The sequence below is a fragment of the Bacillus nitratireducens genome (assembly GCF_036320425.1).
In the GTDB taxonomy this organism is placed as follows: Bacteria; Bacillota; Bacilli; order Bacillales; family Bacillaceae_G; genus Bacillus_A; species Bacillus_A nitratireducens.
Genome location: NZ_JAUMJO010000002.1, coordinates 788,719 through 846,389, shown reverse-complemented (window position 1 = coordinate 846,389; position 57,671 = coordinate 788,719). Strand labels below are relative to the sequence as shown.

The window sequence follows — 57,671 nt, the reverse complement described above, 5'->3', positions numbered from 1 at the left end:
CTAACGAGTGACGTAATCTTATCATTGGATAAAATCGAAAAGATTGGAATTGATGGTGTACGAAAAGATATATTGGAGCGCGGGATTACTGTAGAAATGGCCGATACAATATGTACTACCGTTTTATCTTGTCTAAAGCTTACAATTGCCGAATTTAAAGAAACCTTCAATAATCCACTTGTCACCGATGGAGTAGAGGAACTGCAACAACTACAGCAATATTTAAGCGCCCTCGGAATAAATGAAAATACGATATTCAATCCGTTTTTAGCAAGAGGACTCACGATGTATACAGGTACCGTGTATGAAAACTTTCTAACAGACGCTAGCATTACATCTAGCATCGGTAGCGGTGGTCGATACGATAATATTATCGGAGCATTCCGTGGTGATAATATGAACTATCCGACTGTAGGGATTTCATTCGGATTAGACGTTATTTATACAGCACTATCACAGAAAGAAACCATATCATCTACAGCGGATGTATTTATCATCCCACTCGGGACAGAATTACAATGCTTACAAATTGCCCAGCAATTACGTTCTACTACTTCCTTAAAAATCGAACTTGAACTAGCCGGGCGTAAATTGAAACGTGCCCTTAATTATGCCAATAAAGAAAATATCCCGTATGTACTAATAATAGGTGAAGAGGAACTATCTACAGAAACAGTTGTATTGCGTAATATGAAGGAAGGTACTGAAGTGAAGATTTCCCTCTCTTCCTTGGAAAATAAAACATTTAATAAATATATATAATAAGCACCACCCTCATTTGGGTGGTTTTTCTAGTGCACAAATAAAGAAATATTTAGTTTACATAATATTATTATAGAATTCTATAAATGTGAATCACAAAAAACATATCCATTCACCACTATATTTGGTAACATATTCATACGTACATATTATTTAGGAGGAATTAACTTTGAGGGCAGTCGTAAAAACATTGAAGTGGACTACAGGTATCTCCCACCTTTTATTAATTCCTTGTTATTTATTTCAAGGACTAGTTGACTTATACGGGATACCACTACTTATAGTAATTACTTTACATATCATTACAATTTTATTAGCTAAAAAGGAAGGCATGAAAACCTATGCTAATTATATAGGAATCCTCACTATTCTAGTTGCTTTCTTTCCCTATATACAAATCGCTATACATATTATAGCGTCGATTTTCCTTCTATTAGATGCTGCTTCCGTGAAAACAAAAGAATTTTATGATTAAAACAGAAATTAGAGAAATATTTTTCAACCATATACAAAAAAAGAGGGCAGATATGCATCTCCCTCTTTTGTCTAACTCTTATTATTCTTGTTCTTGCTCGTCCAAAATCTTCTCAAACGCAGCAGATACTTTTTCAAATATCTCGTCACTCTCAATGTATGAGAATTCACTATCTTCTTCTACTTTTAGAAAGAAGATATCAATGTCTTCCTCAGTTTCTGTTTGAATATCTTCAACAAAGGCAACCGCAATATATTCTGCTCCTTCGACATCCATCGCTCCAAGTACTTCAACTTCTTGTTCTTCATTATTCTCGTCGCTAAGGCTAAAAACTTCGCCTACTTCAATATCTGACATATTCATTCTCCTCCTATTACACTCTAAAAAATAGAACGTTCAAATCGTATACTTACTAACATATCTTTCCATAAAAAGTTAAATTCATACAGAAAGAACAACAAATTCTTGTTGGTTCAGCATATGTATTCCATTAATACTATAAACGATAAATATAAATTTTCATATTAAAGAGACTTATGCAGCAATTCCAGTACATCTTTCATCGCAAAAGGCCCATCTTTTTTCACATGCTCAGCGAATTCCGAAACGAGACGTAACGTTTTCACACTTTCGATTGGATGCTCCCCTGACGCACTTTCAGCAGAAAGCATAACAGCATTCGTTCCGTCCAGTACAGCTTGAAATACATCCGTCACCTCAGCTCTTGTAGGAATAGAATGATCTACCATAGATTGAAGCATTTGTGTCGCTGTAATGACATATGTATTCGTTCGATTACATTCACGAATCATCATTTTTTGCAAAAGCGGAATAAATTGATACGGTAATTCCACACCTAAATCTCCCCTTGCAATCATAATGCCATCCGCTTCTTTGCATATGTCTTGAAAATTCTCGATTGCTTCCATCGTTTCTATTTTTGCAATTAAATTAGGAGATGTTTCTTTATGTTCATGTATAAAACTTCGTATTTCCTTTATATGGCTAGCTTTTCGAACGAAAGAACACGCAATAAAATCAACTTCCTCTTCTAGAAGAAATTGAATATCTTTTTTATCTTTCTCGGTAATAGCCGGTAAACTAACAATTGTACCTGGTAAGTTCACCCCTTTATGAGAGGAAATATTGCCACCTGTTTTTACTCTTGTTTCTATTTTTTCCGTACTTACCTTTTCAACAATTAATTCAACTTCTCCATCATTAATAAGAATTCTACTTCCAACTTTTACGTCATTCGCAATCCCCACATAATCAACACTTGCTTCTTCTTTATTCCCTTGAACCGGATTGGTATGTAAAGTAAATAACGCCCCTGCTTCAAGTGTAATTTGTTCCTCTTTCATTTCACCCAATCTTATTTTAGGACCCTGTACATCCCCTAGAATTTTAATAGAATCGTCTAACGATTTTACTAAACGCACAATTGTTTTATGACTTTCATGCGTGCCATGTGATAAATTCAAACGAACAATTTTCATACCATTGTTTATTAACTGCGCTAATGTTTCTTCATTATTACTCGCTGGCCCAATTGTACAAACTCGATCAATTGTCATGTTCCCACCATCCTTTCCCTAATGTTTCCCATAAAATAAAGAGAAGATTCTTTTTATAGGAAAGACTGTGTAACTTAAAGGTGCACAAAGGTTTTATATGAGAAGAAGCGATTGCTGAATAAATAGCTTAAATTTAACTTTTTGACTTAATAGTTATTGTTAGTTTCGTTGCAATAGGGTACTACTAATAATAAATCTTGTTTACATACGAACGGTAGATTGGGATATCGAAAACAACCTATGGAGGAACCACAATGACTAATCTTCGTAAAAAAATAATGGGATTAACATTAGCGGGAATGGTAGCACTAGGTTCATTAGCAGCAGGAAGCATAATGAACGTTAACGAGGTAAAAGCTGATGTAAAGAAATCAGGAAAGCAACCCAAAAATGTAATTTTCATGGTTATAGATGGGACAAGTTCTTCTGCTACAACATTGGCACGTTGGTATAAAGGCTCCCCTCTTGCACTAGATCAAATTGTATCTGGAGGTGTTCGTACGTATTCCGCAGAATCTGCTATTACGGACTCTGCACCGGCAGCCACAGCTTTAGCGACAGGAAACAAATCAAATTCAGGTTACGTGGGTGTATTACCTTCTGTTGTGAATTCACCTGGCTTAGAACCAATGAAAGAAGAATGCAAGTTTCGTCCAGTTGCCAACGTCTTAGAAGGCGCAAAACGTTCCGGCCGCGCGACAGGAATCATTGCTACGTCAGAAATTCAGCATGCTACTCCGGCTAGTTTCTCTGCTCACCATGCTAACCGTAAAAATTTCGAAGTACTTGGTGAACAGCAAGTTTATCAAAATATAGAAGTTGTATTAGGTGGTGGAAAAGCAGCACTTCTTCCTATGACAAGCAATGGAATTCGTAAAGACAACGAAGATTTAGTAAAGGTAATTCAAGATAAAGGCTACGACTTTGTCGAAACAAAAGATGCGTTATTAAACTCCAAATCAAATAAAATCTGGGGTTCTTTCTCTAATACTGCCCTTGCGTTCGATATGGATCGTAAAATAACCAATCCTAAGCAGCCTACTCTTTCCCAGATGACAAGCAAAGCAATTCAAACATTATCAAAAGATAAAGATGGTTTCTTCTTATTCGTAGAAGGCAGTAAGGCAGATTGGGCAGCACATGCAAATGACCCAATCGGGATGATTAGCGATGTATTGGCATTTGATAATGCGGTTACAGAAGCATTAAAATTTGCGAAGAAAGATGGTAACACTATGGTCATTGCATTAGCGGATCATGGTAATAGCGGTATTTCCATTGGTAACAGTAATACAACAAAAGGATATGATACCACACCAGTATCAGCTTACATTGACCCACTAAAAAAGGCGAAAATGACACTTGAAGGTGCTACAAATAAACTAAAAGATGATTTATCTAATATAAAAGAGGTCGCTGCACTTTACGGTTTAGACAACCTAACTAATGATGAAAGAGAAAAGTTAAAAACTGCAAATAAGAAAACTAATGTAGGTCCAATCCTTACTAAATTATTGGCCAACCGTGCGAACATCGGTTTTACAACTGGTGGTCATACGGGTGAAGATGTATTCTTATACTCTTACGGCCCTCAAAAGCCATACGGTTTAGTCCAAAATACAGACATTGCGAAAATAATGGCCAAAGCAATGGGCTTTCAATTAGAAGAAATAACTAAAAAATTATTCTTAGATGCTGAAACATCCTTTAAACAAATTGGTGCAAATGTAACGATTGACAAGCAAGATGCACTTAATCCGGTGCTTGTAGTAAAGCGCAATAATACGGAGGCCAAATTGTTTGTGAATAAAAACATTATCTATATTGGTGGGAAAGATTATGAATTAGGAGGCATCGTTGTAGAAAGCAACGGGAAATTCTATGTACCTGAAAAAGCAATTCAACTATTCACAAAGCATTCTCGCTAAATTTAAATACAGACATAAAAAAACGCTATCCTTTCTATAGAAAGGATAGCGTTTTTTTCGTTATATGAATACAAATTTATCTTATTAAATCCATTCAACAATAGTATCCAAAGTTTGTCTTGTTTTATTAAATTTTGGTTCTCCTTTACGGTATCCGAATGCAACCATAACTGACACCTCAAGATTATCATCTTTTAAAATTCCTTCATGACGAAGTAAAGAATCTACTTTTTCTTTATCGAATCCTTCCATTGGACAAGAATCAATACCGATTTGAGCTGCGCTAGTCATCATATTAGCTAAAGCAATATAAGATTGCTTTGATGACCAATCAAATACAGCACGTTCGGAGTCTAACAATTTAAAATCCGATTCTTGGAATTTTTTGAAGAATTCATATCTCATCTGTTGAGCTTCTTCAGGCAATCCAATAATATCTTTCATCATGTGCTGAATATACTCTGCATCATAGTGCATATCTTTGATGTTTCTTGAAAGAACAATGACAAAATGACTTGCTGTTGAAAGTTGCCCACCTGCTCCCCATGAATATGGTAATAGTTTTTCTCTTAATTCTTTATTTTGTACCACAATAAATTTCCAAGGCTCATATCCAAAAGAAGAAGGAGATAATCTTCCTGTTTCTAAAATAAACTTAAAATCATCTTCTGAAATCTTCTTCATAGGGTCAAACTCTTTACATGCATGTCTAAAGTGAAAAGCTTCCATAATTTTTTGTTTTGTGTTAGTCATAAAAAGTCCTCTTTTCATTAATTTATTATTCAACTAAATTATATTTTTTAAGTATCAACGTTACAAGTACGCACATTTATGTGCTATAGTATCAAAAAAGATACTATTGTTAAGGGAGAGTCTTTTTATGATTAGTTCAAAAGAAGATGATATAAATTATCCATTTTTAAATAAATATTCTTGTCCCGTAGAAGCTATCGTCGAGGTTATTGGTGGGAAATGGAAAGGAGTTATTCTTTATCATTTGTTAGATGGTAAAAAACGATTTAATGAATTAAAAAGATTAAAACCTAATATCACCCAGAGAATGTTAACACTTCAACTTCGAGAACTTGAAGCAGATGGCATCGTACATCGAGAGGTATATCGTGAAGTGCCTCCTAAAGTAGAATATTCGCTAACCGAACTCGGCGAGTCACTACGTCCAATTATCCTTTTAATGATGGAATGGGCGACTAATAATATGGAGCAGGTTTTGGAAAGTAGAAATAACACTAAATAGTATTTAAAACCTGTAATGAGCCATTACAAACAACTCAAAAAAGATTGCCTCTTAGGATACAGGTAATCTTTTTTGAGTTGTTTAGGTATGAAATTTTTGTCTTTGTAGCCTATATCCATCAAGTTAAAAGTTTTTTGTTCTCCATCAAAGAGCTATTTCTGTTTTGGCATTGTTCGCTATAAAACATATACAGTTCCATACGGTAACGATTGAAAATAAATTCCATCCTTGTGTAATCTACATCGGGTAATATGATTGTGATGGGTAATACACCTGTGGTGGATAATAAGACTGTAATGAATGATACGATTGTGGTGGATAATAACTGTGTTGCATGTGTTGCGCTTGTAATGCTTGTTGCTGTGCTTGTATAGCATGATGAACAGCTTGAATAGTGCTTTGCGCAGGACCGTGCCCTCCTAAAGGGCGCATTTGCGTTTCATTGTAAAAATAATTGAAAAACATTCTTTATTCACCTCACCTCTGTATATATTTTTGTCTTCATGTTTCATACTATGTATATTGAATTAAAGTGGATAATTCCTGAAACTTATCATCTTGCAATCCATAAATTTCTTTCTATTCAATAAGATGAATCAAATGTAAAATAAAAGTTAATTTCAAGACAAATCATTGAGAGTTTTAAAATTTTCATATATTGTTTTAATTAGGTTTAAACTCTCGAATGTAAGAGGTGTTATTTATGAAAAAGATATATATTATTATCGGTATTTTACTAGTTTCGATACTTATAATTTATATTTTGTTCAATACTTCATTTATACAGAGCCCGAATCTATCTCATGCACCTTCTAAAGAAAAGATGAAAACAGAAAAACAGAGAGAGCCACAAACTAACACCGTTTCTTATGGCTTAAAGGATGACCAAGGTCAACATATCGACAATGGAAGTGAAATTACTAGTGAGAATAATAAGATCAACGTATCGTTATCATTTGTACATAATATTAATGAAGACCGAAAATATGGATTAATTGTTTTAGAAGATTACGAACAAAAGCCTTTTAAAATAGATGACACTCCAAATGCGGTATCCCACTATTCTTTTGATATAAAGCCAAACAGTTCGATCACTACTAAAATCCATTTACAAATTTCTCCTACCGCTAGTGAATTAACCTTTTTAATAATTAAAAAACCTGAATATAAATTACAAGATAATGACCTAAATAAAGCCGCTATATTAGAAGAGGTTCTAAGTATGCGATATTCGATTAATACTCATCATAAAGATAATGAGAAAATAAAACCTACTCCTGTACAGCCGAAAACTGTTTTAAAAGATGATCTTTATGAACCATTATTTGTTACTAGAAATGAGGAAAAACTACAAGTGGTGCTTTCTGAGAATGAAGGTAAAGAGCTAACTATATCTAGCGGAAATGAAACGACAGAAGAAATGAGTTATGCAATCGTGGCCTTTAAAGATTGGGAGCAAGTTGAACTATTAAATAACAAAAAAGTTGCTTATACTACGGTCGCTCCTGAAACGAGACAAATTTTTAATTTCACATTACCTATAGTGGAACAAGAAAGTAATTTCCAATTAGTTGCTTTTCCATTTCCTTATAAAGTCAGTAAAAACAATTATATGAGTCAACAAGCCTTCGGTTCATTTCGCATCGTAATTAAAAATGAACAATAAATTAAGTCAGACTGGATGTAGTGAGCCACATATTCTACCCGAGCAAACTAAAAAGGCCTACTCACACGAGTAGGCTTTTGAAGCTATGAAAGCTTCGTTAATAATTGATTTAAATCCTTTTTCGTTTTTGTCGTTAATGACTTCATTTTATTAACATCTATCTTTTCTTTCTCCGCTCCTACAATTAACGGATACATACTTTGGCCAATTGTTTTATATTCAGTCGGATGTGATGCTTCTAACTCTTTTTCAATGACATCCCACTTCTCATTAATTTGTTTTCCAAGCTTATTCACTGTTTCTAATTTAGGATTTGCAGCTAATTGCTTGTCTAAGCTTTCAATTAATGTAACTACTTCTTTTACATTTGTTTTTACAGCTACACTTTTCTTCGGATCTTTCGTTGTCTTTCCGTTATTATTTGTGCTTGTGCTTTGATCTGTTGTTTTTCCGCTAGTCGTTTGATCATTTGTTTTTCCTGTCGTCTCTTTTTCTTTTGTTTTCACATTCTCGTTTTGAGTTGATGTTTTGCCGTTACTTTCTGTTCCTGATGATTCCTTTGTATTTTTTGTATCTTTATCTGTTTTTTCATTCGAAGAAGTATTTGTGTCTTTTTCACTATCTTTCGTTGTTTTTGACGCTTCATCTGCACTTGTCGTTTTTGATTGCTCTTCATTTTGTGTAGTAGCTTGATCCTTCTTCGCTTCCTCTTTATCTGTGAAGCTACTACAAGCTGCCATTGTAAGCATTGTACCAATTGCTACTGATGCGATAGCGACCTTTTTCATTTTCATATAAATCCCCCTATGTTTACTTAATTATTTATCCTCCCCTTTACGATTCTATTTCCCCTTAAAAAATCCCTTTTCACACGAATCACCATCTTTCCGACAGTAATCTTCATAATAATACGTACAAAAAACGATAAATTCATTTTAATATTCGAGTTTCTTCTACTTCATTTTTCTCCTCTGCAGCAAAAGAAAAAGAGTATATTGTCACATGAAGATTTGCAATCTACAAATGACAACATACTCTCCTATCAATTTTTTATCTTTCTTGACATTTTATTTATACAAAAAAATTAAATATTTTATAATATTTTTGTTTCTCAACACATGTTTACATAATATTATTATGAATAACCTCCGTTCGAATGAATGACTTGCCCAGTAATCCACTTCGCTTCTTCACTTACTAAAAAGGAAATTAAACGGGCAGCATCCACCGGTTCTCCAACTCTACCTTGCGGGAATTTCCATACTAAATGATGCTGTAATTCCTCTGTAATCCAACCTGTATTCGTTGGTCCTGGATCAACAGCATTGACTGTAATCCCCTTCTCCATAGCAACTGGTGCAACAGACTTTGTAAATGCTTCTATCGCTCCCTTTGTTGCTGCGTATGCCAATTCATCTGGCATTGGTTCCAATGATTGCCCAGAAGTAAGATTTATAATACTACCACTCGTTTTAAGTGAAAAATGTTTAATAAATAATAAACTTAATAACATAGTAGCCCGAACATTAACTGTATAATGTTTATCCAACTGCTCTACATCTAATTCCCCAATTTTCGTATGAGTAGAATACACTGCATTATTAATTAGAATAGATGGATCACCTAACCGTTCTGATACCATATAAAACAAACGATTTGGCGAATAAGACTGCGATAAATTGATTTCTGCCATTTCACATCGAACACCGTAACTTTCAATCTCCTTTTTCAGCAAAAAGGGTTCTTGATCACTCATTCCCCATGGCATCGCTTTATCATACTTTGGCCAGTACGTGAAAAAAATGTCTATCCCCTTTTGAGCAAGCACCTTGCATACAGCTGCACCAATTCCATTCAGACGAGTTGCCCCTGTTACAATTGCTATTTTCTTCACCTTTTTCTCCTCCATCTATACGTAGATCCCCTGCATGAATACAGAGGATCTATCTTCTTATTGAATATTTGACAGTATACGTTCAGCACCTAATTTTAACATTCTAATAAAGATATAGTTTACAATCGTAAACATTACAAATAAAACGATAAACATAATCCACAGTCCTACTTCAAGGAAGAAGTATAATACACCTACACCCGCTACAATAACTAAAGCTATTAAAATATTAGCTAAAAAATTCCACAAAGTTGTATATCGACTTTTAAATAATTTCTGTTCTGTATCCCAATGAATATCTGCAGTTTGTGCATCCCAGCGTGTTCCAATTAAATTAATTAATAACAATCCGTTCGCACTTAGTAAAAACCACAGTATCATGAAGACTGGAGAAATCCCAGCTACGATTGCCATCGTAATACCGAATACTGCTAAAATAATCACATTAATTAGCCAAGCAGTGATTGCTTTCGCAAAAAAGATATCCGAAGCCTTTACTGGTAAATAACGATTCACAAACCAAGAGCTTCCATCTCGTGAAAATGATGTTGTTGCAATAACGTTACTCCCCATTAAAAATAACGATGCACAAAGCCCTACACCAATCGCCAAACCTGCTGATTCTGGATTATTAATGTATCCTGTAATCCACTTTAAATTTCCATCTTGTACGAATAAAACAAAGAACAGCATAATCGGCATAACGAAAGTTTGTACAATGCAATTTAAGAAAAATTGCGGTGTACGGAATAACGTTTTAAATTCTTTTTTCACATATGCTTTTAAATGTGAACTTTGTACCGTTGATTTCTGTAAACCTTCCGACGTAATAATTTGTTTCTTTGCTGTACTCGTGGAAAGTCCAATTACCCCTTTTAAATATGTACGCTCTGCAATGTAATAAAACAACACAAAGAATACAAATGAAATAAGTGCAAAGATTATTATGTATAAAGGTGCCTTCCAATTTGCATTTTCTACTAATGCCACTGCGCCAAAATATGTAGTTGGAAAATAATTTGTCATTTGTACTAAAAGAGAAGATTGGTTGTTCGCAAGATAATTCGTAAGTGCATCTTCAGAAAACGAACTTTTATTTTTCCACTGTAAAAATACATTAATTCCTACAATAAATAGTATACTTACGATTCCAATAAATATATTGCCTCGATCTTTATTTTTCGCTATATTTGTATACCTCATAATAACTGTCATCAGTAATGAAGCTAATACTAACGGCACAATCGGGAAGAGTAAGTAAATAAAAATCATGTATATGTAATATGTAATAAATGCGCCACTTTTTAACCCGTACGTAATAAAGATTGGTAATAAAATGAATGAACTCATTACGTATTGTGTTATTAATACTGTTAAAAATTTTGCCGAAATAATTTGAGCTGGTTTTAATGGTAACGGCAATAACATTTCAATATCATTACTGTAGTAAAATACAGTTAAAATGTTCGTAATACTCATTAAAAATACCCATATACTAGCAATCGCAAGCCCCATTGCGATAATCATTCCTGGGTCTTGCCCTAATTGTTTCATACCTTCATACATTCCGTGCGTCATCGAACCAAATATTAAAAAGCCAACAAATAAAATGGCTGCAAATGAAAATACATACGCCCATCGCTTCTTCTTATCTGTTATAAAATCTGCATAATTTAATTTTAATAATACTTTCGTTAACGTCCAAATTTTACTCATTGCCCGTCATCTCCAAGAACATTTTTTCAAGTGATTCATTGGATTTAAAATGATCTCTCATTTCATCTAAATTCCCTTTAAACTGCAAATTCCCCTTATTAATAATCGCAACACGGTCACATATTTTTTCCGCCACTTCTAATACGTGTGTAGAGAAAAATACAATCTTTCCTTTATCCGCATGTTCTCTCATCATTTCTTTTAAAATATATGCGGATTTCGGATCAAGCCCCGTTAACGGTTCATCTAAAATCCATACATCTGGCTCATGCACGAGCACACCAATAATAACGATTTTTTGTCTCATACCGTGTGAATAACTTTGAATTTGATCCGATAAAGCATTATAAAGATCAAATTTCTTCGCTAAAGACTCGATTCGTTCTTGTCGTACTTCTTTCGGCACCTCATACATATCTGCCATAAAGTTTAAATATTCAATTCCCTTTAATCGTAAAAACATATCTGGACTATCTGGAACATAGCCAAACGTTTTTTTCGCTTCCATCGGCTCTTTCATAATATTTTTACCGTTAATCGTAATGGTCCCTTTATCTACCCCATGGATACCAGTAATCATCTTAATTGTCGTTGATTTACCAGCACCATTCGGTCCTAAAAATCCAAATATTTCTCCGCTAGGCACAGATAAACTTAAATCTTTTACTGCATAGGTAGACCCATTATAACTTTTTGACACATTCGTAATTTCAATCATTCCATCCAATCCTTTCCTTAATTACCAAATAACTATATTGATATTATAGCATACCTCTATTTTTAGATTTTTGTATTTTTCAGTTTTTTTAACCTTTAAAATAAATATACACGCCTAATCCAACGATTAAAACGACAGCTAGTATAATATAAATCATCGTAAGCCGTTTAATATTCCCTTTTGTCGCTTTACTATAATTCGCATCACCATTTCGCCCAATTAGAACCGTTGCAATTACAGTAATCACTACAAGTAATATAACGATCATGATCCCAGTTAACATTCCTTCCTCCCCCTCCTTACAACCATTTTACAATATTATCCTCTTTATTTCGCAGTATATTTAGTCTTTTTACTATTATTATGAAAAGAACTGGAAAACTATTATTACCATTCATATCCATATGTGATATATTTATAACATAACGTGATTTATCCCGCATTAACTGGCAGTAAGACTCCCACCTCAAAATTCGTCTGGAGCAAAGAAGTTAGGTGGGAGATCAACTGCCCGTAAACGCCCGATTGGTGAAGGCTAATAATCAGTGGGGGATGAACACCCCCACTGATTAAAGTTTCACTTTATTTCTAACATTGAAAGGAGAATCTATCGTGAAAACAACTTGGATAAAATATTTAGGATTTCTCGGTTTCTTTGGGTTTCTCGGATTTTTTTATGAAAAAGGATTGTTTACTATGTTCTGTTTCTTCTCCTTTTTCACAACATATAGAACTGTTCAACACGATGAACTGTTTGAACAAATCGTCAATAAATCGTGCCGCAATGCATTTATCGTTACATTACTAACTACCGCTATCATTATGTTTATTGAAATGTTATTTCCAAACCCGGCGCTACAAGAGATTGATATCGCTCTTATTTTTGGCACACTTATTCTTACGTTCGGCTTCTCTATGTTCTTTTACGATAAACCTGTTGATGAAATGGAAGATGCGCCATGGCGTTCGTAACGAAGATAAAAGAATACCGTGCCAAATTGAATATGACACAAGAAGATTTAGCGAAAAGTGTTGGTGTACGCCGTGAAACGATTAGCCATCTCGAAAAAGGAAAATACAACCCTTCCTTGCAGCTTGCTCACGATATTGCGAAGGCACTACATAGTACAATTGATGAGATTTTTATTTTTGAGGATTAATGTAAAAAAGCCCTTATAATAAAGGGCTTTTTTGTCATAACATGTCGTTAAATCGATATCTCTTGTCTAAACGTCGATATAATTTCATTCAGATTAGGAACAGACTACACTTTTTTCCGCAATATCTACAATTCCTAAAATTTGCAGCAAACTCTCCACTTCATAGGTCGGTTTAACACTTGTCTTGTTTTCTTTCAGACTCGGATTATACCAACAAGTATCAATACCGTAATCTTCTCCGCCTTTCATATCAGAAGTTAGCGAATCTCCAACCATTAGTACACTGGATTTATCAGTAATTCCAAGCTTTTCAAATGCATAATCAAAAATCTCACGTGCTGGTTTTTGATGGCCAACCTCTTCTGAAATAATAATATGATCAAAGAAGTTACATAAAGGCGAATTTCCAATTCTTGATTGTTGCACCTTAGTATATCCATTCGTAATAATACCTAGCTTGTAATCTTGAAGGTTCTCACATAATTGTACTGCACCTTCTATAAGGTGTACTTCTTTCCCTAAGTTTTCAAGGTAAACGTCACTAAATTGCTGCGCATCTACTTCTATATTATGAAGTGCAAATAATTGTCTAAATCGGTCTACCGCTAATTCACTTAGCGTAATCATTTTATTTTCTAAATCTCTCCATAATCCATTACTAATCTCTTTATAACTTGCAAGATAATCATCATATCCTGTAGGCATACCGAACTGTACAAACGCGTTATGTAATGCGTTTCTTTCCGTTTCAGGGAAATCTAATAATGTATCGTCTACGTCGAATAATATAACTTTATATTTCATTATGCTCTCCTCAATTCCTATATTAAACACTTCTTATAGCTTAATTATAAGCTTTTATATATTTCATTATAAAGCGCTTTGACTCGCTCTTTATAGAATACACCTTTATCTTCTATTTTCAAATGTGCTATAAATAAGTTTGCAAGCATGACCGCAGTATCTAATCTATAAAACAAACTAACAATATGAGAAGTAGCGCTAAAGATATTATCATTCTTATATCCAGCTTTAAATTCATCCCAACTAACCTCATTCGTTTCAGCTATTCTCATAAGCTCCAATAATGGATGACCAATTAGAGCGTTATCCCAATCAACTATCGCTTTAACTTCTCCGTTATATCCAATTAAATTGGCTGGTCGAATGTCCATATGCAATAAACTCTTTACATGGTCAGCTGTACTAAGAATATGTTCAATTGTTTTTGTCTCTGGAAGTTTAACTCCACAGTTCGTGATTGCATTAAAACCTTCTATCCGTTTCACAATGCGTTCCGATATATACTTACTAATCGGCTCTCTAATGTTCTGCTCATATTGTAAACCATCGATTGGTATACTATGAAGCTCACTAACTAACTTCCCTATTTTACATGCAGAAATTGGCATGTGATCAGTAGATATATGATCCGATATTAAAAAATCAAGTTCGGCAGAAAGATGCAATCCATGTATCTTTGGCACTGGAATACCTTTTGAATAACAAAACTTAGAAAGCTCTGTTTCCTTTTGCAATGAAATCCGACTATTAAATAAATCTTCATTTATATTTTCTACTTCTCTTTCCCACGGCACTCGAAAAGCTAAAGCTCCCTTTTCTGAATCTCCGCGAAAAACAATATTTTGCACTCCCGTTCCAATCACCTTTAAATCCTGAACAGCTAGTTCCTTATAATCTTGACTTAGTATTGTTGCTAACTTTCCTCTTAACCCCTCTGCTTTTAAACGTGTATGAATCATTTTATCCCCCGATTCGTAAGTTCTTCTCATCCATTTTCTCCCCGGTGCACAACACTCCTCATAAACAAAATTATAGCAACAATAAGAAAAGGAGGCTAATCCAATCAGCCTCCCTTCTCATTATTTATCCCGCATTAACGGGCAGTAAAACTCCCACCTCAAATTCGGCGAATGCGAAGAAGTTAGGTGGGAGTCGGACTGCCCGTAAACGCCCGATTGGTGAAGGCTAATAATCAGTGGGGATGAACCCCCCACTGATTAAAGTTTCACTTTATCTTCTAGCAATAACACTTTCATTTCCTCTAACGATTCTTTCGTAAAGCCAAGAGCTTTTTCAGCATACGCTTCAACTGATCCATATTGCTTTTTAACTTCATCAATCGCAGCTTGTAAATATTCAGCACGTGCCTCAAACATCGCACCTAATATTGCTCTACTTTCATCGTTTTGTAGTTTTGCACCTAAAAAGGCCATCATTTTTTCATTTAACTTTTCACGGAAACCGTTACTTAGTAAGTAGTCTTCCATTACTGTTTTTTCTGGTACACCTAGTAACAGTAATAGTAATGCTGATCCAAATCCAGTACGGTCTTTTCCAGCTGTACAGTGGTTTACTAACGGTAAGTTTTCTGGGTTTTGCGCTAAGTTTAAGAAGCTCACGAATGCTTCATTACCACTTACGAAATCTTGATTCATTTTCACAAGATACTCGCCTGGTTTCCCTAACATAGAAAGGTCACCAACCTGGAAAAATTCATTTATGTTCAAGTCTTTCGCCAAGTCTTGCATAACTGGTAAGCATACTTGACGAGCACCTGTAATATCTGGATTTGGCTTATGCTTCACTTCAAAATCTGTACGGTAGTCACAAATTAATTTTAAGCTAGACTTCTGTAAATACTCGATATCCCATTCTGTTAGTCCTGCTAATTCTTCAGAACGATACAATTTACCCCATCTTACTTTACGGCCTTCAGTCGTTTCATATCCTCCCATATCACGGAAGTTAAACGCGCCTTGTAATGGTAATCTACGCTCAGCTACTGTCACTGCTTGTCCATTACTTCCTACTAACCTAAAATATGGACGCTCATTTTCACTCGGGTTTTCAATTGTACATGCTGAATCCCCACTTACTGTTACAAGTAATTCTCCATTTTCTTCAATATGATCTGGTGAAGTACTCCAATAAATACGAACTTCTTCTATATTATTTTCCCACTTTATATGTAACGTATTATCTTCATTTCGTTCTACAGTTGCTTGTAGCCAATTTCTTTGCTGCTCCATTCTCTCACCAACACTTTCTTTGTATAGTCTAATCCTTCTTTATTGTATTATAGGAACGCTTACTTTGTCGTTTCGATTTTTCTTTTTATCTTACAAACATGCAAAAAGTTCTTTTATTTGTTCATAAGTTGTACACGGATTCCCTCGAAATACATATGCGATTTGCTCATCATCTAAATCTTCATATACAACTGTTCCACGATCTGGGTGCGAATAAAACTCTAACCCATTTATCATCTTTTTAACACTATAATTCGTTGTCCATGAAGAAACAGGATAGTACGCTTTGTTTTTATGCCTACAAACCCAAAGTGCATATAGTTTACTATTTTCATCCCAGTATACATACTGCGTTTCGTCATTTCCTAATCCGACCGATTCGAGCTTCCAACTTAACCTTTCATGAATTGGCAATTTCGAATAAATTACGTCATCTGGGGCATTCCAATCACGACATTTTCCTATCTCACCCATTTCACCTCTCTTCGCTTGAAAGCTTAATAAATGAAATGGTGTATGTAATATCGTTTTCGCGAACTCCATATTTATAGGTTGTAACCCGAATAGAAATTTTTCCATTTCATCTTGGTTTACATATCCATGATCAATAGAAATTTCAATTTGCGTTTTCCATTTTGATGTAACGTAACTTTCTTTTCCCTTATAATTTACACCTTTCCAATACACAAGCCCTTTATATTGAAAACAAGCTCCTTTTGCTTGAGAAATACAACTATCTGGAAATACCGGCTCCATTATATCGAGGAAAAACTCTTTTACGCGAAACATACTAGTTGGCGTAACAACTTGAAACCAAACTGTTTCCCACTTTTCACCCTCATAACGCTCTGAAACTTTTTCGATGTTCCAACCTTCTAACAAGATCTCTGGATACAGTAAAACAAAAGAATGAAATTGTTTTCCCAACATATATAACCCTCCCGCTAAATGAGTTCGAGAGAGTAAGCCATCCATCCTTCTAAAACCTTCTCACATATCGCTCAGTAGAGCTCAGCTGCTGACATCCGTTCTTTTCAAAAACATCCTTCATCCACTCATTTTGTACATTTGTCTCGCCAATATAATAAGATGCACCTATTTCTTTTAAAACAAACATTGCTCCTGTAAAGAATGCCATTTCATACCCTTTATTTCGCATATTTGGAGCGACTGCGAAATACATAAGTTTTCCCTCTTCTAACGTACCTCTTTCAATATGCGGGATTACAATTCCTATTGGCTCTTCATCAATACTCGCTGTTAAACAATGTTCTTTCCATCGCCCACCAATTTCTTGTAGCATCGTATTTACAAATTGATCATAATCGATTTGTTCTCCGGTCACTTCATTCCACAGTGAATAAAAAGCGTCTTCGCCTATCTCTTCAATAAGCTTAAAATCAATTTCACTTTCTATATCTTCAACTTCATATATATCCTTACATACAATCATGTTTTCAGTAATATATTCAAATGAATACGTTTCGAAACATTTCTTATACACATCATAATTTGGGCTTTTTGAAGAAATCTCAAATTGCAATTCTTCTATTCCATCTTTTTCAGCTTCAACAACGCAATATTGTATTATCTCTTCTAATTGCTCTTCTGTAAAAACCTCTGCATTATTTTCTTTTATCATTATAGAAGAAGCATTTCTTCTTATTTTAAAATGTTTCTCTAACTGTTCTATAGTCATCATATACTTCCCTCATCTATGTCATTCTCGAATTTCTACTCGTTCTCCTTGCATGAGCAGGATTGTCCTTGAATATATAGAATACTAGAAAACATCGCATCTTTAAAGTGCGGAGGAGGTTCTCCATTGGATATTACAGCATTGCAACAACAGTTAGAGCTTATACAACAAAATGACTATACGCAACTGCATCATATAGATGTAAATGAGTTAACTTTGAACATGCTTCAGTATATTGGAACGACTGATAGTTATGTCCGTTATCAACTTATATATAAATGTTTTATGCATTTTATTCATCATGAATTCCTTATGGACGATCAGCTGAAATTACTTTTACAAACTTGTTTAAGTGATGAGTATTTATATTGTGACATTCACTCCCCACATACAGATGGGGTTTTCACACGTTCTTATACTGTTTCGTTAATTGCGTTAATACTCCAATTCGCTAACTCGCACTATTTTTTTACAGAGGAGGATATCGAGGAAATAAAAACCAAACTCATTACATATATAAACTTGGAAATGGATTTTCGAGGCTATATTGAAAATAAAGGATGGGCTCATTGTCTTGCACACGTATCTGATGCCTTCACTGAAATTGTTCACAATTCCTATACGACCTTTGAGTGGTACGAAGAATTAATTCATTGTTTATTAAATAAAATGTTCATTCCATCGGATCTATTTCATAATAACGAAGATGAACGCATTGTTACACCGTTACTATCTATGCTATATCATGATTTCCCGCAAGATGAGTTAATTTCAATTATTTATAAAAAAATAAAAAGGCTTCCTCAAATTAGAAAACGCCTTTCCCTTAATGAGTATTGTATTTTATGCGCAAACATTAAAATCTTTTTACGCACATTATTTTTTAGAACAAAAGATGATCATAACTTAGCATTTACAGCACGTAAAACAGAAAAAATGTTAAAAGAACTGCCTAATTATTATTAAATATAAGGAGAAGAAATATGGGCTATATTGAAGACATGAGAAATCTAGTAGGAAATCATCCACTCATTTTAATCGGATCACACGCCATTATATTAAATGAGAAAAATGAAATATTATTGCAGCTCCGTACAGATTTTAATCGCTGGGGCATTATTGGGGGCGCCTTAGAATATAACGAAACGTTAGAAGACGCTTTAAAGCGAGAAGTATATGAAGAAACTGGACTTATCATCAAAAAACCAGAACTATTCCGTACATACTCAGGACCTGATTACTTTCAAATCTATCCAAACGGCGATCAAGTACATGGTGTACTCGTTGTTTATATTTGCCGAGAATTCCACGGTGAGCTTATATGTGATCAAACTGAGTCAAAAGAATTACGCTTCTTCCCCCATGATGAGTTACCTATTACTCTTCATCCAGTAATTGAGCGTATTATTAAGGAGTTTCAGCACTCCAATTAAAAAACATCACATATTGTATATAGAAATAAAACACCCTCATTTCCCGTCATTATAACGTGAAATGAGGGTGTTATCGTTCACCGTAAATCCGAATTGTCCCCTTAGTAGCTAGATTGTTATCTCAATCTGATTTCCTTCAGGATCATTTACTACACTTTCATAGTAACCATCCCCTGTAGTACGTGGGCCGTTTAACACAGGATATCCAGCTTCTCTTAATGTATTAGTTAATTCATTCACTTTTTCTTTACTACCTACAGAAAAAGCAATATGCGCATATCCTACTGTTTGTGTTTGTATTTTATCGTCTATCCCTACTTGCCTCATAAGTTCTAGACGCGCTCCACCTTCAAAAGTTATAAAATAAGATTCAAACTGTTTTTTCGGATTGTGATATAATGTATTTTCTTCACCACCGAAGTACTGTTTATAAAAGTCACGCATACCTTCTAAATCATTCACCCAAATTGCTACATGTTCAATTTTCATAATCGACACCTTTTCTTTTACAATATTCAACCAACAATTTGATATTTAATTTTCTTTGCTTGTTCTTGTAATCATAAGATCAAGTCCCAGGCTTTTTAATCCATATAAATAATCTTCTTTCCAATCGCTCACTGTTATTTGAGGAATATGTTCTGCTGGAATGTACTGCGGACAACTTTTTACAATTTGATCTATTACAAATTGATTCACTTCATCATCACAGAAAATAAACGCATGTGGATTAATAATAGCTATAAATGTAGAAATTAATCGGGTAATAGCATCTATATTATATTCCTCTGGATTATTTGCATCGTTAACTTCGTCTCCACTTCTAAAAGCTTGTAGGAAATTTTTATTATCATACTGCGGAACGAAAGATATCTCTCCTGAGAAAAAGGTGCTTCCTCGTACTACATCTCCATTTATCATAATCCCTGCCCCTGGACCATTTTGACCTGAATACAAATATACAAGAGAGGAATTGTCATGATTTCCAGTGTTTTTATAATAACCAAGCACTGCGGCATTCATATCATTTTCTATTACTACAGGTATAGAAAACAGATCCTCCAAATGACTTTTCAAATTAAAATTTTGGAACTTTTCATATCCAGGAATGTAAAAAATACGCCCATTATCGACCGCGCCAGGCACACCAATTGATATAGAACTTATTTTCGGAAATGTAGCTATAAGACTTTCTATATGTTCTGTCAATAAATGTAAACCCGTATCCATCAATACACTTGAAGTACTTCCTTGTTCTTTTACTTCCCCTAAACAGTTAAAAATTGTATAGTTCGTCTCATTTTTTTCTAAAAATATCGCTAATCCTAACATATATTCCGGATTATATACATATCGTTTCGCTCTTCTTCCGCCACTTGAATCATCTAAACCAACTAAAGTGACTTCACCATCTTGTTTCATATTTTCTATAAATTTACTTATCGTTGGAAAACTAATTTCTAATGTATTACTAAGTTCAACTTTCGTCGCACTTCCTTGCTCTAGAAGAGCTGTACGAATGCCGCGAAGGATCGTCTCTTTAATCGATTTTTGAGTAACAAATTGTTCACCCAAATAGCTCACCACCTTAATCAACATACTTATTAAACACTTTTAATAAGTTGCGTTGACAATATATCATACATCATTTTCTAAAGCAATAGAGATGATATATTTCCGCTGCATGCCATTCTTATTTAACTCGATGTATTCTCTCTCGTAATAGATGATACAATTCCAGACAAAAGAACAAATAATAAAACCGCTAGCAAGGCATTACGTATTCCGAATGCTTCTCCAAGTATCCCTAAAAATGGTGGTCCGACTAAAAAGGCTGTATAACCAATGATAGAAACTGCAGCAACATTAGAAGTCGCATTTTCACGATCATCTCCAGCAGCTGACAGACCAATCGGGAAACCTAATGCTGCACCAATCCCCCACAGTACTACACCTAATGCTAGAAAATACGAATTACTCCCAAATATTACGATTGAAATTCCTATGATCGCCATCATAATAGTAGCACGTACAACAACGACACGACCGAATCGATCAAGGAAATAACTACTACACATACGAGCTAACGTCATTGCCATTACAAAAACTGTGTACATAATAGAACCTGTCACTACACTTTGTTCATGTCCGTCTACCATCACGATAGGTAACCAATCATTTGCACTTCCTTCTGCAAAAGCCATTCCAAGCACAAAAAGACCAATTAAAAGCACCTTTTTTTCCATACGTAAGGAAGTACGCTTCGCTCTCTTTTTGTTCTGCGATTTCTCCTTCTTTCCTGTTCCATACGGAAGAAAACGATACACCATACATACAAGTAATACAAACACGACCGAAATCGCAAGAAACTGATACAGAATTGGGATGTGAAGCGACGCTGCGATAGAACCACTGAGCGCGCCTACTAAAGTTCCTACGCTAAAAAAGCCATGGAATTTCGGAAGAAGTGTTGTTCCTAATTTCCGCTCAATGGAAGAACCTTCTACATTCAATGCGACTTCTGCTAACCCATATCCTACTCCAAATACTAGTAAGCTACTAAAAGCCCCAATGCTAGAAACAAAATAAATATTTATACCTAAACAAATCAATCCAACAATCATAAAAAACATACTACCTATAATAACGTCTCTAGCTCCCTTACAGTCAATGAAGTGACTTGCACTCAGTAGACCCATTATTGAACCGACAGATAATCCGAACAAAATCCAGCCCATTTCTTCATTTGACACTGCTAAAATATCTCGAGTAGCTGCTGTTCTTGAAATCCATGTAGCAAACGCGACACCTGGCAAAGCGAATAAGAGAAAAAGAGCGTTTCGAGAGGCAAGTAATGTCTTTGTATGATTGTCCGCACTATATTTCTCCATATGAAACACCTTTCAAATTGTCTATACGATAATGTACGAACTGGCGAAAACGCCCTTTATTCGTCTATCGTTTTAATAAGTTTAGCTGGATTACCACCAACTACTACATTATTAGGTACATCTTTTGTCACAACTGCCCCTGAGGCAATTACAGCATTATCACCAATTGAAACGCCAGGGTTAATAATAGCTCCCCCACCAACCCAAACATTGTTACCTATCTTTACCGGTTTTCCATATTCTTTTCCAGAATTCCGCTCCACCGGATGCAACGGATGCGTAGCAGTATAAATGTGAACACCAGGTGCAAACATACAATTATCACCGATTCGCACTTCACAAACGTCTAAAATAACACAATTAAAATTTGCGAAAAAGCTCTTTCCAACGTGGATATTGTAGCCGTAATCACAACGAAAATCAGGATTAATTTGGGCTTTCCCGTCAGCTGAAGAACCTAAAAGCTGATTTAATAAAGTAAAACGCTCCTCATTTCCTGTCTCCATCGCCTCGTTATAAAGGCGTGTTAAACGTTTTGTCTCCACCCTATCAGCCACTAATTCTTCGTCATCCGCAATATACATTTCTCCCGCCAACATCTTCTCTTTTTCCGTTTTCATACAATCATCTCCTTCGTTATAGAATGAATTTAACTTATTAAACAACTTTAATAAGTGACTTTAATTTTACTTATTAAACATGTTTAATAAGTATCCCTATATTAGCATATTTTTTAATATATGCAACTAATAAGTTTCGAAAGAAAATGTGAATTCCTTACTTCACTTAATGATATTACGCAAAAATTATTAAAATTCATATCGCAAAAAAAGGGAACGCTTAACGTCCCCTCTCAAATCCAATTCGTTTTTTAATTTCCGCTAAATTTACCTTCGCAATATCTCGTGCCCTCTCAGCACCTCTCTCTAACGCTTCATATAATAAATGCGGCTCATTCATATACATCTCATAATTCTCACGAGGTCCAGCTAATTCACGGTCTACAACGCGAAACAACTCTTTTTTCACATCGCCCCATCCAATGCCGGTCTCATACTTTTCACGCATCGACTGCATTTCATCTTCTGTCGCAAATTCTTTATAAATTGTAAATAACGTCTCTAGCTCTTTCGGTTCATTCGGAAGTGAAGAATCTGTTTTGATTTTAAAAATTAATTTTCGTAGTTTTTCTTGCTCTGCAAATAACGGGATAACATTCCCATAACTCTTACTCATCTTTCTTCCATCAAGCCCCGGTAAAATTGCACCATCTTCTTGTATCACAAACTCTGGAAACGTAAATGTCATGCCAAATGTATGATTAAAATACATCGCAATGTCACGAGCGATTTCAATATGCTGAATTTGGTCTTTCCCTACTGGCACATGAGTAGCTTGAAATAATAATATGTCAGCTGCCATTAAAATGGGATACGTGTATAACCCCATATTCACACCTGCATCGTTCTCTAATCCTGCTTCTTTATTATGCTCTACCTTCGCTTTGTACGCATGGGCACGGTTCATAAGACCTTTCGGAGTTAGGCAAGATAGTATCCACGTTAATTCTAAAATCTCCGGTATTTCTGTTTGGCGATAAAAAATAACGTCTTCACTAAGTCCAAGCGATAACCAAGTTGCTGCTACCTCTTTCGTATAATTATTGAACTTCGCCGGATCATGCACAGCATTTAACGCATGATAGTCAGCTATAAAATATAATGCTTTTCCTTCATTATTTTTTGACATTTGTAATGCTGGTTTAATTGCACCAATATAATTTCCTAAATGCGGATAACCTGTCGGCTTAATTCCTGTTAACATTATTTTTTCACTCACACTAACTCCTCCTTCCTCAAAATAAAAATAAAAAGAGCCCCTCATCCTATAAAAAGGACGAGAAACTCCCGCGGTACCACCTTAATTAGCTATCATTAGCTCACTTCATACTTCGATAACGTGAAGTAACCGTCTTTACCTACTCATTTCAGCGAGAAGCTCCAGAGCCCATTCCATATTCATCCCTTACTGATTTCCACCACACATCAGCTCTCTAAAAAGTTTCGAATATGTACTCTTCTCTTTCATTGCTTTTAGTTATTTTTTACAGTTTATCACATTTGTCGTTCATCTAAAACTGAATTTTCTTTTTTTGTTAGGTTTTAGCAATAGTGATTACCAATTTATTCCGAACAATATATAATCAATATATATAGAATCGATTTACAATAAAAAAACGAGGTGATGTCATGGGTTGGTTTACTAAAAAGAATGATACGTTTAAGATTGATGTATTTAAGAACGATGATAAAAGTCAAGATGATACTTTAGGGGTAATTATACATTTCACACCTATCGCTATATATTTATACACTTGCGATGAGTACATAGAAACATTTGACGGTGCGCTCACTTTTGAAAATGAGAACGGAAATCAAGTAGAAATCGGGGGTACCTTCATTTCTCTTGAAGTAGATGCTAATTTTCGCATGGACGATTTAATATTTGATTACAAACTAAAGGAGAGCAATCTACCTATTATTGAGTTAAAAGCCTACGCATAAGGTGAATTTGTTTACTATAACAAGACTATAAATGAAAAAGAGCTAAAACAGTTTTATCTGTTTTAGCTCTTTTTTCACGTATTCAACTTAACAAATCTATACCCATGCGTTACTAACACTTTTAATATCGCATATCCTGGAATTGCTAAAATAATCCCCATAATTCCAAATAAATTTCCGGCAGTTAAAATAATAAAAATGATAGTAATCGGGTGAATGTCTAGCTTTTTCCCCATGACTTGCGGAGAAATAAATTTACCTTCTGCTAATTGTACAACCATCATAACGATAATTACTTTTAACACCATTGATGGCGAGTCAATAAACGCGATAATTAATGCTGGTGTAATTGCAATGATTGGTCCTACGTACGGAACAATATTTACAATCATTGCCAAAATAGCGAGTAGTACTGCATATTTAATACCAATAATAAGGTAACCGATTAATAGCATAATACCGATAAACAAGCTAACAATAATTTGCCCTCTAATATACGAGCTAATCGCATAATGCATATCATCTAGTATTCTCATCGCTGCTGGTTGTCTTTGCTCTGAAATAAACTTTAAAAAGTGATTCGGTAATTGCTCACCATCTTTTAAAAGATAGAACAATATAAACGGAACCATTACAAACGTTAAAACGACCTCTGTAACAGTACTTAAAAATCCAGTTACATTTCCAGTTACTGATGATAATGATTTCGTAAAATCAACTGTGTAGTCTTTTACCATACTCGCTACATCAATATTTAAATTCTCCTGAATTTTTCCTAGTAAATTACTTTCCCCGAATCTACGTGCTGCTCGTTCAATTTCATGACCGAAATACGGTAAGTTATCTATTAATGCATCGATTTGATCTTTTATAATCGGTATTACTGTTACAACTAAAAATACAAATAATCCTAGTACTATTATATATATAGAAGCTATTGATACGATTCGTGAAACACCTTTCTTTTCTAAAAGCGAAACGAATGGATGTAAAATATAAAATAGCACACCCGCTAATAATACCGGGAAGAAAATTGTTTTTAAAAAGACGATAAACGGAGTAAAAACAAAAGAAATTTTCGTTAGCAATAATATGTTGATAAACAATAATGCAAACCCAAGTAGCACCGCTAAATAATTTTGTTCTCTAAAAAACTTTTTCAACTTATCTCTTTTTCTTATATTTACTTTTTCCAACTAAACCACCTCTTCGAATGATGAAAAGCCCTTATTCAGGGCTTTTCGTCATGATCTATATCTTTATTTCCTTGCAGCTTTCACTACAAATGATACAATAAGAATTAATACAATTGCACCTAATAATGCTGGCACGACATGAATCCCACCAAATGATGGTCCAAAAGATCCAAATAATCTACCACCTAACGAAGCACCTAATAAACCTGCGATAATATTTCCGAACATACCACCTGGAAAATTTTTACCCGTTATAGAACTAGCAATTGCACCTATAATAGCACCAACTATTAATGTGATAATCCATCCCATTTTTAGTCCTCCATTTCTATTATAGTTTGTATGATCAAACATAAGGGTAACCAAACTCTTATATAAGATTATAAACTCATTTACACTAAATATATTCTACTATAGAAATATAGCTTAGAATAATATATGTATGGAGATACATATATTATATGCAAAAAAGAAAAATATTGTCAAACTTAGCCAAAAAGGAATTATATTAATATATCATATATAAAGGAGGTTTCTTGATCTATGATTCACAAATTACATTCCAGTTCTTTTGAGGTAGCATCATCCATATTACAAGTTCAAATCCCAGCCTATAAAGTTGAAGCATTCTATTTAAACAGTACTGCAATACCCCGTTTATATGATACTGTAAACGATATTCAAAGTTGCGATGAAACATTCTATGGATATTTTTCTGAAAATAAACTTGTCGGTTTTATTTCCTTTATGCAAGAAGAACAACGAATTGATATCCACCGACTCGTTGTATCGCCTGATTTTTTTCAAAAAGGAATCGCAACGAAACTGCTACTTTTTATTTTTAACATGTTCCCTTCTTCAATGACATACATTGTACAAACAGGTAAAGCGAATACCCCTGCTATTACATTATATAAAAAACACGGATTCATTACAGTATCAGATACAATACTTCCTAATGGTATGATTCTTACACAATTTAAAAAAACAGAAAACATAAAATAATTTGACTTAACTGTTTGTTCATGTTATTTTTTACCTTATAAAACCTTTTGCTGAGTCCAAATTTTGGAGCGGGGGAACCACTTATGTAGCTTTTTGCTACTTGGGGCGAATCTTTTTTAAGTAGGGAAACTCTCACTTCCCGAGTCCGACAGCTAACCTCGTAAGCGTAATGGGAGAGGAAGGTGCTTTTTGCCTATGTTACACAGTATGCCTCCTTAGTTATAAATATGGGAACGATACCAATAGACACCTATATTTATAGAAAAGGAGAAATGTATAATGTTACGTTTATCAGATCACGAAATAAAAATGATGGAACAAAGACTTCGACTAGAACAACACCGCACATATCAAGCAAATAAAGTTATAGATAACTTACATCACAAATACTTCTTTCAGCATATTTTTCAACCGAAAAGATAAAGAAAATGTTTATTTAATATTAAAAAACACAAGGTGTGTCTTACAAAGACATTCCTTGTGTTTTTTATATTCTTTATAAAATTCTCACTACATTTAAACTTGCCGTAATCGCGCCTGCTATAGTGGTCACATGCCCTACACCTAATGGGCCATTTTGTAATATTAACGTTGAATTGGCACTCGCTACATTTACAAGAAGTGTATTTGAAATGGCTGGTTCGATTACTACAGTTGATGTCGTTACGTTTTGTATAAAACTCCCTGTCAATTGGCTTCCATTTAATAGTAATCTGACAGATACTGTCTCATTCCCAGCACTTGCATCCCCTTGAAAATAATAACTTACTAAATATATTCCTGGTGTAGATACGGTAACGGTTGTCGCACTAGTTAAAGATACACCTGCTCCATATACGGTAGATCCACTATTAATTGGAATATTGGCATTTGCCGCAATTGCACTCGTTGATGTAGAAAAGAAATAACCGCCACCTGTTGATATTGCAGATGATCCAGTTGCACCTGTCAAGCCGGTTGGACCCGTGGCACCAGTTGGGCCTGTTACTCCCGCCTGACCAGTCGCACCAGTCGCTCCTCTTATCCCTTGTAACCCTGTCGGGCCTGTCGCACCAGTCACTCCCGTCGCTCCAGTTGCTCCGGTTGATCCCGTCACACCTTGTGGACCTTGAATTCCTTGTATTCCTTGTGGACCCGTTACTCCCGTCGCTCCGGTCGCTCCCGCCTGACCCGTTATCCCTTGTGGACCTTGTATTCCTTGCACCCCTTGTGGACCAGTTGCTCCCGTTGGGCCTGTTGCTCCCGCCTGCCCCGTTACCCCTTGTGGACCTTGAATTCCTTGTATTCCTTGTGGACCAGTTGCTCCCGTCGGTCCTGTTGCCCCGGTTAGACCAGTTGGACCTGTTGATCCGGTTATTCCTTGTATTCCTTGAGGTCCAGTTGGGCCTGTTGGACCAATCGGACCTTGTATTCCTTGCAGACCTTGAATGCCCTGTGGACCGGTTGGGCCTTGTATCCCTTGTATTCCCTGAATTCCTTGCGGGCCGGTTGCACCGGTTGGACCAATGACACCTTGTATCCCTTGATCACCTTGTGGTCCTTGCCCTCCAGTAATTCCTTGTATTCCTTGCGGGCCTTCTTCTCCCTGTATACCCGTAGCGCCTTCCTCTCCCTGTATTCCTTTCGCTCCTTGGGAACCTTGTGGACCCGTTACACCCGAGATGCCAGTTTCACCCATCTCACCTTGCATTCCTTGTGCTCCCGTTTGTCCCCGCTCCCCTATTTCTCCTTGTATTCCTTGCGGGCCTTGTAAGCCTTGACTACCAGTAGGGCCTTGCACTCCTTGTATCCCTTCTAGTCCTTGTACTCCAATATCACCAATTGGACCTTGGTTTCCAATCAACCCTTGAGAACCTTGTAAACCAATTGGACCAGTAACCCCTTGCGCTCCAGTATCCCCAACGGCACCTTGTATTCCTTGTGCTCCTGTTGTCCCTCGCGGACCTTGTATTCCTTGTATCCCTTGAGGACCTTGTGGACCCGTTGCCCCTCTAGGACCGGTGATGCCTGGAGGACCGACTGGACCTTCATGGCCTCCAGTTGGACCAGTCGGACCACTGTTACCAGCTGGTCCAATTGCTCCCACAAGCGGAAGAGGCAGTGCCACTCCGAATTTTTTGCAATTTCTATGATGACGCACAACAATCCCCCTTCCCAAAAATAATTACACTTTTTATATGAAATGCATTTTTATATGAAAAGTACACATTCAACCTCATTTTTTTTACATAAAGAAGCCTATCATTTCAAATATAAAATGATAGGCTTCTTTATTTTCAGCAAGTTATTTCCTCGCCTTAATAATAAAAGTAGTTGGCACCATTCTAGCTTTATATAAAGAATAATATTTCGTAGAAGGTGTAGCTACTTCTTCATCAAATACACGAGACGGTTCAGGCTCTTCTATTCTCTCAATTGTAAATCCCACTCTATTTAACATATTTATGTATGTACTTATTTTTCTCTTATATAATGTCGCTTGTACATTTTCTCCTTTAAATGTTTCAAACGTAATAGGTGTTTCCTCATGATAAGAAGACTTTAAAGCAATCTCTTCTGTACCATACTGTAAGTTTGAATATACTGGATGCTCCCAGCTAAAAATAAAACTTCCTCCTGGCTTTACATATGAATAAATCAGTTCCAACGTTTTTCCTAAATCTGAAGTCCATCCTAATGCATAGATGGAATATACAATATCAAAATACCCTTTCGGAATATCTCCTTCTTCTTCCATTGCTCCGCATATTAACTTTGGATTCCAACACTTTAACGTTTCTTTCGCTGTATTAATTTGTGTACTTGAAAGATCTAGACCCCATAATTCTGCCGCCCCATGTTCAGCCATATATTGCAACGAATGCCCACTTCCACATCCAATATCAAGAACTTTTTTATTTTTGATTGAATCGAACAAATGAATCTCATCTTCAGACGCTGTATACGGGCCATATTTCGGTAAACAATCCACTTGAAAGAAATAAGGTGCAACTGTGTCCCAACACTTTTTATTTAAAGCTAACATTTGTGTACCTTTCATACCCTACATTCCCCCATCCCATTTTCTTTCCCTACTATAAATTACACATTATACCCCGATCTCCCTTTTCTCTTCGCCCGGTAATTTTTCACTTTCGCGATCGTTCCGCACGCTCTTCCTCCTTCTTCTCCAGCATACATACCGCACCATCTTTTACTTCCATTTCGCGAATGATCATAAAATACCCAGCGACAATCTGGGCATGCTTTTAACCTCCCCCACAAATTTTCTTGAATTGACATTAACACAATGCTTAATACTTTTGTATATACATTCTCTTCGTGCACAGGCTCATATGTAATACCTTTCATATCTTCCTTTACATGTACATGAAATGGGTATTTCTCTAACCACTTTTGCAATGATCCTTCGCCTTCAACCGTTAACCGAATATCTTCTCGAAAACTTTTTAATTCCTCTATCGTATGAAATGGAACCTCTTTATGAAAATATTTTTTCATAAAGAGGTTTATATCCTCTTCTGTTTGCAGCATGTCAATTGGCTCTCTCGTATCGTTTGGTATTTTCCATGTATTTAAAAATTCCCGAATATATTCTAATTCATTTGGTGCATTTTGATTCAATTCCATCCACCTTCTTCTTAAAATTTACTTTTTTCTGACTTTATGTATAATTATAATATAAATTAGTTAACCATTAAATGATTTTACTGGTTACGATATTAGGAGGAGTTCTATGAAAAGTTTCTCAATACCGATACGTTTCATGCTTATTTCTTCATTCTTTATGTCTTTTGGGTATTTTGCAGTATACGCATTTTTAGCTATTTATCTATTAAGCTTTCTTCATTTTTCTGCTGTTCAAGTAGGAACAGTGTTGACGGTTATGACAATCACATCACGAGTTATCCCATTATTCTCAGGATTAATTGCTGACAAAATAGGCTATATCATTATGATGCTAGCCGGATTATTTTTAAGAGGAATCGGGTTTATCGCTTTAGGAATATGCTCTGATTTCTATACAATTTCTATTTCTTCTGCACTTATTGGCTTCGGAACTGCATTTTACGAACCTGCTGCGCGCGCCATATTCGGCTCACAACCAGCTCATATGAGAAAAAATCTATTTACATATTTAAACCTTAGTTTTAATTGCGGTGCAATAATCGGACCAATTGCAGGAGGGTTCTTACTCTTACTCGATCCAATCTATGCTTTTTCTCTAACAGGATCTCTTATGCTGTTATTCGCTTTTATCTTTTACTTACTTAAAAATCACTTCCAAGTCACTACTGAAAACACGTCTATTACATTAGGGCTACAGGCTATCTTACAAAACAAATCTTTCCTTTTGTTTTCATTTATTATGATTTTCTTCTATATTATGTTTACTCAGCTTACTGTCGCACTTCCACTTCATATGAAAAACATTAGTAATAGCAACCAGCTTGCTACACTAGTTATTACGATAAATGCAATAACAGGCGTCATATTTATGGTGTTATTCCGAAAACTATTTCATAAATACAACACACTTTTGATTATTAAGTACGGTGTTTTATTAATGAGTATTTCCTTTTTACTCATTCCTTTATTTCAACACCCATATTGGCTATTTATTTGTGTAATTTTATTTACAATCGGTGAAACACTCGTATTACCTAACGCTGATATCGCTATTGCAAATTACAGTAACGAATCATATACAGCTACTTACTTCGGATTTTATCAACTATCACTCGCATTTGGTTTTATCATCGGCAATTATACCGGTACATCTTTTACATCCAACTTAAACGGAATGTATACACCATGGCTTATTTTCGGGGGAATAGGACTTATTGGTTTTATTTCACTACATATTTTAAATATTAAAAAAGGGAGCTCTAAAGAGGATATATACCTATGTAATGAGACGAAACATCTGTAACACATTACAATTGAGATGGTACCTTTAGACAAGCAGCCTATAATAAAAAGATGATTATGTCTTTTACAACCAAACAAATAGCAAGCCCCTATATGATCAGTTTCAAATTCTAAACCTGGAACATATCCAGATTTGATACGTTCTATCATTTTTTTATAACAATTATTCTCTTCTGTATATTCCTCAATTAACTCTTTCTTATCTTTTTCTGTCCAGTTTTCTTCTACTTCTTCATTCTGAACATCTTCTATATCTGCTGTTTTCGCTTCGATAGATTCCCGTATAACTTCATTTATACGGGAGAAATTATTAGCTTTATATAGAGCATAAACAAATCTACCAATCCAATTGGGGCTTTTCCAAACTTCTTTGTATCCCTTTTCGAACCATTCAATTGCTTCTTTATAGCAATTCAACTCAACATATAAATCTGCTACATTAATTTCTCCTACAAAATTATCAGATTTCCTGTTAAAAGCATCTAACTTCTCTTTCGCTTCTGTCGTTCGCCCTAAATCAATTAAACATTTTACATAGTTATACATTATATAGTCCGAATCCCCTGCAACACGCAAGAAAAATTCCAAAGCTTTTTCCAGCTCTCCAAGATTATAATGAGCTACAGCTACATTGTGATATGCTTCATTGGATGGTTGAATAGAAATAGATTTTTGTAATGCTTCTTTCGCTTCTTCCCACTTTTTTTGTTTCATGTAAATTTCTCCTAAGATGTTATAAGGAAAGTATGAGGAAGGATTCAACTTAACAACTTCTCTTATTAATTCAAGAGCTTTATCATCATTCTCTTCCTCATATAAGTACATCCAAGCAAGATTATTGAGAGATTGTACATCTCTAGATTCACGTACTGCTTGTTGAAACAGTTCCATTGCTTCCTCATATTCATTTTGTTCAAACATTTCAATTGCCTTCTCATTAATGTTCAAGTAACTACCTCCGAAGTGAATGAATTCATCTATTCTATATTATTTTAAAATGTAAAAATTGTAATTCCCATAAAAATAAGAGCGCTTCATATTAAGTTCTTTCTCCTTTCTACATTTCATCATATATTTGGATATCCAATTCGTAATGATTTTAGTAACACCGCTTTCTAAAGAAAATAAATACCTACTGTAAAAATACTGATTTACAACAATAAATAAACTTTTCAATCCCACTTAAAGTAGATATACAGCCTATTAAATTTACATATTATGGTACAATTAAAAAAGAGCGCTAGTTAAACATTTACGTTCCACACTAGCAGTCTAGCAATACCAAAATCAAAAATCACTTGAAATTGGGGGATGTTATGAAAAAGAAATTAAGTGTTCTTCTATTCACCGGAATCATATTATCCGGATGTTCAACTATAGTAGAAAATTCTTTAGAAACTGGAAACGGCAGTATTGAATTATTAACACCAATGATTACACCAACAGATAATGAATTAGAAATTAAGACCGAGGGCATTGATGAAAATAAAGTAACTTTTATTTACGTTGCCAATAAAAAAGTCTTTGAACAAAAAATAAAAAATGATGAATCCTACAAACTTGATATTACGAGTATCAAGGATGCTCATAGAACAGATTACAAACCAAGGGTCCAACTTTTACAAACGAAAGATGATACTCAAGATGGAGACATGGTAACCTTTAAACAAATTAGATATACAGTTGAAAAAGAGTAGTTTTATAGTTATCGCATTTTAATATAACGAATAAAATATATTTTAAAAGAGAATACATCTGAGAGGTGCTAATATGAACAGACGATGGATTTATTGGTGGATTGGTAACATATTTTGGATTATCACTTTCGGGATATTGGCAGCTATCATTTGGCTAAGAGAGGTTGATGGTGCTGGTGTTACTCAAACACCTGAGCTTAAATCAGTGGCATTTATCGTTTTATTAATTGCATTTATATTACCAATAATTATTCAAGTTGTATGGTTAATTGTTAATCTGAGAAAGAGCAGAAAAAAATAACATATAAAAAAGAGAGGAATCTTTTTTAAAATAGATTCCTCTCTTTTTTATATGGGGATTATGCCGTGCTTTTAAAGCTGCACTACTCCCTTTTCTTTACGATGCATGTTCATCTTTCTTCTTCATTAACGCTCTCTTCTTCATCGCTTTCGTTAAGTATCCGCCTTTAAACGAACGGATTTCATAAGAAGACATAAATGCTTTTGGTGCAATTTCATTAATGATTTCTAAAAGCTCTTTTTCTCTAGAACGCTTTGCAACGATATCTAAACGATAACGGATTGAATTAATACCTTCACCTTCAAATACTGTAACACCAAATCCAGAGTGACGTAATTCATCCACTAATTCATTACAACGGTCTAGTAAACTAACTTGATACGTAATATAACCAATTGCCAATTTATTCTCTATATAACCGCCTAATAATAGTCCCGCACTAAAGCCAATGACATAGGCAACAATGTTCATCCAATTTGATAAATCTTGAAACACAATACCTAAACTGACAATATAAATTGCACCTTCTAACAATCCTACACCTGCAGCGGATCTTGTTTGATTCTTTACAAGCAAAATCGTACGGATTGTTAAAGTTGGAACGTAAATAATTTGAAGCACAAAAATAAGTAAAGCTTGTAACATTGGTATCCACCTCTTTCGCAAATTCTTTTGTCATGATAACATACATAAGCTTTCGAAATCGATGGGTTTTTAAATTTTTTCAAAATTTTTTCCACACTATTGAAAAACCTAAAAAAGAGGCGTATTATATTGGGTCGTAAATTCAATTGTCATTATTAAATCGCTCATAGTACATTAACTATTGCGCAATTTATTCTCAAACACAAAAAAGGAACCCCATTAGGTCCCTTTCATCATAGCTCTATGTTTTTCGAAGCTTGTTCTCTTTGCTTCTCTTCTTCTTTTACTAGCTGCATGTTTGCATAGGCTAAATTCGCAATCATTAAAAAGTGTCCACCTAAAATACCCGTACCAAATGCCCACATTTCCATTTCATGCTCAATTTCATACATAATGATAGCCCCTAATATTGCGGCTGCAAATCGGTTTAAAACTCCTAATCCAGGAGCCTTTTCTTTCATTACAATACTTCTTCCTAGCTTCTCCACTCTACGAGCTAATAACCAAAGACAATATGCGCTAACTGCTAAACCAATACCGAACCCTGTCACTTGTTTTCCAAATGGAGTAATCGCCCACATTAGTAGTAAACCACTAAAGATTGTATACAATTGTAATCGATATACACGTAAGGCTACTTGAATCAAAATATCCGCTCCTAATTTCACATTTTATTATGTGTCAGAAGAAAAGCAGCAACTTACACAGTTGCTGCTTTCTCTTGTTCTTGTTCATGATCCATTTTTTGAATTTCAACACGTTTAATTTGATAAGCATCTTTTTCTAACACTTTAAATTCATAACCTTCTGCTTCAACGTATTGTCCTTCTTCGATTTCATGATTTTGCATCATAATCCATCCACCGATTGTATCCACATCGTCTTCTTCAATGTGTAATCCAAACAAATCTTTTACTTCTGATATAAGCACTTTTCCATCAACAATTTTATGGTATTCGTTCACATGTTGAATTGGTGGTGCTTCATCTTCATCATATTCATCACGAATTTCGCCGACGATTTCCTCCAATATATCTTCAAGCGTTACAATTCCAGCTGTTCCTCCGTACTCATCATATAAAACAGCCATTGGAATTCGCTTCTTCTGCATTTGCAGTAATAAATCATGAATTGGAGTAGTTTCCATAACTTCAATAATCGGACGCATATACGTGCGAATCGATGATAAATCTTCTTTATCGTTGTTCATATATCGAATAAAGAAATCTTTCACATTGACCATACCGATAATATCATCTTTATCTTCTCCAAAAATCGGATAACGTGTGTATCGTTCATTTTGGATTACTTTCATGTGTTCTTCTACTGAATCTTCAAGATAGAAACCAACGATTTCCGTACGCGGTACCATGATTTCTTTCGCAATGCGATTATCAAATTCAAAGATATTATTTACATACTTGTATTCAGCTTGATTAATTTCTCCACTTTCGTAGCTCTCTGAAAGAATAAGACGTAACTCTTCTTCTGTATGAGCTACTTCATGTTCAGAAGCTGGCTTCAAACCGAATAAACCAGTTACAACACGAGCAGAACCATTCAATACCCAAATAAATGGATACATAGCTTTATAGAATATCATTAACGGACCTGCTAATAACAATGTCACTTTTTCAGCTTTTTGAATTGCCATCGTTTTCGGAGCTAATTCTCCGACTACAACGTGCAAGTACGTCATCGTCATAAATGCAAGACCAAATGTTAACACTGATGAGATAGACGGATTTAAATTCCATTTCTCAAATAACGGGTGTAATAATTTTTCTATCGTCGGTTCACCTAACCAACCAAGTCCCATCGCTGTAACTGTAATACCTAATTGACAAGCAGATAAATATTCGTCTAAATTTGTTGTTACTTTTTTCGCTGCTAATGCGCCGCGTTTCCCTTCCGCAACAAGCTGATCAATGCGACTTGAACGTATTTTTACAATCGCAAACTCTGCTGCTACGAAAAATCCAGTAAATGCGATTAAAATCGCAACCATGACTAAATTAAATATTTCCAATGAATCCCCTTAGTTAAAAAAACTAAGGTGTCCACCTCCTGTATACTATAATGTTTTCTTATTTGTTCGTTAGAAAACATAGCCCGATACAAAAATTAAAGAGGTCGGATTTCACTTATTCTATAATAATAGAGCAAGTGTCTGTAATAAAGCTGTCGTTTGACCTGATAAAGATTTCGATATTTTTTCACGTTGTGAATCAGTCAATTCATCTAAAAGAGGCTTTAACTCCGTTAGTTCTGCTTCTAATCTATGAATATGGTCTGTCACTTCATTCACATGTTTCGAAACGTGTTCATTGATACCGAGCAGCTTTTTCTTCTCCTCGATTTTCTCTTTAATCTCACAAAGCGGCATATGCATTTCTTTGCACTTCTCAATAAATTGTAATGTCTCAAATGCTGTTTCGTCGTAATAGCGATAATTAGATTGAGATCGCTCCGCTTTTAAGATACCTAGATTCGTATAATAATCAATCGTTCGTTTCGACACGTGAGCCATGAGAGCCAACTGTCCGATTCGATACACCTTCCCAACGATCTTCCCCCCTTGTTTATATTACTACAATCATACAATACATAAACTGTACAGTCAAACGTGACGGTTTGTTATTCACAATTTATACACAATTTCACGTCTCATCTTATACTATTCAAAAATATGTGTCCTATTATTGCTGCAAATTTTCTTTCGGTACCCATCCAGCTTCACCATTTACCGTTTCAAACCAATCCATCCATTCAGTTCTGCTAACCCAATTAGTATTTCTCCACTACTCAATTGTAATTCTTTTGCAGTATGTCGCTTTATAATAACTCCACTTTCATCTGTACACTTACTTATTATTTGCTCTGGTACCCAGCCTTTCCTATTATAATTCTCCTCCGAACAACGCACCCAGTTATCCAACTTTTTTGGTCCCTTATGCTTTTCACTAACAGAAACAAGATCTCCCTTCTCTAAACGAATTGGATCCGGATAATCACTGGCATGCAACTTAATAGCAATATTTTTCATAACACTCTACAATAATCAGAAAATTAAGTTATAATGTCATTATAAAAAAAGAAAGGAGACTACGCTCATGTACTACAACACTTCATTCGAAAACGATCAACCTGTAGTCCGTCTATAATCTAAGACGGGCATTCATATAACAAGTGCACTATGCCTCGTCTTAGGGAATAAATCATAACCCTAAAAATAGACGGAGGTAATTCAAATGAAACAAACAATTTTAGGTGCTATATGTTTATCTCTAGCAGCAAGTATATGGGGCGGTATGTACGTTGTTAGTAAATACGTACTCGACTTTATCTCGCCACTTACACTCGTTTGGCTACGCTTTATTATCGCTTTTGTTGTTTTATATGTAATTTTGAAAATAACTGAAAAAAAGCAAAAGAAAAAAGTAACCATCCACAAAAAAGATTGGCTATTATTTGCTTGGATTGGATTCATCGGGTATTTCATTTCAATCACATGTCAATTTATCGGAACGAAATTATCCGATGCTCATACAGGCTCCTTAGTGACATCAGCTACACCTGCATTTATGGTTATATTTGCAGCGCTCATTTTAAAAGAGAAACTAACTACTCGTAGACTTTTATCAACTATAATAGCGACACTCGGTGTCATTATCGTTATCGGATGGGATATTGAAATCGGCTCCTATTTTATCGGTTCAATCATTTTAGTTGGAGCTGCTATTACGTGGGCTTTACTGTCCATTTATGTAAAAATCGCTTCAGCTCGATTTTCATCTTTAATTATTACAACGTACGCAATATTTTTTTCACTCTTTTTCATTACACCTTTTATGGTATGGGAAGTTCAAACAAATCCTATTGAACATATGAACATGTATGTAGTATTGGGCGTACTCTATTTAGGAATCGTCTCAACTGCAGGTGCATTTTTCCTTTGGAATAAAGGATTAGAATTAATGGATGCTAGCATCGGCTCATTATTTTTCTTCTTTCAACCTATCGTCGGTTCAATACTTGGCTGGCTCCTATTAAATGAGACGTTAAGCAGTAACTTTTTCATTGGTGGTATCCTTATTATATGTAGTGTTATAATTACTACTTTTGAAAAGCAAAAATAGTATAAAAAACAGGCAGAGACTTAGTCTCTGCCTGTTCGCATAATTGGCTCTTGGTCGTGAAAACCGATGCAAATTGGTATATTACTTTGTAATCCACTACATGCACTTATAAAACTACACACTGTTCTTGCAATTAAATATAAAGTAATACCAATTGCCTTTTCATTTGTATCAAAGCCATTTTCAGCATACAAATCTGCTAATTCTACTGACCTCGGTCCCTCAATATCATACGTCCATTCACAAGCCCAATCATCATCCTCTTCCTCAAGTGGAATGTAATCGTCACAAACATAGAACTGACTATTCCATTCATTATCCAAATCATACTCAAAATAAATTGCTTTTACCTCTTCACTTGCAGTAATTTCTAAAGCTTCTTTCAAACCTATCCTCATACTTTCCCTGTATGAATCTAATGAAATCAATTTAATGCGCTCCGCATCCTCACTTGACGCTAGTGTGCGACAAATATCATAATACTTCGATTCTATTTGAGATACTGATAACGAAAATACATCTTCCTGCATTTCCTCTAAATACTGAAACATATCCAAACTATTTCACTCCATACTCTTTACGCACTCCAATGCGATGGACGGGACAATAATTTCGGCAATTTCGTATGTTTGTCCCCTTTCGCCGCGTTAATTTGAACTTGCGTAAGAAAAATACTATTTGTAAAATCCGTCCCGCGAATATCTGCATCTCGCAAATCTGCTCCGATGAGATCCGCTCCCCTTAAATTTGCATCTCGTAAATTAGCCGCAATAAGATAAGCTCCTCTTAAATTTGCTCCTTGTAAATCCCTCTTTTTAAGGTTAGCTCCCATAAGATCTGCCCCTCGGTGACTGATTCGTTTTTTACGTGCAGCATTCATTTCCTTCCATACTAATTCACTCGTCTCTAAAAGGAGAACATTCACTTCCGCTCGGTGTAATGGCACATTTACTTCCATTAACTCATCTGGACTTAAATTAGAAAGACGCTCAGTCTCTTCAATTGCTTCCTTCAGCTCTTTATGAATTGTCTGTGTCGCCTTTAATAGAATAGCCTCATTCAAATACCACAGCATTTCATGAAGCTGATGCATAACCGGAAAAGCATCATACATTTCTCTCGCATGCTCGGCATCTGTCCTCCAATCAATTCCTTTAAACATAACTTGAGAAATCTTTTGCCCAGCACCGAAACATTCAAATACTGTACAACCTTTATAGCCTTTTCCTCTAAGATCTCTATGTATACTACATTTATAATCTGATTGTAAATTTGTGCAAGGTTTACCACCATCTTTATTCACCGCGAAATCTACTGATGCTGCAAACGGTAATGCCACACAACATAATCCAAAACATTTTTCACAATCCGCTTTTAAACTATTGTAATTTACATCCTCTTCTACACGAAAATAGTCGTTATGATTAGTCAAAATATATACCCCCTGTTGTCTTTTGACTATTTCATAATATTCCAACTGCACTAAATAATCAATTTTAAAACAAATGGACCTATTTCATTTCAAACAACAACATAATCCATCTATTTCTTTTCATTTAAAAAGGACACCCACTACAATATTAATTATAATTAAATTAAGAACTTTCAAATAACGAGGAGGATTACAATGGCATTAGAAATGAAAACAAACTGTCAAATTTGCGACTATTCCCTTCAGCCTGATTCTGAAGCATACATATGCGTGTATGAATGTACATTTTGTGCACCATGTACAGAGGAAAGACAAAACGTTTGTCCGAATTGTGGCGGCGAACTAGTGCGTAGGCCGAAGAAGAAATAGAAAAAAGCAAAGCGATATCGCTTTGCTTTTTTCTGTTTTTGGGGTATATAGAAATTCTACTAATCACAAATTAAACGTTTAAAAACTTCACACAAACAGGCTCTGGTACAACAACATCAGATTGTAACAGTGTTAACTTCCCTGTCGTTTCATTTCTTGAAAATAGTACAAGATTATGTGACTTTTCATTTGTAGCAATAAGAAATTTCCCAGTAGGATCTAACACAAAGTCCCTCGGCCAATTTCCTTCTGTAGATGTATGTTCCACAAATGCAAGCTGACCTGAATTTTGATCCACACTGAAAACAGCAATACTATTATGACCACGATTCGCTACATATACAAAACGGCCATCAGAAGAAATATGAATAGCACTTCCTTGACTATTTCCAGCAAATTCTTTTGGAACAGTAGAACTATACTGCAACTCTGTAAAGGACCCTTCTTCCGGATGATATGTTAACACAATGACTTCCGAACTAAGTTCAGTCATCACATAAGCGTACTTTCCGTCCGGGTGAAAAGTAATATGCCTTGGACCGCTTCCTGGGTTCACAGACAAGCTATTCACTTCTTTTAATGTACTATCTTTTATTCCATACGTAATTATTTTATCAATTCCTAAATCAACACCTATCACATATTTTTCATCAGGAGTATATCCCGCGTAATGTGCATGTGGTTTTTCTTGTCTTTCTTTATTTGGACCTGAACCTTCATGTGTAACAATAGATTTGGCAGCATTTACAGTTCCAGTTTCTTCATTTACTACAAAAGACTCAATCGTTCCTTTATGGTAATTTGCTGTAACTACCGTATGGTTTCCACTATCCACACTAATATGACAAGGCGAAGCCCCTTCTACTACTTGTCTGTTTTTCGCCTGTAACTCTCCAGTATGACTATTAATCGAATAAGCAGCTACACCACCAGATTCGCCTTCCTTAACAACAGAATAGAGATATTGATTATTTTTGCTAATCGTTACATATGTAGGGTTATCCAGCTTAGCCGCAAGTGTTACATTACTAACTTTTTGTGCTTCCGTATGTAAAGTAAAAGTATATATCCCCTTACTATTTTCTTTCGTGTAAGTTCCAACATATCCAATAAGCTCTTTGTTTTCCGTCATTTTCATAACCCTCTCCCTATAGTTTTTGTTCATCATACTTCTTTTTAAGCAACCTAAAACTATTTTTCATTGAAAGAATATCCTAAAAAATCGGAGTACCTCTTTATACGTTACCATATTTTTCTGCCAAATATCCTCTAAACCCACTTTTTCTGAAAAGCTGCTATACTTTCATATTCTTCTTCCAAGTGACGGGCCAAACGAATATAGATCGGTGTTAAATCTTTATATTTCTCCACACTTCCCATGTTTGGCTCATGATAAAAATTGGCACCTACCATATTAGAAACTACATGTAATGTATCTACTTCACCTAAGCTATATAAACCGAGGATTGCCGCTCCTAGGCAAGAACTTTCGAAACTTTCAGGAACGTATACGTCTTGATGAAAAATATCCGCCATCATCTGTCTCCAAATTTCTGACCTTGCAAAACCACCTGTCGCTTGAATTTTTTTCGGTTCGCCAATTAGTTCTTTTAACGCAAGAAGAACTGTATACAAGTTATAAATGATTCCCTCTAAAACAGCACGTATAAGATGCTCTTTCTTATGATGTAGTCCAAGCCCAAAGAAAGATCCCCGCGCATTCGCATTCCATAAAGGAGCTCTTTCGCCTGCTAAATATGGATGAAATAATAAACCGTCAGATCCAGGATTCACTTTTGCCGCTATTTCCGTAAGCACTTCATATGGATCTTTTCCTAAACGCTTCCCATGCTCAACTTCTAACGTACATAATTGGTCGCGAACCCACCTAAAAATCATACCACCATTATTAACCGGTCCACCAATTACCCAAAGGTCCTCAGTTAACGCATAACAAAAAGTCCTACCTTTCGGATCCGTTACAGGATGATTTGTGACAACTCGCACTGCACCGCTCGTACCAATTGTAATAGCAACTACTCCAGGTTCTATTGCATTTACACCTAAATTCGATAGTACCCCATCACTCGCACCGATTATAAAAGGAGTAGTAACGAGTACATTCATCTCTCTTGCAAGTTCTTCATTTATCCCTATTAAACTGTGCGTCGTTGGAACAACTGTAGATAGCTTTTCATCGGTAATTCCTGCAACACGAAGAGCTGCCTCATCCCATTTTAAAGATTTCAAATTGAACATTCCTGTTGCTGATGCAATAGAATAATCAATTACATATTCCTTAAATAACTTATAGAAAACATACTCTTTAATAGAGATGAATTTATAGCTTTTTGCAAATAACTCAGCATGTTCATTTTTAAGCCAAACTAATTTTGAAAGTGGTGACATAGGATGGATTGGTGTTCCAGTACGAAGGTAAATTTCATGACCATTCATATCATTTTTTATTTTTTCTGCCCAGCTTGCACTTCTATTATCTGCCCAAGTGATACATCTCGTTAACGGCTTCCCTGCTTCGTCTACAGCAATGACACTATGCATTGCCGAACTAAAAGAAACACAAAGAATATCAACTGGCTGCACATTACTTGATTGTATAGTTTCTTTAATCGTATGTATGACCGCTTGAAAAATCTCTTCTGGATCTTGTTCTGCTGTTTCTGGTGCGGGAGAATATAAAGGGTATTCAATCCCATGACTTGTAATAACTGATCCATCCACCGAAAACAAAACTGATTTTGTACTAGTTGTCCCAATATCTACACCAATCATATATTTCGAGCTCACTATGTAACCCCTTTCATATTATTCCTATAACAAAAGAGCACCATGATGTATACAAAAAAGACGCTCCCTTATGAGAGCTACGTTTTAATAAACTTCTCTCTCATAAGGAGGTCCTTTTCATAACTATAGTGCTATTTTGAAAAGTGAAATCTTCATTTCATTATAACTTAGGCGCTTTCGCCCAATCCGCAGCAAACTTTTCAATACCTTGATCGGTTAGTGGATGCATAGCAAGTTGTTCAATGACTTTATAAGGAATTGTAGCAATATGTGCACCCGCCATCGCTACACGAGTTACATGGTCTGGGTGTCTAACAGAAGCCGCAATAATTTGTGTATCTAATAGATGAATATCGAATAATTCAGCAATTTTAGCAACTAATAGTACGCCATCTTCAGAAATATCATCCAAACGGCCTAAAAATGGAGAAACGTACGTTGCACCTGCTCGAGCAGCTAAAAGAGCTTGGTTCACAGTGAAAATAAGTGTAACGTTCGTTTTCACACCTTTTTCAGTAAGGTAACGACAAGCTTCTAATCCTGCTAGTGTCATCGGCAGTTTTATTGTAACTTTTTCATCGCCACCGTTAATTTTAATCAGTTCTTCTGCTTGAGCGATCATCTCTTCGGCTGTAACAGCATCTGGCGTTACTTCTGCCGAAACAGATTCAACGTTAGGCACTGCCTGACAAATTTCTGCAATACGGTCTTCAAACTTAATGCCCTCTTTCGCTACTAAAGAAGGATTCGTTGTAACGCCAGCTAAAACCCCTAGTTTATATGCCTTTTTTATGTCCTCAAGATTTGCAGTATCAATAAAAAACTTCATGATTCATTCCCTCCATTTTTTAAACGCTAACGAGTTATAATTTTAAAATGTTTATTTCTTTTCTACTGCATGTCCGCCAAATTCATTGCGCAGTGCTGCTACAACTTTTCCTGTAAATGTATCATTGTCTAATGAGCGGTAGCGCATTAATAGAGACATTGCGATAACAGGAGTTGCTGTTTGAAGGTCTAATGCTGTTTCTACTGTCCATTTTCCTTCACCAGAAGAATGCATAACGCCCTTAATTTCATCCAGTTTTGCATCTTTAGAAAATGCATTTTCAGTTAATTCCATTAACCATGAACGAATGACTGAACCGTTGTTCCATACTCTTGATACTTTTTCATAATCGTAGTCAAATTCACTCTTCTCTAAAACCTCAAATCCTTCACCAATAGCAGCCATCATTCCGTATTCAATTCCGTTGTGAATCATTTTTAAAAAGTGACCACTACCAGCTTTTCCAGCATATAAGTATCCATTTTCTACAGCTGTATCTCGGAAAATAGGTTCAACGATGTCCCAAGCTTCTTGGTCTCCTCCGATCATGTAACAAGCACCATTACGAGCACCTTCCATTCCGCCAGAAGTTCCTGCATCCATAAAGTGAATGCCATCTTTCTTTAATTGCTCATATCGGCGAATAGACTCTTTATAATGTGAATTACCGGCTTCAATTAAAATATCTCCTTTTGATAATAGAGGTGTAATCTCATTAATAACAGAATCAACAACAGCGTGCGGAACCATAACCCATAGAATTCTTGGTGATTCTAATGATTGAACAAGTTCGTTTAAACTAGACGTACCTGTAGCCCCATACGCTTTCATTTCTTCCACTGCACTCGTATTTAAATCGAATGCAGCTACTTCATGTTTATGATCAATTAAATTCTTCCCTAAATTTAATCCCATTTTACCTAAACCAATTAATCCTACTCTCATAATATAATTCCTCCTTGAATTACCTTTCATCATAAATACATGTTAATAAAATGATGAATATCTTTTGTCATATTGCTTTACTTATAAGAATGTACTTATTTTTTCAATCCCTCATCTAACCACCATTTAAATTCACTTTCTTGTAATAGAGCATGAGCAGCATCCGGACCATACGAGCCAGACTCATAATCATGAAGAGGTAACAAGTTTTCTTCGAACGCTTCAAGGATTGGCTGCACCCATTCCCATGACAATTCAACCTCTCTCCAGTGTGCAAAGAATGTAGAATCTCCACATACAGCATCATAGATAAGCCTTTCGTAAGCTTCCGGTATTCCCACTCCTGTTTGTTCACAAGTAAAATGAATACGAATCGGTTCAAGCTCTCCATTGTTCAATGGATTTTTACTATTTAATTGGAGTGAAACATTTTCATTTGGGCTAATTTCAATGATTAACAAATTAGGTTCTGCATTTGGGTTACTATCTTGATATTGCTGTTTTAATGTATTTTTAAACTCAATTACAATACGAGTAGACTTTTCTTTCATTCTTTTTCCTGTTCGTATATAAAAAGGAACATCAGTCCAAAATGGGTTATCAATCCATAGGCGAGCCGCAACAAATGTGTCTGTTTGAGAAGAAGGATTTACTCCCGGCTCCTCTTTATACGCTACAACTTGTTGTCCTTTTATCTCCCCTGAAGCATATTGCCCGCGAATGATATGGTTCTGAACATCTTCTTTTGTCACTTTACGAAGAGTCTCCATTACTTTTCGCTTTTCCTCACGAATTTCACATGCATTTATCTTTTCCGGCAAATTCATAGCAGTCATCATTAATATTTGCAACATATGATTTTGAACCATATCGCGAATGGCTCCTGCATGATCATAATATGCTGCCCTTTCTTCTACCCCAACCGTTTCACTAGCTGTTATTTGTACATTCGCAATATGTTCTTTATTCCAAATCGATTGAAGAACAGGATTTGCAAATTCAAGTGCTTCAATGTTTTGAATCATCGGTTTACCTAAATAATGATCAATACGGTATATTTCGTCTTCTTCAAACGTTCGACTAAGCCTATCATTCAGCTCTCGAGCAGATGTGAGATCATGACCAAACGGTTTCTCAATCATTAGGCGCTTCCATCCATCCGTTTTATCCAGTCCACTTTCTTTAATATTTAAAGCAATGGTCTCAAAGAAGTCAGGAGTAACTGAAAGGTAGAACATTCTATTCCCTTGTATATTTTGTTCTTCTTCCCTTTCACGAACTACTTGTAATAACCTTTTATAGTCTTCTGGCTTATTCACATCTAACGGACAATAACGAAAATACTCTAAAAAATCTTCTATTTTCGGAGTGCCTTCTTCTCTGCGACGAGAAAAAGTTTCTATGGATTCTTTTACTCTTTTTTGAAAATCTAAATGAGATACTTCACGTCTTCCAAGCCCGATAACGGATATTGGCTTTGGAAGCTTTTGATCTCTATATAAGTTATATAGCGCGGGGTAAATTTTTCTTTTCGCTAAATCCCCTGTCGCTCCAAATAAAACAAAGGTCATCGATTCCAATTTCAGTCCTCCTCGTGATGTATAGTCATTGCCACCTTAGTAAAAATGCATTGTACAGAAGCTACTATTATTGTTGATCCAATCTTACTTCTTAACTTCTAATGTTTTATAGTTGTCGCTTTCTAATTGTCCCCAATATTAATAGTGGCAATTCAAAGCATTTTCCCCACATCCTACTTACTTAGTTAAACTTACATAAAATAACTTAATTATTAAAAGTAATTAAGTTATTTTATGTCTATCATATTAACTACATAGATTATTATCGTCAAGAAAAGTGTCTTGAATTGAAGATTTTTTATTCCGTAATATTTTTAAATGGTTGTTTACTAGGAAAACGTTGCCCCTTAGAATCCACGCTACATTCTCTTTGTACTTTTAGGGATATCATCTCCATGTCCATTTCCTTAAATAAATAATAAAAAGGCAAAAACGAACAGGAATATGTTCGTTTTTGCCTTTTTATTTAACCTTTTAAATTACTTCTATTATTGATTTAAATGATTTTTAACTGCTCTTATAACCAATTCATGATCTACTTCTGGTGGTAATCCTGAGACTGTTATCATCCCAATAACCCCTACGTTTTTTATTTGAATAGGAAAGCATCCACCAAACGCAGCATATTCCGAGCCATCTAAACGGTATTTTTCATGATATGGAACTCCGCTTATTTCACTTTCTATCTGCATATAATACGAGCTATGATTATGCAGGGAAACGACCCGTTTTTTACGCTCAATCCATTTCGTATTTTCCTCAGTTGTCCCTGTCATCTTGAAATGAAATAATTGCACACCATTTTTTGCTATATCAACAGCAATCAATTTCCCCTCTCGCTTTGCTGTTTCAACGATAAATAAACCTAATTGCAAGGCATCTTCATTTGTAAAAGAGGAAAATTGAAGTGTTTCCTCCTCTATTAATATTTGTTTACTTATTTCACTCAAATTTGAATTACTCATATCTTTAACCTCCCTAATTGTCTTATACCACATTGGCACTTTTTAGAATTACCAGACTCTATAGTACCGTAACGCTTGTTTGCTTCTTAATGGTGCTATTATGAATTATATTTAACACGTTAAAAATGTATGTACTTTAAAGTGCTATAGGTATTAAACATTTAGTACAGGAATTGTCTACTTCCTTGATTAATTAAAATATATTAAGGTGTTTGCATTTTTGCAGTGCTACAATGCCCTTGCGAAAAGATACTATATTTTACTTATGTGAATACAAAAAAAGCAAAGCGCCCACGCTTTGCTTCCTACAAAATCCCTTTTAACTTTTCACAAATTAACTTCGCTAAATATTCATAACCTTGTGGTCCGAAGTGTAAACCGTCTTTTTCATCATCTTCTACAAATCTCTTATAATCCTTTTCTTGAATCATTTCAGCGTACAAATTTAGAAAATGACTTCCTGTTTCTTTCGCCACTTCCTCAACCATATTTGCATATTGACCGAGTACTTCATTCGTTCTATTATGTTGCCTTGCTTCATCAACTGGTGCAGGACTAATAAGTAATACTTTTTCTGATGAAATCGCACTTACAATTTTCTCTAAATTTTCTTTGTAAGATTGTAATGGCACTGGATCAAATAACACCGAATCATTCGTACCAAAAAAAACTGTTACAAATTCTGGTTTATGTGTTAATACATCACCTTCAATCCTATGTAACGCATCGAACGTATTATCACCTGGAACACCCGCATTAACCACTTTCCAATTTGGAAACAGCTCTTGCAAACGTGGCGTTAACCTCGGCGTTCCACAAAAAAACGTTTCTTCAGCTGTAATACTATCACCAAAGCATACTAACGTTTTCATTAATTTAGCACTCCTTTTACGTATGAAACAACTTTCCTTCTACCGCTTTCACATATCTTTCCGCAGAACGTTCAACTGCCTCATTTGCATTTTCTTTTACTACTCGGTGAAAGGCGTTATATAGACGATTAAATTGTAACGGTTTCACTCGATTCGCCATTTCTTCCACTTTCCTTGCTGGTAGTGGAATTAAGTTCGGATAGCTGTACATGAAACTCACCCACCGCTCATCCGCTACAACTTGAATAATATCACCTGTTAATAAAATACCTTTCCCATCATTACCTTCTTCCCAATGTAATACAGAACCGCCACTAAAATGCCCTCCGAGACGATGTATAGTAATCCCATCCGCTAATTGTAAAGACTCACCAGACCAATAAATAATACGACTACTTGGACGCATCACCCACTCTTTATCGTCTTCATGTATATAAATTGGTACATCGAATGTTTCTGCCCATTCTACTTGGGTTGAATAATAATGCGGATGCGACAGTGCAATCGCATCTAATCCGCCCCACTCTTTTATCTTCTCAATTGTCGTGTCATCTAAATAAGTAATACAATCCCATAACAAACGATATGACTCTGTTTTTACTACAAATGCCGTTTGACCGATCGCAAATCCTGGTTTTGTCGTAATACTATACAGTCCATTTTCTTCTTCTATAATTTCATTTTTATACGTATCACTCGTTCTCAAGTTTTCTAAAGTTGTCCATGACTGCCCTTTCGGATTAACATATTGTCTCTCCTCATCACAAATAACACAACTTACCGGTTCTTCCACACCCGCTGCATACTGCACGCCACACGTTGTACAAACGAAATTATTCATAGTTATTCCCCTATCCCTTTAATTTTTTATTAAGCTGATATTTGTTGATCATTTTCTGCTTTTTTATTTTCAAGTGATACGCTTATAAGAGTAATAAAGTAGACAACTGTAACCGCCATCGGAATTACAATAAATCCTTTTTCCGCAAAAAGAATCCCACATACTGACGTTACTAATACAGTTCCTACTGCTAAAAAACCATAACTTTTACTTTCATAAATCCATACATATGGTAAAAAATGAACACCTATTAACATCGCTACTACAAAAGGTAACCACTCCGGAAATTGAAAATATGCAAGTAATACAAACGGAATATTCAATACATTTATCCCACCAATTACTCCAGCTAAAGTCCCTAGCGGATTTCCTTTCGCAAACATATCAATTTTTAATAAAGCAGCTATCATTAAGCCGAGAGGAAACACACAGCCCATACCAATTAAATATACCCACACAACTTGCTTTTCTGAAAGAAGAACACCAGTTACGCTCGCTACAATCCAAAATAAAAGACCAGCTATTATAACAGGAAATCCCTTCTTCGTTTTTTGTGCTAAATCTCTTTTTGCTTCTGAAATGTTCATTTCACTATCTCCCCAAAATTATTTGTGCTAAAAAGCTAGCTCAATTTCACCTATCCAATAACGCCAAGCTACTAAGTAATCTTCTAAATCTTTTGGGTGGTGTCTTATACACGTATCTATACGTAAATATAAACCTATGACTATTTCCTCATATAAATCTCGTTCGTTTTTATGAAATACACATTGTTTCATCACATAATCAATCGTTTCTTTTGTTACATCTTCTGGAGTTGAACAGAACGCGTAAATTAAATCATATATAGGATCTCCTAGCACTGGTAATGGATCAATTACTCCATACAGCTCATTCTCTTGGAATATAAAATTATGAAACCCGAAATCACCATGTAATAAAAATGGCTGATTTATTCCAGTCCCTCTATTTGGACTATTCGCTAGTTTAAGAACAATTCTATGCTCTTCCTCACTTATGTAACGTCTTACATTTTCATAAGCTTCCATCACATTTGCCGTTAAAAATTCATTCCAAGATTGAACCAGACTTTCTTTCCACCCCCAGCCATCTGCACCTGGAACAAATTTATACTTATTGATAACTTCTTTTACAAGTGTAATAAGCGTACTTCGTTTATATCCTTGTTCGCACGAAGTACTACCTTCAAGGAAAGAATACACGAAATATGTATGTAAAGGTTCTTTATACAAAAGCTTTGAAAATAACGCATTCCCCTCATAAAAAGAAAGAAAATTAGCTTCTTCACGTATTACTTCCGATCCATTTGACTTCACAACATATTTTCCATCCAACAAATATACAGTACTTGTCGTTCCTCCGCTCAAAACTTTCATGCTATTTGGATAATGTGAAATAACCTTCTCATTAACTAGTTGTTCAGCGATTACTGAAATGTTCATTCACTCACCCTCGTATCTGAAGATTCCCTCAATTCAAAAGACAGCTTCACTATTATTTGACAATCGCAAGAGAATCCCTTCTAACATCTTAATATTGCAGAAATTAATTTTTATTTTATTAAAACGGCTTCCTTCAAGATTTCATCATATAATTCATTCCATTTATAATGATGTGCTGCACTCTCTTCTACTCTAACAAACATCCTTTTATCGGATTCATACTCACCGTCAAACTTATGCACTTCATTAATCTCCATCCGGTAGAACGGCTGATACCCTACTTTTGGATACGGACTATTTTTATTCCAATTTGGATTATCACTATGGTCAACGATAATATATCCAAATAAAGTACATTTTCCTTTTACATAACCTTCTTCCCACGCTTCTCTTTTAAAACATTCTTCTGGTAGTTCCCCTTCTTCTATATGCCCACCAGGAAAGTCCCAACCACGCTGCTCATGGTCTATTAGTAAAATCTTATTATTATTATGAAAACAAAAACCGTGAACACTCGTAATTCTTTCGTATTCTGGCAATATACAATCTTTTTTCCACGTTAACTTCACTTTTGATTCCCCATAATTTGCATATATAGTTACCATTTCCCTCACTCCAAATGATCTTCATTTAATCTAGTAATTTCTATTGAATTATCTCTTTCTTTTATCTTACGAGCCAAACTTTCTACACCAAACACTTCTGTAAATGTGTGACTACCTACAATTAAGTTAATGCCTTTAAATTTCGCATGTTGCACCGTATATAATGTTTTTTCTCCTGTTATGTACGTATCACAACCTTTTTCTAGTGCACGCTCAATAAGATTTGTATTGTTCCCTGCACCTGTTAAAATCGCAATCCGCTTTACTGGTTTATCATGATTTTTCCAACTCTTCACTTTCTCTTCCATTCTCTCTTCAAGTTTTCCAACTAAGTTTGAAAAGGGAATCGCTTCTTTATATTCTCCTATTCCCGGTAGCTCTTCTTCCTCATACGTGGAGTACTCCAGTATTGTATGTATCTCAATTTCATTAAACAACGACGTACACGTGCCAAACTTTACGAAATCTAATGGCAAATGAATCCAAAAATGATTCATTTCATATTCTTTTAATTTCTCAATACAAGCCTCTTCCATACCGAATAAAAAACTCCACGGCGCATGATGTGTAACTATCATATCGACACCATTTCTATATGCTTCTTCAATTGTCTCTAGCGTCAAATTTGTCGTGTAACCTATTTTGTGAAATTCCTCTTTACTAATGTGAGTGAAGCCATACTCATCATCACCGTATTTATTAAGGTGCTCTTCAAAAAGTGATGTAATATGTTCTTTAAACTGCGTTATATTCATTTTCATTTCTCCTTTCATTTACTTTTATATTTCAAAAATAAGGAAATACTATTTAACGACGTTACATACATATAGGAGGACAATATGAAACCTGAATTTTTAAAAGCTATACATGAAGCGATTGGAAATGTTGAGCATATTCATATAGAAGAAAGTGGTGCAGATAGTTTACTCATTCATCATGATGATGCACAGCAATTAAAACAAGTTGCTGAAACGTTAGAACACAACAATTTCCGCTCTACAATTCGAACAACTGGGGATGCTTCGTATATTGAAGTGTTGAACAGATAAAGAGAAGTCCCAGCTATGTGCTGGGCTTTATTCTTTTATATTGAAATTTCCAACTCTTTCACATATACCGCTGTTCCCGCAATATCTATTTGCAACTTCTCATTTTCTACATCTTTCGTTACATAAACCGTTACACGACCATCTTTATTTATTTCCTGTCCTTGCTCAACGATTAACTCCAGTTCATGGTCAAAATCTTTCTCCAAATACGTCGCATAATACGCTCCCATTACACCTGATGCTGTTCCTGTCACAGAATCTTCAATCGTTCCAGCATAAGCTGATGAGAAATGACTCCCATGCATTTGCACCTGTTCATCATAAGTTTCTAAACAAACTGGATGGATAGAAGCGTTAGGTATTTCTTTTAATACCGATGGAAACGCCTCATTTTTAGGTTTCATTCTTTCACATGCATCTAGATTTTTAATCGGTACAATTACAGTCCAGTTCCCGGTACTTCCATATACAATCGGTACACTTGCATCTAAATCCGTTACTTCTAAACCGATACTATGAGCTAATTCTTCTTTTGAACCTGTAAAACCTTTAAACTGAGGTACTGCCTGCCTCATTTTAATAAAGGTTTCTCCATTTTCATGTGCACCTATTTGTATTGGTAAAATACCTGCCTTCGTTTCAATCGTAAGGTTTGTTTTTTCTTCTAATAAACCTCTTTCACGCAAGGCATATATAGTGCCAACTGTCCCATGACCACATAAATCCATTTCAAACCCTGGTGTAAAATAGCGCATTCTTATATCTGCTACTTCTGAAGAAAGAACAAAAGATGTTTCGTTAAATCCAACTTTTTCAGCAACACGCTGCATGTCCTCTTCCGTTAATCCATCCGCCTCTAATACAATACCTGCTGGATTGCCCATATTTGGTTTATTCGTAAATGCGTCGTAATGAAATACGTTTATAGTCTTCATTTCTTTATCCCCTAATCTTCTTCTAATTTTCCAATTGTTAATACATACAGCAAACCATTTCATACTCTTCACTAAAATCCAGTAAGATCGTACCGTACTTTACCACTTCAATTCCCCTACACCCGGCTCAATAAACTTCCCTGACACATCCTCATTTGAATCTATTACCCAATCATATATATTTTGTGCTCCTTCAGCAGGAGTCATATTCGCATCAAAAGCACCAATGTCAGTCTTTAACTTCCCAGGGTGAATTGCGGTTACACCAATTCCTTCATTCTCAAACTCCTGTTGTAAGCAGAGCGTTAACATATTCTGTGCAGCTTTTGCGATCCGATATGAATATGAGAACTGCCCTTGTGGAAATTCTTTTCCGGCCATTTTATGTAATGAACCTAAACGAGAGGATACATTTATTATTCTTGGTTGATTCGACTTAGTTAAAGCCACGTATGTACCTTTTACAGCTCGAATAATTCCTAAGCAATGAACATTAAATAGTTCCATTAACTCTTCTGAATTTGTACGTAAAATCTCGGTTTCCTTCCCAGTAATTCCAGCGTTATTTATAACTAAATCAATATACTCTGTATATTCCTCCAGCTGGTTCTTAATTTGCTCAGTGCTCTCATCAGTCGATAAATCTGCTAATATAGGAAAACATCTAGAACTAAACATTTTCTTCAATTTCATTACCGAAACCTCAGTTCTAACTAACGGATAAACAACATGTCCATTTTCATGAAATACTTTTACTAACTCTAGCCCTAATCCACGATTTCCACCTGTAATAAGTACTCTCATATATCCATCTCCTTATTTTTATAATAAATAAGAAAATCTGCCCACTTACCATTCCCCATAGAAAATGCCTCTCTCATACATTCAAATGAAAAACCAGCTCTTTCTGCAAGACGAATAGATGGATCATTATCGATATGTATATGTAATTCAATTCTATGAAATTGAAGGCTATTAAAAAATAACGGCAGCGCAGCTATTACACTTTCTACTCCGTATCCATTTTTCCAATATTGATTATGAATAGAGTAGCCCATCATTGCCCATTGATAGTCCATACGTAAAATTTTTATAAGTTCTAGCTTTCCAATATTGGCGCCATCTTCTTTCTGAAAAATACCTAAAACGTACATTTCATCCCGTCTTGCCGCCTCATCAAATCCTCTTATCCATTCCGTGAACCATTCTTTTGTTGAAGACGACATGTCATGATAGCCATCATCGTATTTATATTGAGATGGTAACCTCTTATTGAATCCATCTAACCAACTTTCATAATCCTCTTTTTGAAATGGACGGATAATAAGCCTCTCTGTCTCTACTTGTAATAGCGGCAGCTTCATTTATATCTCTTCCTTTAATTGTTAATTGAATATTCTTTATTATCTTACACAAAATACAAATTCTAGTAAATTATTATGTTTTTTATAAACAAAAATCCAGTTATGCTTTATACATAACTGGATTCTTTATTATTTAATAACCTTTTATTTTACAAGAAAAACATCCCTTAATTCCCTCTTCAACACTTTCCCTAAAGCGTTTTTCGGTAATTCGTCCATAAATACAACTTCTGGTATTTTATAGCTTGCTAGTTTTTCTTTACAATGCTGAATAATCTCTTCTTCTGTTAAAGACGTTTGAATGTCCTTTACAAGGTAAGCTGTTGGAACCTCCCCCCAAAAGTCATTTGGAATCCCAACTACTGCAACTTCTAAAACGCCATTTATTTCATGAATTACATCTTCTACTTGATCTGGATATACGTTGTCACCACCGCGTACGATAACGTCTTTATATCTTCCCATAATATGTAGAAATCCATCATCATCTATCATACCGGCATCACCCATGTTAAACCAATTATCTTTTACTACCTTCTTTGTTGCCTCTTCATTATTCCAATATCCTTTAAACATGTACGGGCTTTTCACATGAATCTCTCCAACTTCATTTGTTGTTAGCTCATCACCTGTTTCTGGATGAACAATTTTCAGCTCTACATGTTTCAAAGTTTTCCCTACAGAAGACATTTTTTCTTTTCCCATATTTGGATGCCAAGAAGTTACTACCCAACCTTCTGTACTCCCATAACCTTGCACCATATAAATGCCTTTTTCCATATATTTTTGAATGAGTGTTTCTGGCACTTTTGTACCACCACTTTGCGCTACTTTAAAGGCCGAAATGTTGCGCTCTTTTTTATCTAATTCATCAAGCATGTAACTATAAACAGCTGGGAACGCAAGCATCGTAGTAATTTTCTCTTCTTCAATCTTATCCCAAATAAGAGTAGGATTCGAATCAGCTAAAAAGACCATCGTAACGCCATGATAAATACAATTTAAAATAGAAAGCACGCCACTCATATGAAACAATGGGTGCACTGATAAAAAGCGTTCACCTGCTGGAATTTCTCTTTGCCCCGCAATTTCAGTAAAATAATGATGTAAGTTTTTATGACCAATTACACATGCTTTTGCCTGTCCAGTCGTTCCTGAAGTAAATAAGTAAATGGCATCATCATCTTCATGAACTTCCACATTCGGCTCTGTTGTTGGCTGTTCCTTTAATTTTAATTCAAATGAGCCAAATCCTTCTTTTGTCGTCTCAATTACATAAGGAATTTCTTTAACTGCATCAATCTTTAATACAACTTCACTAAATTCATCATCAATAACTAATACTTTTAATCTCGCTTCTTTTACAATCGATTCTAATTCATAAGCAGTAAGCTGATGATTAAGCGGAATAAATACCGCTCCAATTTTTAAGCTTGCCATCATAACGCTTGGAAACGGATGGTTATTTTTGCATAGAATTCCTATACGATCTCCTCTTTTCACACCGGTATATAACAAATAATGTGCAAGCTGATTTACTCGTTCATTATACTGCTGAAACGAATACCTTTTCTCTCCACCGAAAAGCGCTTCCAAATTTGGTGACTGCATTGCTCTTTTTTGTAATAATTGTCGCATCGTTCTCAAGTAAAACTCCCCTTTATATATGTTAGGTTTTTTATTTTACCAGATTAACTATTAATTTACTAAAGATTACACTTAGTGAATATAAAATCAATAAAAATAGCCATCTACTTAACAAGTAAATGGCTATTTCCTCTTATATATTAGTATACTGCTTATTCATCACATATCGTACATACTCAGGTGCACTTTTATTAATCTCTTCATCACTTAGTTTATATTCTGCACCATATAAATAAAATGAAGGTATAAATTTCATGTCTGTATATAAGCACGTAGCTTGAAATGGTTTCGTCAACTCATCCATCATAATTCCGCTATTTTCATAGTCTTTTTCTAATCCACCTATAGAAATAGCTAGACCAAATTCTTTCCCCTTCACTTTATCCCCTTTTGATCCGTACGCAAATCCATATGTTAATACATCGTCAAACCATTTTTTCAATAATGGTGGTGAGCTGTACCAGTAGAGCGGGAATTGAAATATATATCGGTCGTGTTCTACTAACAGCTTTTGCTCTTCTTCAATATTAAACTCCCAATTCGGTGCCACTTTATATAATTCATGCACCGTTATTTCATCCGAATATTTCTCAAGTTCTTCTACCCATCTTTTATTAATTCGAGATTTTTCAATATCAGGATGTGCTACAATTACAAGTGTTCTCATCATTCCCCAGCCCCTTTTTAAATTATTCAATCCTTTACGCATTAGTATGAGTGAGTCACATATAATTGAAAAGTACGTACTTTAAAGTGCTATAGGAACCTTAAAGTACCTTTGGAGGTGTTATATGAATCAAAATGATGACTGCCCAATTGCAACGACACTCGATGTAATCGGCGGAAAATGGAAAGTTCATATTTTATGTGTTTTGGCGGATGGAAAAATGCGAACAAATGAAATCCGACGAGAAATCCCAAATATTACACAAAAAGTTCTCACACAACAACTTCGGCAACTTGAGGCTGATGGGATTATCCATCGTACTGTATATCAAGAAGTACCACCAAAGGTTGAGTACACAATAAGCGAACATGGAAAATCTTTAATGCAAATTATGGATGAACTATTTGAATGGGGAAAAGACCATCAGATCAAAAGATTAAATGACTAAAAGAACCCTATTAACTTTGTTACATCTTCTATGTCAAGAGTTCTTCTGAAATTTTATAATAGGGGTATGTCACATCACTATTAATCTAGCAAAAAATACCCCTAGAATGAAAAAAAGCTTATTTCTCAAAGGAATGAACTGTAGTA

66 protein-coding genes, 2 pseudogenes, 1 riboswitch and 1 other annotated feature (1 of these 70 running past the window's edge) are annotated in these 57,671 nt (G+C 35.2%); of the genes and pseudogenes, 19 read left to right on the top strand and 49 right to left on the bottom strand.

All coding sequences use genetic code 11. The features are described from left to right. A protein-coding gene (locus Q3V31_RS10620) for a histidine--tRNA ligase (RefSeq protein WP_329765011.1) crosses the window boundary here: on the top strand, positions 1–762 show its 3' portion. 531 nt of this gene lie to the left of the window's left edge; only the last 762 of its 1,293 coding nucleotides appear in the window; its start codon lies off the left edge, out of view; it ends in the stop codon at positions 760–762. 169 nt (positions 763–931) lie between these two features. After that, positions 932–1,237: a hypothetical protein gene (locus tag Q3V31_RS10615; RefSeq protein ID WP_001203060.1), complete on the top strand. Its 306-nt coding sequence runs from the start codon at positions 932–934 to the stop codon at positions 1,235–1,237. Between the two features lie 81 nt (positions 1,238–1,318). Here Q3V31_RS10615 and Q3V31_RS10610 read toward each other — a convergent pair whose 3' ends face one another. Beyond that, positions 1,319–1,594, bottom strand: a complete 276-nt coding sequence (locus Q3V31_RS10610; RefSeq protein ID WP_001279875.1) for a DUF1292 domain-containing protein — start codon at positions 1,592–1,594, stop codon at positions 1,319–1,321. 167 nt (positions 1,595–1,761) lie between these two features. After that, positions 1,762–2,814 (bottom strand): pyruvate kinase, encoded by a 1,053-nt coding sequence (locus Q3V31_RS10605; RefSeq protein WP_329765010.1) that lies wholly within the window; start codon positions 2,812–2,814, stop codon positions 1,762–1,764. Positions 2,815–3,068: 254 nt separating this feature from the next. On the opposite strand from Q3V31_RS10605, the gene Q3V31_RS10600 reads away from it, so the two are divergent. Next, positions 3,069–4,742, top strand: a complete 1,674-nt coding sequence (locus tag Q3V31_RS10600) for an alkaline phosphatase (protein WP_000183418.1) — start codon at positions 3,069–3,071, stop codon at positions 4,740–4,742. A gap of 84 nt (positions 4,743–4,826) precedes the next feature. Here Q3V31_RS10600 and Q3V31_RS10595 read toward each other — a convergent pair whose 3' ends face one another. Continuing rightward, positions 4,827–5,513 carry an NAD(P)H-dependent oxidoreductase gene (locus tag Q3V31_RS10595; RefSeq protein WP_373560912.1) on the bottom strand — a complete coding sequence of 229 codons (687 nt, stop codon included), beginning with the start codon at positions 5,511–5,513 and terminating at the stop codon, positions 4,827–4,829. A gap of 109 nt (positions 5,514–5,622) precedes the next feature. On the opposite strand from Q3V31_RS10595, the gene Q3V31_RS10590 reads away from it, so the two are divergent. Continuing rightward, a complete protein-coding gene (locus tag Q3V31_RS10590) occupies positions 5,623–5,997 on the top strand; it encodes a winged helix-turn-helix transcriptional regulator (protein ID WP_000625800.1) in 375 nt (124 codons plus the stop codon). A 237-nt stretch (positions 5,998–6,234) separates the two neighbouring features. Here Q3V31_RS10590 and Q3V31_RS10585 read toward each other — a convergent pair whose 3' ends face one another. Next, positions 6,235–6,462 (bottom strand): DUF3947 family protein, encoded by a 228-nt coding sequence (locus Q3V31_RS10585; RefSeq protein ID WP_090814314.1) that lies wholly within the window; start codon positions 6,460–6,462, stop codon positions 6,235–6,237. Positions 6,463–6,700: 238 nt separating this feature from the next. Here Q3V31_RS10585 and Q3V31_RS10580 point away from each other — a divergent pair, with 238 nt between their 5' ends. Further along, positions 6,701–7,663 carry a hypothetical protein gene (locus Q3V31_RS10580; protein WP_000725516.1) on the top strand — a complete coding sequence of 321 codons (963 nt, stop codon included), beginning with the start codon at positions 6,701–6,703 and terminating at the stop codon, positions 7,661–7,663. Between the two features lie 83 nt (positions 7,664–7,746). On the opposite strand, the gene Q3V31_RS10575 is transcribed toward Q3V31_RS10580, so the two are convergent. The 5 genes from Q3V31_RS10575 to Q3V31_RS10555 all read right to left on the bottom strand — a co-directional run bounded on the left by Q3V31_RS10575 (position 7,747) and on the right by Q3V31_RS10555 (position 12,274). Further along, positions 7,747–8,457: a hypothetical protein gene (locus Q3V31_RS10575; protein WP_000782568.1), complete on the bottom strand. Its 711-nt coding sequence runs from the start codon at positions 8,455–8,457 to the stop codon at positions 7,747–7,749. A gap of 341 nt (positions 8,458–8,798) precedes the next feature. After that, the gene (locus tag Q3V31_RS10570) at positions 8,799–9,557 is read right to left on the bottom strand and encodes an SDR family oxidoreductase (RefSeq protein ID WP_329765199.1); all 759 of its coding nucleotides are present in this window, start codon (positions 9,555–9,557) and stop codon (positions 8,799–8,801) included. A 57-nt stretch (positions 9,558–9,614) separates the two neighbouring features. Then, the gene (locus tag Q3V31_RS10565; RefSeq protein ID WP_329765009.1) at positions 9,615–11,273 is read right to left on the bottom strand and encodes a putative ABC transporter permease subunit; all 1,659 of its coding nucleotides are present in this window, start codon (positions 11,271–11,273) and stop codon (positions 9,615–9,617) included. Beyond that, positions 11,266–11,991, bottom strand: coding sequence for an ABC transporter ATP-binding protein (locus Q3V31_RS10560; protein WP_000570208.1), 726 nt, complete (start codon positions 11,989–11,991; stop codon positions 11,266–11,268). Before Q3V31_RS10560 ends, Q3V31_RS10565 begins: the two co-directional genes overlap by 8 nt. An 88-nt stretch (positions 11,992–12,079) precedes the next feature. Continuing rightward, a complete protein-coding gene (locus Q3V31_RS10555; RefSeq protein WP_000955218.1) occupies positions 12,080–12,274 on the bottom strand; it encodes a hypothetical protein in 195 nt (64 codons plus the stop codon). Positions 12,275–12,603: 329 nt separating this feature from the next. On the opposite strand from Q3V31_RS10555, the gene Q3V31_RS10550 reads away from it, so the two are divergent. Both Q3V31_RS10550 and Q3V31_RS10545 read left to right on the top strand, forming a co-directional pair. Next, positions 12,604–12,963, top strand: a complete 360-nt coding sequence (locus Q3V31_RS10550; RefSeq protein ID WP_000859232.1) for a DUF3796 domain-containing protein — start codon at positions 12,604–12,606, stop codon at positions 12,961–12,963. After that, positions 12,951–13,151, top strand: coding sequence for a helix-turn-helix transcriptional regulator (locus Q3V31_RS10545; protein ID WP_000896301.1), 201 nt, complete (start codon positions 12,951–12,953; stop codon positions 13,149–13,151). The genes Q3V31_RS10550 and Q3V31_RS10545 overlap by 13 nt, the downstream gene beginning before the upstream one ends. Before the next feature lie 93 nt (positions 13,152–13,244). On the opposite strand, the gene Q3V31_RS10540 is transcribed toward Q3V31_RS10545, so the two are convergent. From Q3V31_RS10540 to Q3V31_RS10520, 5 genes are all read right to left on the bottom strand, one after another. Continuing rightward, complete coding sequence (locus Q3V31_RS10540) at positions 13,245–13,955, bottom strand: YjjG family noncanonical pyrimidine nucleotidase (RefSeq protein WP_071735438.1); 711 nt, start codon at positions 13,953–13,955, stop codon at positions 13,245–13,247. 44 nt (positions 13,956–13,999) lie between these two features. Then, positions 14,000–14,944 (bottom strand): phosphotransferase family protein, encoded by a 945-nt coding sequence (locus Q3V31_RS10535; RefSeq protein WP_329765008.1) that lies wholly within the window; start codon positions 14,942–14,944, stop codon positions 14,000–14,002. Between the two features lie 228 nt (positions 14,945–15,172). Further along, a complete protein-coding gene (locus Q3V31_RS10530) occupies positions 15,173–16,204 on the bottom strand; it encodes a tyrosine-protein phosphatase (RefSeq protein WP_000437814.1) in 1,032 nt (343 codons plus the stop codon). Between the two features lie 90 nt (positions 16,205–16,294). After that, complete coding sequence (locus Q3V31_RS10525; RefSeq protein WP_329765007.1) at positions 16,295–17,134, bottom strand: hypothetical protein; 840 nt, start codon at positions 17,132–17,134, stop codon at positions 16,295–16,297. Between the two features lie 49 nt (positions 17,135–17,183). Next, on the bottom strand, positions 17,184–17,906 hold the full coding sequence (locus Q3V31_RS10520) for a GNAT family N-acetyltransferase (RefSeq protein WP_000988271.1): 723 nt from the start codon (positions 17,904–17,906) through the stop codon (positions 17,184–17,186). A 123-nt stretch (positions 17,907–18,029) separates the two neighbouring features. Between Q3V31_RS10520 and Q3V31_RS10515 the strand changes: the two genes are divergently transcribed. Both Q3V31_RS10515 and Q3V31_RS10510 read left to right on the top strand, forming a co-directional pair. Further along, positions 18,030–18,869, top strand: a complete 840-nt coding sequence (locus Q3V31_RS10515; protein WP_329765006.1) for a DUF2785 domain-containing protein — start codon at positions 18,030–18,032, stop codon at positions 18,867–18,869. Positions 18,870–18,886: 17 nt separating this feature from the next. Then, positions 18,887–19,336, top strand: coding sequence for an NUDIX hydrolase (locus Q3V31_RS10510; protein ID WP_000540471.1), 450 nt, complete (start codon positions 18,887–18,889; stop codon positions 19,334–19,336). Between the two features lie 108 nt (positions 19,337–19,444). Here the strand turns inward: Q3V31_RS10510 and Q3V31_RS10505 are convergent, their stop codons facing one another. The 5 genes from Q3V31_RS10505 to Q3V31_RS10485 all read right to left on the bottom strand — a co-directional run bounded on the left by Q3V31_RS10505 (position 19,445) and on the right by Q3V31_RS10485 (position 24,111). Then, positions 19,445–19,825 carry a VOC family protein gene (locus Q3V31_RS10505; RefSeq protein ID WP_000687560.1) on the bottom strand — a complete coding sequence of 127 codons (381 nt, stop codon included), beginning with the start codon at positions 19,823–19,825 and terminating at the stop codon, positions 19,445–19,447. A 45-nt stretch (positions 19,826–19,870) separates the two neighbouring features. Further along, a complete protein-coding gene (locus Q3V31_RS10500; protein WP_000504458.1) occupies positions 19,871–20,911 on the bottom strand; it encodes an ROK family transcriptional regulator in 1,041 nt (346 codons plus the stop codon). A 122-nt stretch (positions 20,912–21,033) separates the two neighbouring features. Next, a complete protein-coding gene (locus tag Q3V31_RS10495; protein ID WP_329765005.1) occupies positions 21,034–22,227 on the bottom strand; it encodes an MFS transporter in 1,194 nt (397 codons plus the stop codon). A gap of 56 nt (positions 22,228–22,283) precedes the next feature. Continuing rightward, a complete protein-coding gene (locus Q3V31_RS10490; protein WP_000845622.1) occupies positions 22,284–22,847 on the bottom strand; it encodes a maltose O-acetyltransferase in 564 nt (187 codons plus the stop codon). A 220-nt stretch (positions 22,848–23,067) separates the two neighbouring features. Beyond that, entirely contained in the window at positions 23,068–24,111 is a 1,044-nt protein-coding gene (locus Q3V31_RS10485; RefSeq protein WP_329765004.1) for a tryptophan--tRNA ligase, read from the bottom strand. Positions 24,112–24,116: 5 nt separating this feature from the next. Beyond that, positions 24,117–24,324, bottom strand: a binding site (T-box leader). 152 nt (positions 24,325–24,476) lie between these two features. Between Q3V31_RS10485 and Q3V31_RS10480 the strand changes: the two genes are divergently transcribed. Further along, the gene (locus tag Q3V31_RS10480; RefSeq protein ID WP_000539692.1) at positions 24,477–24,791 is read left to right on the top strand and encodes a hypothetical protein; all 315 of its coding nucleotides are present in this window, start codon (positions 24,477–24,479) and stop codon (positions 24,789–24,791) included. A gap of 74 nt (positions 24,792–24,865) precedes the next feature. Here Q3V31_RS10480 and Q3V31_RS10475 read toward each other — a convergent pair whose 3' ends face one another. Together Q3V31_RS10475 and Q3V31_RS10470 are read right to left on the bottom strand one after the other, a co-directional pair. Beyond that, entirely contained in the window at positions 24,866–25,987 is a 1,122-nt protein-coding gene (locus tag Q3V31_RS10475; RefSeq protein WP_000416919.1) for an AI-2E family transporter, read from the bottom strand. Between the two features lie 63 nt (positions 25,988–26,050). Continuing rightward, positions 26,051–26,299 carry a GlsB/YeaQ/YmgE family stress response membrane protein gene (locus tag Q3V31_RS10470; RefSeq protein ID WP_000539733.1) on the bottom strand — a complete coding sequence of 83 codons (249 nt, stop codon included), beginning with the start codon at positions 26,297–26,299 and terminating at the stop codon, positions 26,051–26,053. 231 nt (positions 26,300–26,530) lie between these two features. Between Q3V31_RS10470 and Q3V31_RS10465 the strand changes: the two genes are divergently transcribed. Both Q3V31_RS10465 and Q3V31_RS10460 read left to right on the top strand, forming a co-directional pair. After that, positions 26,531–26,992 (top strand): GNAT family N-acetyltransferase, encoded by a 462-nt coding sequence (locus Q3V31_RS10465; RefSeq protein WP_000581413.1) that lies wholly within the window; start codon positions 26,531–26,533, stop codon positions 26,990–26,992. 38 nt (positions 26,993–27,030) lie between these two features. After that, a riboswitch (cyclic di-AMP (ydaO/yuaA leader) is annotated at positions 27,031–27,175 on the top strand. A 96-nt stretch (positions 27,176–27,271) separates the two neighbouring features. Beyond that, positions 27,272–27,415, top strand: coding sequence for a hypothetical protein (locus Q3V31_RS10460; protein WP_000945247.1), 144 nt, complete (start codon positions 27,272–27,274; stop codon positions 27,413–27,415). Positions 27,416–27,488: 73 nt separating this feature from the next. On the opposite strand, the gene Q3V31_RS10455 is transcribed toward Q3V31_RS10460, so the two are convergent. The 3 genes from Q3V31_RS10455 to Q3V31_RS10445 form a co-directional block, all read right to left on the bottom strand. After that, positions 27,489–29,132, bottom strand: a complete 1,644-nt coding sequence (locus Q3V31_RS10455) for a collagen-like domain-containing protein (RefSeq protein WP_329765003.1) — start codon at positions 29,130–29,132, stop codon at positions 27,489–27,491. 144 nt (positions 29,133–29,276) lie between these two features. Beyond that, positions 29,277–30,032: a class I SAM-dependent methyltransferase gene (locus Q3V31_RS10450; protein ID WP_000679192.1), complete on the bottom strand. Its 756-nt coding sequence runs from the start codon at positions 30,030–30,032 to the stop codon at positions 29,277–29,279. A 41-nt stretch (positions 30,033–30,073) separates the two neighbouring features. After that, positions 30,074–30,616 (bottom strand): CGNR zinc finger domain-containing protein, encoded by a 543-nt coding sequence (locus Q3V31_RS10445; RefSeq protein WP_141499215.1) that lies wholly within the window; start codon positions 30,614–30,616, stop codon positions 30,074–30,076. Positions 30,617–30,728: 112 nt separating this feature from the next. Here Q3V31_RS10445 and Q3V31_RS10440 point away from each other — a divergent pair, with 112 nt between their 5' ends. Next, positions 30,729–31,925, top strand: coding sequence for an MDR family MFS transporter (locus tag Q3V31_RS10440; protein ID WP_329765002.1), 1,197 nt, complete (start codon positions 30,729–30,731; stop codon positions 31,923–31,925). 47 nt (positions 31,926–31,972) lie between these two features. Here Q3V31_RS10440 and Q3V31_RS10435 read toward each other — a convergent pair. After that, positions 31,973–32,872 (bottom strand): annotated as a pseudogene (locus tag Q3V31_RS10435) (tetratricopeptide repeat protein); the annotation flags it as partial. A 368-nt stretch (positions 32,873–33,240) separates the two neighbouring features. On the opposite strand from Q3V31_RS10435, the gene Q3V31_RS10430 reads away from it, so the two are divergent. After that, complete coding sequence (locus Q3V31_RS10430; protein ID WP_329765001.1) at positions 33,241–33,621, top strand: hypothetical protein; 381 nt, start codon at positions 33,241–33,243, stop codon at positions 33,619–33,621. A 73-nt stretch (positions 33,622–33,694) separates the two neighbouring features. Continuing rightward, positions 33,695–33,922 carry a DUF3923 family protein gene (locus Q3V31_RS10425; protein WP_001082013.1) on the top strand — a complete coding sequence of 76 codons (228 nt, stop codon included), beginning with the start codon at positions 33,695–33,697 and terminating at the stop codon, positions 33,920–33,922. A gap of 96 nt (positions 33,923–34,018) precedes the next feature. Here the strand turns inward: Q3V31_RS10425 and Q3V31_RS10420 are convergent, their stop codons facing one another. From Q3V31_RS10420 to Q3V31_RS10400, 5 genes and pseudogenes are all read right to left on the bottom strand, one after another. Continuing rightward, positions 34,019–34,567, bottom strand: coding sequence for a DUF2179 domain-containing protein (locus Q3V31_RS10420; RefSeq protein WP_000938446.1), 549 nt, complete (start codon positions 34,565–34,567; stop codon positions 34,019–34,021). Between the two features lie 233 nt (positions 34,568–34,800). Continuing rightward, on the bottom strand, positions 34,801–35,214 hold the full coding sequence (locus Q3V31_RS10415; protein ID WP_000616833.1) for an ATP synthase subunit I: 414 nt from the start codon (positions 35,212–35,214) through the stop codon (positions 34,801–34,803). A 53-nt stretch (positions 35,215–35,267) separates the two neighbouring features. After that, a complete protein-coding gene (locus Q3V31_RS10410; RefSeq protein WP_000402261.1) occupies positions 35,268–36,596 on the bottom strand; it encodes a hemolysin family protein in 1,329 nt (442 codons plus the stop codon). Positions 36,597–36,716: 120 nt separating this feature from the next. Continuing rightward, positions 36,717–37,124 carry a MerR family transcriptional regulator gene (locus Q3V31_RS10405; RefSeq protein ID WP_000285631.1) on the bottom strand — a complete coding sequence of 136 codons (408 nt, stop codon included), beginning with the start codon at positions 37,122–37,124 and terminating at the stop codon, positions 36,717–36,719. A gap of 142 nt (positions 37,125–37,266) precedes the next feature. Continuing rightward, positions 37,267–37,613 (bottom strand): annotated as a pseudogene (locus Q3V31_RS10400) (SH3 domain-containing protein). A gap of 205 nt (positions 37,614–37,818) precedes the next feature. On the opposite strand from Q3V31_RS10400, the gene Q3V31_RS10395 reads away from it, so the two are divergent. After that, positions 37,819–38,706 carry a DMT family transporter gene (locus Q3V31_RS10395; RefSeq protein WP_000814752.1) on the top strand — a complete coding sequence of 296 codons (888 nt, stop codon included), beginning with the start codon at positions 37,819–37,821 and terminating at the stop codon, positions 38,704–38,706. Between the two features lie 20 nt (positions 38,707–38,726). Here the strand turns inward: Q3V31_RS10395 and Q3V31_RS10390 are convergent, their stop codons facing one another. Both Q3V31_RS10390 and Q3V31_RS10385 read right to left on the bottom strand, forming a co-directional pair. Next, positions 38,727–39,263, bottom strand: a complete 537-nt coding sequence (locus tag Q3V31_RS10390; protein ID WP_071735444.1) for a hypothetical protein — start codon at positions 39,261–39,263, stop codon at positions 38,727–38,729. Between the two features lie 20 nt (positions 39,264–39,283). Further along, a complete protein-coding gene (locus tag Q3V31_RS10385; RefSeq protein ID WP_090814299.1) occupies positions 39,284–40,138 on the bottom strand; it encodes a pentapeptide repeat-containing protein in 855 nt (284 codons plus the stop codon). Positions 40,139–40,333: 195 nt separating this feature from the next. Here Q3V31_RS10385 and Q3V31_RS10380 point away from each other — a divergent pair, with 195 nt between their 5' ends. Further along, positions 40,334–40,507 carry a DUF1272 domain-containing protein gene (locus Q3V31_RS10380; RefSeq protein ID WP_071735446.1) on the top strand — a complete coding sequence of 58 codons (174 nt, stop codon included), beginning with the start codon at positions 40,334–40,336 and terminating at the stop codon, positions 40,505–40,507. A gap of 70 nt (positions 40,508–40,577) precedes the next feature. Here the strand turns inward: Q3V31_RS10380 and Q3V31_RS10375 are convergent, their stop codons facing one another. From Q3V31_RS10375 to Q3V31_RS10320, 12 genes are all read right to left on the bottom strand, one after another. Further along, positions 40,578–41,639: a lactonase family protein gene (locus Q3V31_RS10375; protein ID WP_071735603.1), complete on the bottom strand. Its 1,062-nt coding sequence runs from the start codon at positions 41,637–41,639 to the stop codon at positions 40,578–40,580. 137 nt (positions 41,640–41,776) lie between these two features. Further along, the gene (gntK, locus tag Q3V31_RS10370; protein ID WP_071735448.1) at positions 41,777–43,318 is read right to left on the bottom strand and encodes a gluconokinase; all 1,542 of its coding nucleotides are present in this window, start codon (positions 43,316–43,318) and stop codon (positions 41,777–41,779) included. A gap of 157 nt (positions 43,319–43,475) precedes the next feature. Further along, positions 43,476–44,144 (bottom strand): fructose-6-phosphate aldolase, encoded by a 669-nt coding sequence (gene fsa, locus Q3V31_RS10365; RefSeq protein ID WP_000667683.1) that lies wholly within the window; start codon positions 44,142–44,144, stop codon positions 43,476–43,478. A 51-nt stretch (positions 44,145–44,195) separates the two neighbouring features. Then, positions 44,196–45,089, bottom strand: a complete 894-nt coding sequence (gene gnd, locus Q3V31_RS10360; protein ID WP_001263668.1) for a phosphogluconate dehydrogenase (NAD(+)-dependent, decarboxylating) — start codon at positions 45,087–45,089, stop codon at positions 44,196–44,198. 95 nt (positions 45,090–45,184) lie between these two features. Then, entirely contained in the window at positions 45,185–46,669 is a 1,485-nt protein-coding gene (gene zwf, locus Q3V31_RS10355) for a glucose-6-phosphate dehydrogenase (protein ID WP_329765000.1), read from the bottom strand. A gap of 488 nt (positions 46,670–47,157) precedes the next feature. Next, entirely contained in the window at positions 47,158–47,634 is a 477-nt protein-coding gene (locus tag Q3V31_RS10350; protein ID WP_000071889.1) for a heme-degrading domain-containing protein, read from the bottom strand. 305 nt (positions 47,635–47,939) lie between these two features. Continuing rightward, positions 47,940–48,506, bottom strand: a complete 567-nt coding sequence (locus Q3V31_RS10345; protein WP_329764999.1) for an SGNH/GDSL hydrolase family protein — start codon at positions 48,504–48,506, stop codon at positions 47,940–47,942. 16 nt (positions 48,507–48,522) lie between these two features. Then, entirely contained in the window at positions 48,523–49,347 is an 825-nt protein-coding gene (locus Q3V31_RS10340) for an MBL fold metallo-hydrolase (protein WP_071735453.1), read from the bottom strand. A gap of 29 nt (positions 49,348–49,376) precedes the next feature. Beyond that, positions 49,377–49,934: a DUF7010 family protein gene (locus Q3V31_RS10335; RefSeq protein WP_090814296.1), complete on the bottom strand. Its 558-nt coding sequence runs from the start codon at positions 49,932–49,934 to the stop codon at positions 49,377–49,379. Positions 49,935–49,961: 27 nt separating this feature from the next. Next, entirely contained in the window at positions 49,962–50,810 is an 849-nt protein-coding gene (locus Q3V31_RS10330; RefSeq protein WP_090814295.1) for a phosphotransferase family protein, read from the bottom strand. Positions 50,811–50,920: 110 nt separating this feature from the next. After that, positions 50,921–51,415, bottom strand: coding sequence for an NUDIX hydrolase (locus tag Q3V31_RS10325; protein WP_000256578.1), 495 nt, complete (start codon positions 51,413–51,415; stop codon positions 50,921–50,923). 5 nt (positions 51,416–51,420) lie between these two features. Continuing rightward, positions 51,421–52,170, bottom strand: coding sequence for a Nif3-like dinuclear metal center hexameric protein (locus Q3V31_RS10320; RefSeq protein ID WP_071735460.1), 750 nt, complete (start codon positions 52,168–52,170; stop codon positions 51,421–51,423). 84 nt (positions 52,171–52,254) lie between these two features. Here Q3V31_RS10320 and Q3V31_RS10315 point away from each other — a divergent pair, with 84 nt between their 5' ends. Next, positions 52,255–52,464, top strand: coding sequence for a hypothetical protein (locus Q3V31_RS10315; RefSeq protein WP_000801638.1), 210 nt, complete (start codon positions 52,255–52,257; stop codon positions 52,462–52,464). 35 nt (positions 52,465–52,499) lie between these two features. Here Q3V31_RS10315 and Q3V31_RS10310 read toward each other — a convergent pair whose 3' ends face one another. The 5 genes from Q3V31_RS10310 to Q3V31_RS10290 all read right to left on the bottom strand — a co-directional run bounded on the left by Q3V31_RS10310 (position 52,500) and on the right by Q3V31_RS10290 (position 57,077). Then, the gene (locus Q3V31_RS10310) at positions 52,500–53,399 is read right to left on the bottom strand and encodes a PhzF family phenazine biosynthesis isomerase (protein WP_329764998.1); all 900 of its coding nucleotides are present in this window, start codon (positions 53,397–53,399) and stop codon (positions 52,500–52,502) included. 99 nt (positions 53,400–53,498) lie between these two features. Beyond that, positions 53,499–54,203: an SDR family NAD(P)-dependent oxidoreductase gene (locus Q3V31_RS10305; RefSeq protein ID WP_329764997.1), complete on the bottom strand. Its 705-nt coding sequence runs from the start codon at positions 54,201–54,203 to the stop codon at positions 53,499–53,501. Next, on the bottom strand, positions 54,200–54,763 hold the full coding sequence (locus tag Q3V31_RS10300; RefSeq protein ID WP_329764996.1) for a GNAT family N-acetyltransferase: 564 nt from the start codon (positions 54,761–54,763) through the stop codon (positions 54,200–54,202). The genes Q3V31_RS10305 and Q3V31_RS10300 overlap by 4 nt, the downstream gene beginning before the upstream one ends. Positions 54,764–54,907: 144 nt before the next feature. Beyond that, a complete protein-coding gene (locus tag Q3V31_RS10295; RefSeq protein WP_329764995.1) occupies positions 54,908–56,410 on the bottom strand; it encodes a class I adenylate-forming enzyme family protein in 1,503 nt (500 codons plus the stop codon). Between the two features lie 133 nt (positions 56,411–56,543). Next, complete coding sequence (locus tag Q3V31_RS10290; protein ID WP_033656777.1) at positions 56,544–57,077, bottom strand: NAD(P)H-dependent oxidoreductase; 534 nt, start codon at positions 57,075–57,077, stop codon at positions 56,544–56,546. Between the two features lie 124 nt (positions 57,078–57,201). Between Q3V31_RS10290 and Q3V31_RS10285 the strand changes: the two genes are divergently transcribed. Beyond that, positions 57,202–57,525, top strand: a complete 324-nt coding sequence (locus tag Q3V31_RS10285) for a winged helix-turn-helix transcriptional regulator (protein WP_001072960.1) — start codon at positions 57,202–57,204, stop codon at positions 57,523–57,525. The last annotated feature ends 146 nt before the right edge of the window (positions 57,526–57,671 follow it).

Excerpts from the sequence above, each read along its gene's own strand:
- Q3V31_RS10330 (WP_090814295.1), bottom strand. The coding sequence starts at position 50,810 with ATGAACATTTCAGTAATCGCTGAACAACTAGTTAATGAGAAGGTTATT.
- Q3V31_RS10350 (WP_000071889.1), bottom strand. The coding sequence starts at position 47,634 with ATGAGTAATTCAAATTTGAGTGAAATAAGTAAACAAATATTAATAGAG.
- Q3V31_RS10305 (WP_329764997.1), bottom strand. The coding sequence starts at position 54,203 with ATGAGAGTACTTATTACAGGTGGAAATCGTGGATTAGGGCTAGAGTTA.
- gnd (WP_001263668.1), bottom strand. The coding sequence starts at position 45,089 with ATGAGAGTAGGATTAATTGGTTTAGGTAAAATGGGATTAAATTTAGGG.
- Q3V31_RS10560 (WP_000570208.1), bottom strand. The coding sequence starts at position 11,991 with ATGATTGAAATTACGAATGTGTCAAAAAGTTATAATGGGTCTACCTAT.
- Q3V31_RS10545 (WP_000896301.1), top strand. The coding sequence starts at position 12,951 with ATGGCGTTCGTAACGAAGATAAAAGAATACCGTGCCAAATTGAATATG.
- Q3V31_RS10555 (WP_000955218.1), bottom strand. The coding sequence starts at position 12,274 with ATGTTAACTGGGATCATGATCGTTATATTACTTGTAGTGATTACTGTA.
- Q3V31_RS10600 (WP_000183418.1), top strand. The coding sequence starts at position 3,069 with ATGACTAATCTTCGTAAAAAAATAATGGGATTAACATTAGCGGGAATG.
- Q3V31_RS10525 (WP_329765007.1), bottom strand. The coding sequence starts at position 17,134 with ATGTTGGGAAAACAATTTCATTCTTTTGTTTTACTGTATCCAGAGATC.
- Q3V31_RS10420 (WP_000938446.1), bottom strand. The coding sequence starts at position 34,567 with ATGTTACAAGCTTTACTTATTTTTGTGCTTCAAATTATTTACGTTCCA.
- Q3V31_RS10320 (WP_071735460.1), bottom strand. The coding sequence starts at position 52,170 with ATGAATATAACGCAGTTTAAAGAACATATTACATCACTTTTTGAAGAG.
- fsa (WP_000667683.1), bottom strand. The coding sequence starts at position 44,144 with ATGAAGTTTTTTATTGATACTGCAAATCTTGAGGACATAAAAAAGGCA.
- Q3V31_RS10505 (WP_000687560.1), bottom strand. The coding sequence starts at position 19,825 with ATGAAAATTGAACATGTAGCAATTTGGGTGAATGATTTAGAAGGTATG.
- Q3V31_RS10580 (WP_000725516.1), top strand. The coding sequence starts at position 6,701 with ATGAAAAAGATATATATTATTATCGGTATTTTACTAGTTTCGATACTT.
- Q3V31_RS10565 (WP_329765009.1), bottom strand. The coding sequence starts at position 11,273 with ATGAGTAAAATTTGGACGTTAACGAAAGTATTATTAAAATTAAATTAT.
- Q3V31_RS10610 (WP_001279875.1), bottom strand. The coding sequence starts at position 1,594 with ATGTCAGATATTGAAGTAGGCGAAGTTTTTAGCCTTAGCGACGAGAAT.
- Q3V31_RS10300 (WP_329764996.1), bottom strand. The coding sequence starts at position 54,763 with ATGAAGCTGCCGCTATTACAAGTAGAGACAGAGAGGCTTATTATCCGT.
- Q3V31_RS10585 (WP_090814314.1), bottom strand. The coding sequence starts at position 6,462 with ATGTTTTTCAATTATTTTTACAATGAAACGCAAATGCGCCCTTTAGGA.
- Q3V31_RS10290 (WP_033656777.1), bottom strand. The coding sequence starts at position 57,077 with ATGAGAACACTTGTAATTGTAGCACATCCTGATATTGAAAAATCTCGA.
- Q3V31_RS10535 (WP_329765008.1), bottom strand. The coding sequence starts at position 14,944 with ATGAGAAGAACTTACGAATCGGGGGATAAAATGATTCATACACGTTTA.
- Q3V31_RS10315 (WP_000801638.1), top strand. The coding sequence starts at position 52,255 with ATGAAACCTGAATTTTTAAAAGCTATACATGAAGCGATTGGAAATGTT.
- Q3V31_RS10310 (WP_329764998.1), bottom strand. The coding sequence starts at position 53,399 with ATGAAGACTATAAACGTATTTCATTACGACGCATTTACGAATAAACCA.
- Q3V31_RS10510 (WP_000540471.1), top strand. The coding sequence starts at position 18,887 with ATGGGCTATATTGAAGACATGAGAAATCTAGTAGGAAATCATCCACTC.
- Q3V31_RS10495 (WP_329765005.1), bottom strand. The coding sequence starts at position 22,227 with ATGGAGAAATATAGTGCGGACAATCATACAAAGACATTACTTGCCTCT.
- Q3V31_RS10480 (WP_000539692.1), top strand. The coding sequence starts at position 24,477 with ATGGGTTGGTTTACTAAAAAGAATGATACGTTTAAGATTGATGTATTT.
- Q3V31_RS10590 (WP_000625800.1), top strand. The coding sequence starts at position 5,623 with ATGATTAGTTCAAAAGAAGATGATATAAATTATCCATTTTTAAATAAA.
- Q3V31_RS10380 (WP_071735446.1), top strand. The coding sequence starts at position 40,334 with ATGGCATTAGAAATGAAAACAAACTGTCAAATTTGCGACTATTCCCTT.
- Q3V31_RS10395 (WP_000814752.1), top strand. The coding sequence starts at position 37,819 with ATGAAACAAACAATTTTAGGTGCTATATGTTTATCTCTAGCAGCAAGT.
- Q3V31_RS10335 (WP_090814296.1), bottom strand. The coding sequence starts at position 49,934 with ATGAACATTTCAGAAGCAAAAAGAGATTTAGCACAAAAAACGAAGAAG.
- Q3V31_RS10325 (WP_000256578.1), bottom strand. The coding sequence starts at position 51,415 with ATGGTAACTATATATGCAAATTATGGGGAATCAAAAGTGAAGTTAACG.
- Q3V31_RS10450 (WP_000679192.1), bottom strand. The coding sequence starts at position 30,032 with ATGAAAGGTACACAAATGTTAGCTTTAAATAAAAAGTGTTGGGACACA.
- Q3V31_RS10430 (WP_329765001.1), top strand. The coding sequence starts at position 33,241 with ATGAAAAAGAAATTAAGTGTTCTTCTATTCACCGGAATCATATTATCC.
- Q3V31_RS10375 (WP_071735603.1), bottom strand. The coding sequence starts at position 41,639 with ATGACGGAAAACAAAGAGCTTATTGGATATGTTGGAACTTACACGAAA.
- Q3V31_RS10575 (WP_000782568.1), bottom strand. The coding sequence starts at position 8,457 with ATGAAAATGAAAAAGGTCGCTATCGCATCAGTAGCAATTGGTACAATG.
- Q3V31_RS10425 (WP_001082013.1), top strand. The coding sequence starts at position 33,695 with ATGAACAGACGATGGATTTATTGGTGGATTGGTAACATATTTTGGATT.
- Q3V31_RS10540 (WP_071735438.1), bottom strand. The coding sequence starts at position 13,955 with ATGAAATATAAAGTTATATTATTCGACGTAGACGATACATTATTAGAT.
- Q3V31_RS10345 (WP_329764999.1), bottom strand. The coding sequence starts at position 48,506 with ATGAAAACGTTAGTATGCTTTGGTGATAGTATTACAGCTGAAGAAACG.
- Q3V31_RS10605 (WP_329765010.1), bottom strand. The coding sequence starts at position 2,814 with ATGACAATTGATCGAGTTTGTACAATTGGGCCAGCGAGTAATAATGAA.
- Q3V31_RS10595 (WP_373560912.1), bottom strand. The coding sequence starts at position 5,513 with ATGAAAAGAGGACTTTTTATGACTAACACAAAACAAAAAATTATGGAA.
- Q3V31_RS10285 (WP_001072960.1), top strand. The coding sequence starts at position 57,202 with ATGAATCAAAATGATGACTGCCCAATTGCAACGACACTCGATGTAATC.
- Q3V31_RS10340 (WP_071735453.1), bottom strand. The coding sequence starts at position 49,347 with ATGAATAATTTCGTTTGTACAACGTGTGGCGTGCAGTATGCAGCGGGT.
- Q3V31_RS10470 (WP_000539733.1), bottom strand. The coding sequence starts at position 26,299 with ATGGGATGGATTATCACATTAATAGTTGGTGCTATTATAGGTGCAATT.
- Q3V31_RS10490 (WP_000845622.1), bottom strand. The coding sequence starts at position 22,847 with ATGAAAACGGAAAAAGAGAAGATGTTGGCGGGAGAAATGTATATTGCG.
- Q3V31_RS10520 (WP_000988271.1), bottom strand. The coding sequence starts at position 17,906 with ATGATGACTATAGAACAGTTAGAGAAACATTTTAAAATAAGAAGAAAT.
- Q3V31_RS10465 (WP_000581413.1), top strand. The coding sequence starts at position 26,531 with ATGATTCACAAATTACATTCCAGTTCTTTTGAGGTAGCATCATCCATA.
- Q3V31_RS10440 (WP_329765002.1), top strand. The coding sequence starts at position 30,729 with ATGAAAAGTTTCTCAATACCGATACGTTTCATGCTTATTTCTTCATTC.
- Q3V31_RS10485 (WP_329765004.1), bottom strand. The coding sequence starts at position 24,111 with ATGAGGGGCTCTTTTTATTTTTATTTTGAGGAAGGAGGAGTTAGTGTG.
- Q3V31_RS10530 (WP_000437814.1), bottom strand. The coding sequence starts at position 16,204 with ATGGAGCAGCAAAGAAATTGGCTACAAGCAACTGTAGAACGAAATGAA.
- Q3V31_RS10460 (WP_000945247.1), top strand. The coding sequence starts at position 27,272 with ATGTTACGTTTATCAGATCACGAAATAAAAATGATGGAACAAAGACTT.